This window comes from Streptomyces sp. NPDC022552, assembly GCF_055561875.1.
In genome coordinates this window covers 56009-100444 of record NZ_JBVHGJ010000021.1, presented here as the reverse complement: position 1 = coordinate 100444, position 44436 = coordinate 56009, and the positions used below count along the sequence as shown (strand labels likewise).

The following is a 44436-nucleotide window of genomic DNA, read 5'->3' as shown; positions in this document are numbered from 1 at the left end:
GACCTCGGGCGTTCGCTTCGCTCAGCCGGCGCTATCGGCACCGACCTGGACACAGCCTGACCCTCAGCCTCACGGTATTACGGGACAACTCTTAGGCTGCGTCCCAACCGAAGCGTCCTTCCAGACCGTCAGGGCTGAGGTAGGCATACCCGGCGCCGTGTCCGAAGTTGAGGAAGTACGGCCCGGTGTCGCCGGTGCAGGCCAAGGCGAAGAAGAACCGCCACGGTGCCTCGACGCCGGCCCGCATCCGGTAGTCCGCTCTTCCTCCGATGTAGTTGTCCACATCGAAGCACCCGTCCTTCTCCAGGAACCGCTCCTGCGCCTCCGGGACCGGCCGCATCTCGATCCGGAACTCCACCGGTACCTGCTCGTCCTCGGCATCAAACGCGAAGAGCGAACGTCCCCTGGTCCCGGCCGGACCGACGGTGACGAACCCGGGTATCCGCCCGCCGGGCTGGACGAGCAGCACGGATTCTCCGTCCTGAGGGTCCAGGCCACCAGTCTCGTAGTCCTCGTACGACAGGAACAGATACGCCATGCGGGGCTCGTCGCCGGGCTCGATGGGGACCGGAATCTGCCCGATGAAGTCGAGCGGCTCACCTGTACGAGGGTTCAGGGGCCAGCAGGGCTCCTCCAGCCACACGGGGTCGCCACCCAGCTTGGCGACGGGCTCGGTGATGGCCTCGTCGACCGGGTGCATACATATCTCCACGCGAGGGAGGTACCCCGCGTCGTACGGGCTGGCGGCCCCCTCAGCTGGCTGCGGAAACATGTGCGGACTCTAGACGCTGGCACCGGCATCTTCGGTCGGCAGGGCTACTTCTTGCCCTGTTCTTGATCCGACTGAGGCGTTGTCTGGCAGATGACCTCTGATCTGTAGCCGAGCGGCCGCCTGTTGTCACGCTTGTCCCGAGACGGCCCGACCTCTTCGTCCCGAAGCAACTTGGTGAGGGCTCGACCTTGGGCTGGTACACCTCTCACCTGCGGGTGATGGTCCGCGGATGTGCGTGGTTATCCGCCGTTGTACGTCGGCGTTGTCACGCAGTTAGACACTCATCCGAGGCCCGGGCCAATCAGAGACGACGGCCGCCTTACAGAGGCGGATGTGATCGGTAGCGGGGAAGCTCAGGTCACTCCGGCTGTTGCGGCAGCCAAGCTCTGCGACGGCACGGGCCTCCGAACCCGAGGCTTTCCAAGATCCTCCTGCGGTGCCACAGGCCGTGCGATGATCGCCATGCGATCGGGGGGCCGTCAACTCTGCACGAAACGGTCGCTTCGAGCCGCACCATCGCAGCCAATCGACGAAAGGCCATCCGTGCGCAGGCTCGTCTACTACATCGCCACCACGCTCGACGGTTTTATCGCCGGGCCGGACGGCGCCGATCCCACCGGCCCGAACGGCTTCTGGCCGATCCCCGATGACTACCTCCAGCACATCGTCACCGAGTACCCGGAGACTCTGCCCGCTCCAGCCCGGGCGGCACTGTCCGTCACGGCCGAAGGAACACGCTTTGACACCGTCCTCGAAGGACGACGCACCTACGAGATTGGCCTCGCGGCCGGGATTACCGACGCCTACCCTCACCTGCGTCATCTCGTCTTCTCACGAACCCTGTCTGAAAGCCCGGACCCTGCCGTCGAACTGGTAGCCGACGATCCGGTGGCCAAGGTACGCGAGCTGAAGCAAGTGGACGGCAAGGACATCTGGCTCATCGGTGGTGCCGAGCTGGCCAATGCCCTGTACGCCGAGATCGATCAGCTGATCCTCAAGGTGGGATCCCTGACCATCAGTGCCGGGATACCCCTCTTTTCCCGGAAGGCCACCTTCGAACCGTGTCGCTGGGAACTCACCGACCACACCGTCTTGAAGAGCGGAGCGCTGTTCCTCACCTACACGCGCTACACCGACCAGACGTGAGCCTGCCCACGAGGTCGGTGGAGCGGCTTTGGGCTGGAGCTGCTTTGGGGCGAGTGATCATGGCCCCGTAAGCTTCCGGCGCGTCGGGCAGTCTGTGGACCTGCCCGTTAAAGCACGACGTTGGGGCCATGATCTTAGAGGCTCGCCCCAAAGTGGCTGCCTAAAGCCGTGGAGCCGACCGCCCCAGCCACAGAGGGTGTCTCCCGCTTCATGCCCGCAGACGCCGAGCGCGCCGCCCGGCGCGGCCAGCCGGGGCGCAGACAGGAGGCAGGCCGCGCCGCAGAGGCGGCGCGCGCCCGCGCCGTGCGCGGGCCTTGATGAGGTAGAGAAAGTTGTAACAACCTGTTGGCCACTTGGTGTCCGCTCAAAGCCGTGCCAAGACCCTCAACCACCATCGGTTGGGGGCTTCGCGTCACCCCTGGCGCCTCCCCTGATCAGGGCGTTGTGCGTCTGACGGCACCTGCAAGGGGAGACCCGACAGGGCGGCGCTCTCTGTCATAGGTGCCTGACAGGATCCCGAACGTGATAGCCATCGAAGATCTCATCTCCCGCGTAGCAGCGAAGGCCAAGGCCACTTCTACGGCGTTGCCCCCCGCCGCCACTGCCGAGGAGGTTGCCGAGGCGGAGGCAGTTCTCGGCTTCGCCCTCCCGCCCCTGCTGGCGAGCCTGTACCGGGAGGTGGCCAACGGTGGCTACGGTCCCGACTACCAGCTTCTTCCGCTGGTTGGGCCAGGGCGTACGGCGCTGAGCGAGTACCAGTCCGAACGATCCGCCTCGGCCGAGGACGAGGCACCGTACTGGCCGGCGGGCGTGCTGCCGATCCTCGACTGGGGCTGCGCCATGTACGCGGCGGTGGACTGCCTCAGCGAGACCGCCACGGTCCTCCTCTTCGATCCGAACGGCATGACGGACGACGGAGCCGCCGCCTGGTTCGTCGACGCCGGGAGCCTGGCCGATTGGCTCGAAACCTGGCTGGCCGGAACAGGGTGGTACCGCGAAGACGCCGACGAGTACGAAGACGTGGCGGAGCCGACCCCGTGGGAGACGGCCGCCTCCCGGATCGCGGAGTGAACGAACCGCGGGATGACCGCTGAGCTCGCTCGATGGAGCGGCCCCTCACTCGACGGCCTCCGAGGCCGGACCGTCCCTGGCCGCCCCCGTTGATGTAGATGTCGAAGACCCCCGACCAAGATCGGTCGGGGGTCTTCGCGTGTCCTGCCTGGAGCCCCCTGTCGGGTTCGAACCGACGACCCCCGCTTTACAAGAGCGGTGCTCTGGCCAGCTGAGCTAAGGAGGCAGCGAGTGCAGTGTAACCAACCCCCACCCTGCCGTGGTCGGCAATTTCACGGACTCTGACTGCTGACAGATCGCGTGGCGGCGGGTAGCGTCACCCGGAGTTCACCTCGGTGGACTAGACCTCAATCCTTCCTTTACTCGGATCGTCCGGCACGTTCCTGCCGGTGAAGGGATTCATCACCATGGCTTCTGTCACTTTCGACAAGGCGACCCGGCTCTACCCGGGTTCCGACAAGCCCGCCGTCGACCAGCTCGAGATCGAGATCGAGGACGGCGAGTTCCTCGTCCTCGTCGGGCCGTCCGGCTGCGGCAAGTCCACCTCGCTGCGCATGCTCGCCGGCCTGGAGGACGTCAACGGCGGCTCCATCCGCATCGGTGACCGCGACGTCACGCACCTGCCGCCGAAGGACCGGGACATCGCCATGGTGTTCCAGAACTACGCGCTGTACCCGCACATGACCGTCGCCGACAACATGGGCTTCGCCCTCAAGATCGCCGGCGTCAACAAGAGCGAGATCCGCGCCAAGGTCGAAGAGGCCGCGAAGATCCTCGACCTCACCCCGTACCTCGACCGCAAGCCCAAGGCCCTCTCCGGTGGTCAGCGGCAGCGTGTGGCCATGGGTCGCGCGATCGTGCGTGAGCCGCAGGTCTTCCTCATGGACGAGCCGCTGTCGAACCTCGACGCCAAGCTCCGCGTCTCCACCCGTACGCAGATCGCGTCGCTCCAGCGCCGGCTCGGCATCACCACGGTGTACGTCACGCACGACCAGGTCGAGGCCCTCACCATGGGCGACCGCGTCGCCGTCCTCAAGGACGGTCTGCTCCAGCAGGTCGACTCGCCGCGCAACATGTACGACCGCCCCGCCAACCTCTTCGTCGCCGGCTTCATCGGCTCCCCCGCCATGAACCTGGTCGAGGTGCCGATCACCGAGGGCGGCGTGAAGTTCGGCAACAGCGTCGTCCCGGTCTCCCGTGACGCGCTCTCCGCCGCCTCCGCCAAGGGCGACACGACCGTGACGGTCGGCATCCGCCCCGAGCACTTCGACGTGTCGGGTGCCACCAGCAAGGAGGGCCTGGCCGTCTCCGTGAACGTCGTCGAGGAGCTCGGCGCCGACGGTTACGTCTACGGCTCCGCCCGCGTCGGCAGCGAGGACAAGGACCTGGTCGTCCGCGTCGGCGGCCGTGCCGTGCCCGAGAAGGGCTCCACGCTCCACGTCGTGCCGCGCCCGGACGAGCTGCACGTCTTCTCCACCTCGACCGGTGAGCGCCTCTCCGGCTGAGCCCGTACTGCCGAACGGCCCCGCATCTCTTGCAGATGCGGGGCCGTTCGCCTATGTCGACAAATACCCCGGCATAGCTGTCAATTCAGACACCGGCGTCAACACGGGATTCGAATTTTCGCCTCGAACCATCCCCCGCGAGAGTGACTAAATGTCGCCATATCATCACCGGCCGCTACGCTCGCCTCCGTGACGCACACTGCCCGCCGTATCGGCCGCTCTCTCGCCCTCGTCCTGCCCGTCGTCCTGGTGCTCTCCGGAACGCTCGCGGTGTCCGCCGTTCCGTGGGCCGGCCAGGGCTCCGACACCCAGATGCTGACCGCATCCTCGGAGGACGTCTCCGTCCCCGCCAAGTCGCGTGCCCCGCAGGATATTCTGCGCGACCGGCTCCTCGCAGAGCTTCAGGAGAAGGACCCCGGGACGGCCCTGACCCACCTCCAGCGCGAGGTCGAGAACAGCCCGTCCCTCGCCAAGCACTGCATGTCCATCGCACGCGCCCTCGGCAAGGCGGCCGTCCGCCACTACGGCCCCACCCGCGCCCAGTCCTACTCGCGCCCGGTCTGCGACACCTCGTTCGCGACCGGCGTGATGTACGCCAGCTGAGCCGCCAACCCGCCCACCGATCCAGCGACGCCGAAGACGCCGACGACGCTGAACGGCTGCTTCCCGAGGTGCGCATATCGTTCGCGGTATGCATACCTCCCCGACGCAGGCCGTGGTCCTGGCGGGCGGCCAGGGCTCGCGCCTGCGCCCGTACACCGACGACCGCCCCAAGCCGATGGTCGAGATCCCCGGCACCGGGACCCCGATCATCGGCCATCAGCTGTCCTGGCTCGCCGCCGAGGGCGTGACGGACGCCGTCGTGTCCTGCGGCCATCTGGCCGAGGTGCTCGAGGAGTGGCTCGACTCCGCCGATCTGCCGCTGCGCGTGAAGACGGTCGTCGAGGACGAGCCGCTCGGCCGCGGCGGCGGCCTCAAGTACGCCGCCGCGCACCTTCCCGAGCCCGGACAGCCCTGGTACGCCACCAACGGCGACATCTGGACCCGCTTCTCCCTGCGTGAGATGGCCGCGTTCCACGACGAGCGCGACGCCACCGCGACCCTCGCCCTCGCCCGCCCCCGGATCCCGTGGGGCGCCGTCGAGACCGACACGTTCGGGCACATCACCGACTTCATCGAGGCGCCGCCGTCGCCGTTCCTCATCAACGCGGGCGTGTACGTCTTCTCCGCCGCGTTCACCGAGCTCCTCCCGGACCGGGGCGACCACGAGCGCACCACGTTCCCCCGGCTGGCCAGGGAGCGCCGCCTCGCGGGCTTCCCGCTGCCCCAGGGGGCCTACTGGCGGGCGATCGACACGGCGAAGGACCTGACCGAGGCGGCGAAGGAGCTGGCCGCCCAGGGCGCCTGAGAGCCCTGCCGGCCCACAGCGCGTCCGCACCCGCTCGCCAGGCCTCCGTACCGTACGAGTCGGCGCGTGGCCGCACGGCGAAGGGCGGCACCGCGTCCCCGCGGTGCCGCCCTTCGCCGTACTGGAACCCCTGCGTCAGCCCAGCAGGCCGCCGATCGGGTTCCGGTTGCCGCCCGTGCCGCCCGTCGACGAGCCGCCGCTCGTCGGCTCGCTCGTGCCGCCGGTGCCACCACCACCGCCGCCGCCCGTGCCGCCCGTGCTCGTCGGGCCGGAGCTGGTCGACGGCGGGGCCGCCGGACGCGACTGGGTCGGCGTACGGCTGCCGGTGCCCTGCGTGGCGGTCGGCCGGCTCTCCTCCGTGCGGCCGGTCTCCCGTACGGTCTCGCTCGGCGAGGCCGTCTTGTCGTCCTCGCGCTCACCGCTCGCGCCGGCCGTCGCCGACGGCTTGGGGCGCGTGGAGGTCGACTGGGACGGGGTGCGCTCGCCGGGCTCCTGCGGGAGCGTCCGGCCGGGCAGGTGGTTGATCGGGTCGTCGTTCGGGCCGGGCACGGTGACCATCTCGGTGGACCGTACGGCCCCGCCGAGCACGGAGCCGGTGAGGAGCGTGAGGCCGACGACGACGGAGGTGACGAGCGCCCCGCGGCGCAGGACGCGGCGGCGGAGCTCCCACAGTTCGGAGCGGGGTCCGAGGGTGCGCCAGGCCTCGCCGGCGAGGCGGCCGTCGATGGAGTACACGGGCGCCCCGGCGATGATCAGCGGGGACCAGGCGGCCAGGAAGATGATGTCGGCGGAGTCGTAGACGGGGACCGACTTCCAGCTGACGGTCAGCAGGAGCGCGGCGGAGAGCATGGCGCCGATGACCGCGGCGACGCGCTGCCAGAGGCCGAGGACGGTGAGGACGCCGACGACGACCTGGAGGAAGGCGACGGTCAGGCCGGCGCCGACCGGGTGCTGGAGGGCGAAGTCGCGGAGCGGTTCGGCGAGGGCCCAGGGGTTGAGCGAGTGGAGCCACTTGACCATGGAGCCGCGCTCGCCGCCGTCGAAGTAGACGGGGTCGCAGAGCTTGCCCATGCCGGCGTAGATGGAGATGAAGCCGAGGAAGACGCGGAGCGGGAGGAGGACGACGCCGAGGTTCATCCGGCGCCCTGGGTAGTAGGCGTGCCGGACCGGGTCGGCGCCGTGGCGCTGCGAGCGGCCGCGGAATTCGTCGCCGTTCGGGTCGTCCCCGCGTCCGTTCCCGTCGCCGCTCCCGTACGTGCCTTCGCGGGACAGCTCGTACGGGCTGTCGTAGGCGTGGTCGAAGGCGCCTTCGGCGCGCCGCATCGGGGGGAGGAGCGGCGTCTCGGCGCTGACGACGGGGGTGGGCGTGGTGTCGTCGATGCGCGGGATGGCCTGGGTGGCGCCGGCGTCGTGGTGCGCGGGGGGTTCCAGCGTGGAGACGGAGGATTCGCGCACGGCCTGGAGCAGCCCGGTGGCTCCGGGCGCGGACTTTCCGGTCCATACGACGGGCCGGCGGCGGCCGGCGGCTCCACCCGCCGCTGCCGCCGCTCCGGCGAGGGCCGGGCCGCGGGAGGCGGCGGCGAACTTCGGCTGCTGGGCCGGGGCGAGCCGCACACGGAAGCTGGCGTGGTTCACGATGACCTGCGCGGGATCGGAATCCACTTTGAGCATGCTCAGCGCGGGCTGATCGTCGAACCCCGGCCGGGGCGTTCTGGTGTCCACACTCATCTAACCGAGTGACGCGGGGTTAGGACACTGCCTTGACGGGCTCTGAATGTCCGAGACCCGTCAAGATCGCGCCATGTGTGCGGATGCACGGGAAAGGGCCCAGCTCAGGGAGCTGGGCCCGTTCCGGGGATGTCGTACGCGGGTCAGTTCGCGCGGCGGCGGGCGACCTCGTAGAGGACGATGCCCGCGGCGACGCCGGCGTTCAGCGACTCGGCGCCACCGGGCATCGAGATGCGGACGCGGTAGTCGCAGGTCTCCCCGACGAGGCGGCCGAGGCCCTTGCCCTCGCTGCCGATGACGATGACGACGGGGCCGTCGAGCGCCTCCAGGTCCTCCACCGTGTGCTCGCCGTCGGCGGCGAGGCCGACGACGGTGAGGCCTTCCTTCTGGAAGCCCTCCAGGGCCCGGGTCAGGTTGGTGACGCGGGAGACGGGGGTGCGGGCGGCGGTGCCGGCCGAGGACTTCCAGGCTCCGGCGGTCATGCCGGCGGCGCGGCGCTCGGGGACGACGACGCCGTGGCCGCCGAAGGCGGAGACGGAGCGGACGATCGCGCCGAGGTTGCGGGGGTCGGTGACGCCGTCGAGGGCGACGATCAGCGGGTCCTCGTGGGCGTCGTAGGCGGCGGCGGTGAGGTCCTCGGGGTGCGCGTACTCGTAGGGCGGGACCTGGAGGACGAGGCCCTGGTGGTTCAGGCCGTTCGTCATCCGGTCGAGCTCCTGGCGCGGGGCCTCCATCAGGTTGATGTTGCCGCGGTCGCCGGCGAGCTTGAGGACGTCGCGGACGCGCTCGTCGTTGTCGATGAACTGCTGGACGTAGAGCGTGGTGGCGGGGACGCCGTCGCGCAGCGCCTCGTAGACCGGGTTACGGCCGACGACCATCTCCGAGGTGCCCTTGGGGCCGCCGCGGCGCGGGGCGGGGCGGCGGGCGGCGGCGTGCTTGGCCTGGGCGTTGGCGACGCGGTTCTTCTTGTGACCCTTGCGGGCGGAGGCGGGCGGCGTGGGGCCCTTGCCCTCGAGGCCCTTGCGCCGCTGGCCACCGCTGCCGACCGTCGCGCCCTTCTTGTTGGACGTGCGGCGGTTCCTGCGCTGGCTGTTCCCGGCCATGACTACCTAATCCTCGGTGTTGCGTACATAGGTCTGTAAGTGAAGTGTGCCGCCCGGCTCCCCGAGCGGCACATCATCAGCGGTTGCCCAGCGTCCAGCGGGGGCCGTCGGGGCTGTCCTCGATGGCGAGGCCGGACTGGCCGAGCTGGTCGCGGATCGCGTCCGCGGTCGCCCAGTCCTTGCGCTCGCGGGCCGATTCGCGCTGCTGGAGCACGAGCCGTACGAGGGTGTCGACGACGCCGTGGAGCTCCTCGCCGCGGTCGCTCTCCTCGGCCCAGTGCGGGTCGAGGGGGTCGAGTCCGAGGACACCGAGCATGGCCCGGACCTCGGCGAGGCGGGCGATGGCCTCGTCCTTGTCGTCGGCGGCGAGGGCGCTGTTGCCCTGGCGCACGGTGGTGTGGATGATCGCGAGCGCCTGCGGGACGCCCAGGTCGTCGTCCATCGCCTCGGCGAAGGCGGGCGGCACCTCGGGGGCGGGCGGGACGGTCTTGCCCGCCTTCTCGGTGACGCGTTGGACGAAGCCCTCGATGCGCGCGAACGCGGACTCGGCCTCGCGCAGGGACTCCTCGCTGTACTCGATCATCGAGCGGTAGTGCGGGGTGCCCAGGTAGTAGCGCAGGACGATGGGGCGCCAGTGCTTGACCATCTCGGAGACGAGCACCGAGTTGCCGAGCGACTTGGACATCTTCTCGCCGCTCATGGTGACCCAGGCGTTGTGCACCCAGTACGAGGCGAAGTCGTCGCCGAACGCCTTGGCCTGGGCGATCTCGTTCTCGTGGTGCGGGAAGATCAGGTCGAGGCCGCCGCCGTGGATGTCGAAGGCGGAGCCGAGGTACTTGTGGGCCATGGCCGAGCACTCCAGGTGCCAGCCGGGGCGGCCGCGGCCCCACGGCGTCTCCCAGTCGGGCTCGCCGGGCTTGGTGGCCTTCCACATGGCGAAGTCGCGCGGGTCGCGCTTGCCGGAGACGCCCTCGTCGGGCTGGCGCAGGTCGTCGATGTCCTGGTTGGACAGGGCGAGGTAGCCGGGGAACGAGCGCACGTCGAAGTAGACGCTGCCGTCCGCCTCGTAGGCGTGGCCGCGCTCGATGAGTCCGCGCATCATCTCGACCATCTCGGTGATGTGGCCGGTGGCGCGGGGCTCGTACGTGGGCGGGAGGCAACCGAGCGCGTCGTAGCCGGAGTTGAAGGCGCGCTCGTTCTCGTAGCCGATCGACCACCAGGGGCGGCCCTGGTCGGCGGCCTTGGCGATGATCTTGTCGTCGATGTCGGTGACGTTGCGGATGAACGTGACGTCGTAGCCGCGGTACTCGAACCAGCGGCGCATGATGTCGAAGTTCAGCCCCGAACGGATGTGGCCGATGTGCGGGGCGGCCTGGACGGTCGCGCCACAGAGGTAGATCGAGACGCAGCCCGGTGTGAGCGGGGAGAAGTCACGGATCTGCCGGGCGCTGGTGTCGTACAGGCGAATAGTCACCACTCCAGGGTAGTGGGCGTGTGGTAGTGCCCCGCGACCGAATGCGGGTCGCGGGGCGGGATTTTTCCGGTGGTGCGTCAGGTGCGGCGGTGCACCGGCACCGTCAGGCGCGTCGGGCCGGGCGGTGCGCCGGGCGGTCGGGCACGCCGGACCGGACGGTGCACCGGCACGGTTCGGCGTGTCAGGCCTGCGGTGCACCGGGGCGGTTCGGCGTGTCAGGCCGGGCGGTAGACCAGGGCGGTCGCGAGGGCGGCCAGGCCCTCCGCGCGGCCGGTCAGGCCGAGGCCGTCCGTCGTGGTGCCGGAGACGGAGACGGGGGCGCCGACGGCCGCGCTCAGCGCCTTCTGCGCCTCGTCGCGGCGCTTGCCGACCTTGGGGCGTACGCCGATGACCTGGACGGCGACGTTGCCGATCTCGTACCCCTCGGCGCGGACGATCCGGGCGGCCTCGGTGAGCAGGGTGACGCCGGAGGCGCCGGACCACTCGGGGCGGGAGGTGCCGAAGTGGGCGCCGAGGTCCCCGATGCCGGCGGCGGAGAAGAGCGCGTCGCAGGCGGCGTGGGCGGCGACGTCACCGTCGGAGTGCCCGGCGAGGCCGTACTCCTCGTCCTCCCACAGGAGGCCGGCGCACCACAGCTCGCGGCCCTTCTCGAAGGCGTGGACGTCGGTGCCGATGCCGGTCCGCGGGATCAGGGGGAGGTCAGAAGCCATCGTTGGCCCTCCTGCGGGCGAGTACGGCCTCGGCCAGTACGAGATCGAGGGGACGGGTCACCTTGAACGCCTCCTCGTGGCCGGGGACGACCACGACGGGCGCGCCGAGCCGCTCGACCATGCCGGCGTCGTCGGTGGCACCGTCACCGGTGAGGGCGACGGTCGCGTGCGCGTTGACGAGGGTCTCGTAGTCGAAGCCCTGCGGTGTCTGGACGGCGCGCAGCCGGGAGCGCTCGGGCGTGGCGACGACGCTCTCCGGGTCGCCCTTCGTCTCGGCGGGCTCGACCTCCTTGACGGTGTCGGCGACCGGCAGGGCGGGGACGACGGCCACGGCTCCGTCCCGTACGGCCTCGACGACCGCGTCGACGGTGTCCACGGGGACGAGCGGGCGGGCCGCGTCGTGGACGAGGACGGTGGAGACGCCCTCGGGCAGCGCTTCGAGGCCGAGGCGTACGGATTCCTGGCGGGTGTCGCCGCCGGGGACGACGAGGTAGTCGGTGCGCTCGGGCAGCGCGTGTGCGTCGAGCAGGTTCTTGACCTCGGCGGCACCGTCGGAGGGGGCGACCACGACGACGAGGGAGACGGCGCGGGAGGCCGCCATCGCCCGGACGGCGTGGATGAGCATGGGGGTGCCGTTCAGCGCGCGGAGCGCCTTGGGGGCGCCCGGGCCGAGGCGTACGCCCCGGCCCGCCGCGGGGATCACAGCGGCGGTGCGCGCGGGACGCGTTTCGTCTGTCATCGGTTGCACTCCGGCAGGTTTGTTTCCTCGGCCGACATGGGTATGGCCTGAGCGTGCTGGACGCGACGCCTTGACCGGGCCCCTTCCGTGACGACGGTCGGGGCGTTGCGGGTGGCACAAGTCCGTGGGACGCGAGGGGGGCAGGGGTACGGGAGTTTCGTGGACGGACGCGTCACGAGACGGACGTCACCCGGAGATCACCCGGACGTGAGATCACCCGGAGAGCGTCGGGAGATCACCCGGACGTCGTGCACGTCGTGAACCGTGCGTCGTGCATCGTGAAAGCGGCCGTGGACGTCGAGAGACGAGACATGCCGCAGCGCCCGGCGACAGCGCTGTGTGGGACACAGCACGTCATCGGGCACCGCGGCATTGCTTCACTCAGGACGCGAGGACCTCGTCGAGGAGAGCCTCGGCCTTGTCCTCGTTCGTGTTCTCCGCGAGCGCCAGCTCGCTCACCAGGATCTGCCGAGCCTTGGCGAGCATGCGCTTCTCACCTGCGGAGAGACCGCGCTCGCGCTCCCGGCGCCACAGGTCGCGGACCACTTCGGCGACCTTGATGACATCGCCGGAGGCGAGCTTCTCGAGGTTCGCCTTGTAGCGTCGGGACCAGTTCGTGGGCTCCTCGGCGTACGGCGCGCGCAGCACCTCGAAGACCCGGTCAAGACCGTCCTGACCAACCACATCGCGAACACCGACGAACTCCGCATTGTCCGCCGGCACACGAACCGTCAGGTCGCCCTGGGCGACCTTGAGCACCAAGTAGGTCTTGTCCACGCCTTTGATCTGGCGAGTTTCGATGGCCTCGATCAGCGCGGCCCCGTGATGGGGATAGACCACGGTGTCGCCAACCTTGAACGTCATGTGACAGGTACCCCTTCCGTGGCTATCCAGGGTAACACGGATACGGCTTCTTCTGAATGGCGTTTTCGCAGGTCAGGGCATATCTCAGGGCTTGACAACAGCGACGCGAACGTGCTGCGCGGGGCTTCCGGAAGCCGGTATTCGCAGGTCGGAGCGGCTGCGCGGACGGAGAGAAACGCGCGCACCACACCCGTCCGGAGCACCCCGGAGGGGGCGTGATGCCCCGTTTTGCCGGGTTCGGAGCGAGCATCTTCACGTACTCCGTTCGAGGATCGGTCACCCGTGCGGATGCATCTCGGACCGAATCCGGAATTGATCACCCGCCGGTGTGAGTCGGGCTTTTCCGCGGGGCGTGCCAGGTAATGCGCGGACGGTCACCGAATTGATCAAGTCGGTTATGTGAACGGAGCGCCAATGCGACGTGATCCGGCCATGGCGAAGGCGATCACGAACGGCGTGGTGGGCGTGGAGCGCGGCCGGGAGCCACGAAGGGGCGGGTCGGGTGCGGGACGGAGAGGGTGGCTCGGTAACCTAAGCCCGCTGACGCACCTTTAGCTCGCCCTTAGCCGGTTGGTCCTGAGCTCGACTCCAGCCGGCCGCCCATGCCCGTCCGTACGTCCTAGGAGATGCCGCCGCCGTGAGCCGCAGCCTTCGACGCGGCGCCCTCGCCGCCACCGCCATCGTGATCTCGATCGCCTCGCTGTCCGCCTGTGGCGCCGGCAACAACGCACAGACGCTCGGGGTCAAGCCGGACAACGCCGCCGTCACCGTCGAGGACGTCAAGATCCAGAACGCCCTCGTGATCACCCAGCCGACCTCCGGTGCGCCCGGCCCGGCCGTCGTCTCCGCGACTGTGTTCAACAACGGCAGCGCGCCGCAGACGCTCGACTCGATCACGCTGGGCGGCTCCGCCGCGCCGGTCGCGCTCAAGGCCGCCACCGGCTCGGGCCCGATCACGATCCCCGCGGGCGGCTCGGTCGTCATCGGCGGCAAGGGCAACGCCTCCGCCACGATCGCGAACGGCCACGAGGCCGTGAAGGACGGCGGCGCGCAGGAGCTCGTCTTCAAGCTGAGCCGGACCGGCGACGTGTCCCTGCAGGCCTTCGTCGTCCCGGCGACCAGCTACTTCGCGGAGTTCGGCCCCACCGAGATCCCGAAGCCCCCGGCCGCCGAGCCGACCGCCACCGCGACGCCGACCGAGGCCGGCCACGGCGGCGAGGGCACGACCCCCTCGGGCACCGCCACCCCCTCGGGCGGCACGACCCCCTCGGGCACCGCGACCCCGACGGGCGGCGCGAGCAGCTCGACCGGGCACTGACACACCCGTGACGCGAAAGGGGCGCCCCACCGGATCACTCCGGCGGGGCGCCCCTTCACGTACGTACGGGACGTGCGGTCCCACGGGACGTGCGCGTCGTACGGCTGCGGTCTACGGCTCGAACTTGTAGCCGAGGCCGCGCACCGTCACCAGGTACCGCGGCGCGCCCGGGTCGGGCTCGATCTTCGCCCGCAGGCGCTTCACGTGCACGTCGAGGGTCTTGGTGTCACCGACGTAGTCGGCGCCCCAGACCCGGTCGATCAGCTGCATACGGGTCAGGACGCGGCCCGCGTTGCGCAGCAGCATCTCCAGGAGGTCGAACTCCTTCAGCGGGAGGTCGACCTTGCCGCCGGAGACCGTGACGACGTGGCGGTCCACGTCCATACGGACCGGGCCGGCCTCCAGGGCCGCGGGGGTGACCTCCTCCGGCTCACCGCGGCGGCGCAGGACGGCGCGGATGCGGGCGACCAGCTCCCGCGAGGAGAAGGGCTTGGTCACGTAGTCGTCGGCTCCTATTTCCAGCCCGACGACCTTGTCGATCTCGCTGTCCTTGGCGGTCACCATGATGACCGGGACGTTCGAGCGGCCGCGCAGCTGGCGGCACACCTCGGTGCCGGGCAGCCCCGGCAGCATGAGGTCGAGGAGGACGAGGTCCGCTCCGTTGCGCTCGAACTCGTCGAGACCGTCGGGCCCGGTCGCGGCGACCGCGACCTCGAAGCCTTCCTTGCGGAGCATGTACGACAGGGCGTCGCTGAAGGATTCCTCATCCTCGACGACGAGCACTCGGGTCACGGAAGGACCTCCGGGGCAGGGAGCGGTTCGGTCATGAGATCGGGGGTGGGGGAGGTTGGCGGGCGGCGGTCCCTCACGGCGCCCGCCTCGGGCAGCCGCAGGGTGAAGGTGGAGCCCTGGCCTTCGGTGCTCCAGACCGTGACCTCCCCGCCGTGCGAGGCGGCCACGTGCTTGACGATGGCCAGGCCGAGCCCCGTACCTCCGGTGGCGCGGGAGCGGGCCGGGTCGACGCGGTAGAAGCGTTCGAAGATCCGCTCGCGGTCCCTCTCGGAGATGCCGATGCCCTGGTCGGTCACCGCTATCTCGATCAGGTCGCCGCCGGGTGCCGCGACGCGGCGGGCGGCGATGCCCACCCGCGTACGGGCCGGTGAGTAGTTGACGGCGTTCTCGACGAGGTTGCCGAGCGCCGCGGCGAGCTGGCCACGGCTGCCCCATACGTGCAGGTCCGCGGTGCCCCCGGAGGCCATGGTGATCTGTTTGGTGGAGGCGGCGTGCCGGGAGCGGTCGATGGCTTCGGCGACCAGTTCGTCCACCCGTACGGGCTCGGAGTCCTCCAGCGGGTCGTCGTTCTGCACCCGGGAGAGGTCGATGAGTTCCTGTACGAGGTTGGTCAGGCGGGTCGCCTCTATCTGCATGCGGCCGGCGAAGCGGGTGACCGCCTCGGGGTCGTCCGAGGCGTCCATGACGGCCTCGGAGAGCAGGGAGAGGGCGCCCGTCGGAGTCTTGAGCTCATGACTCACGTTGGCGACGAAGTCGCGCCGTACCGCTTCGATACGGCGGGCCTCGGTCAGGTCCTCGACCAGGAGCAGCACCAGGCGGGAGCCGAGCGGTGCCACGCGGGCGGAGACCGCGAGGGCCTCGCCGCGTCCGGTACCGCGCCGGGGCAGGTCGAGCTCGACCTGCCGTATCTCCCCGTCGCGGCGGGTGTCGCGGGCCATGTTGAGCATGGGCTCGACGGCCAGCTTTCCGCCGCGGACCAGTCCGAGGGCGTACGCCGCCGAGCTGGCCTTGACCACGGAGTCGCTCTCGTCGAGCACGACCGCGGAGGAGCGCAGCACGGAGAGCACGGTGTCGACGCCGGGCGGGAGCACGGCGTCGGTGTGCAGGGAGGTCCGGGTGGGCCGCGCCTGGTCGCGCTCGCTCCAGCGGAACGCCAGCATGGCGATCACGCCGGTGCACACCCCGGCGATCGCGGCCAATGCGGCGACCGCCGCGTTCACGTCCATGCCATCAAGGTTATGCGGGCCGACGGACACTCTCCCAGCCGTCCGTGTGGCTGCTCGAACAGTCGTCGCCCAGAGTTCACCGTGGGGACGGTGGTGGTTCATTTGAACTGTTCGGGACGACGGCGTACGTCGCCCAGAGTTCACCGGGGTGAAAGAGCTCATTCACTTGAGGTGGACGCACCTGACTTGTCCGGGCTCGAACGTGGGAGCGTGGGGGTCCGAGCACAGCGGGACCCCGGACATCTGCGAGAGAGGGACATCGATGCGGGACGCGTATCACGAGGAACTTGACTCGATCGGCGAGGGCCTGGTCGAGATGGCCCGCCTGGTCGGGTCGGCGATCGGGCGCGCCACGACGGCCATGCTCGACGCCGACCTGAAGCTCGCGGAGAGCGTGATCGCCGCGGACCAGAAGGTCGACGACCTACAGCACGACCTGGAGGCCCGGGCGATAGCGCTGCTGGCGCGCCAGCAGCCGGTGGCGACGGACCTGCGGATCGTGGTGACCTCGCTGCGCATGAGCGCGGACCTGGAGCGGTCGGGCGACCTGGCGCAGCACGTGGCGAAGCTGGCGCGGCTGCGGTTCCCGGCGACCGCGGTGCCGCGCGACCTGCACGCGACGATCCTGGAGATGGGTCAGCTCGCGCAGCGCCTGATGGCGAAGGCGGCGGAGGTCATCATCACGAAGGACGTCGACCTGGCGCTCCAGCTGGAGCAGGACGACGACGAGATGGACCTGCTGCACCGGACGCTGTTCCAGCACCTGATGGACGACCGCTGGAAGCACGGCATCGAGACGGCGGTCGACGTGACGCTGCTGGGCCGCTACTACGAGCGGTTCGCGGACCACGCGGTGTCGGTGGCGAAGCGCGTCGTCTACCTGGTGACGGGCGAGCACGCGGACGAACTCCAGCAGTCGGACGCTCCGGTCGAAGGCGCGTAGCCCTCGGGCGGGCGGCGGGCCGGTCGGGAGGGCTGGGCCGCCGCGCGGCAGGCCGACCCGCCCGGCGGGCCGCTCCCGTCCGTCGGGGTGTTCGCACTTCTGTGCGCCGTTGATGCGCCCGGCGGGGTGGGCATGCAATGGGGGGAGGCGACGTACGCCTTCGAGGAGGGACCCCCATGGCCGAATCCGCCACCACCATCGACCCCCAGCAGGAGGCGCCGCGTGATGCGGTCTTCCTGATCGTCCTCGGCGCCTGCGGGTGCGGCTCGGGCTGCGGCTGCGGCTGCCAGTCCGGTGGGCCGTGCCAGTGCGGGGGCTGCTCGGGGTAGCCGCGCCACGTGAGCCCCGCCCGGGAGCCGACGCTCCCGGGCGGGGCTTTCCGCGTCACACGTCGAGCACGCCCACCGGCTGGCCCCCGGTCGTCTCGCCGGTCTCGCGGAAGCCGAGCTTGCGGTAGAAGTCGCCGGGGCCGTCCTCGTCCGCCTCCCACGACACGTACATCAGGCTGCCGCCCCGCCGCCGTATCTCCTCGCGTACGGCCTCGACGGCGAAGCGCCCGTACCCCTTGCCCTGGTGACCGGCGGAGATGTTGAGCCGCCAGAGCCCGCTGCGGTAGTCGTCGGGGTCCTTCTTCGGCGCCCACTGGATGTCGAGGAAGGCCATGAGGAAGCCGACGAGCTCGTCGCCGTCGAAGATGAGGCGCGGCCAGGCGGGCTCACCGAAGGCGTACGCCTCCGCCAGCGAGTTCGCGACGGGGGCGACGTTCTTCTCCTGGTGGGGATGCACGCGCAGGGCGATCGCGGCGTCGACGTTGTCGGGGGTGATCTTCTCCAGGCGGAGCGCGGTAGACATGACGCGGAGGCTACCGACGGGTCGGGGATCGTCGCTCGTGAATATGCCAGGCGGCGGCCGCACGTAGGCCGGCACCTGAGGATCAGGACGGCAGGTTGCCGCTCTCGACCTCCCGCCAGAAGGCGTCGACCCGGGCGTTGAACATGTCCGGGGACTCCTGGAACGGCTGGTGGGCCTCCCCCTCCAGGACCTCGAAGCGGGCGCCTCGGATGGCGTCGGCCACAACGCGCCCGAAGCGCGGCGGCGTGGTGATGTCCCGTTCGCCGGCGAGGACGAGGGCCGGTGCGGTGATGGCGGGCAGCCGGTCGAGCGTGTCGTGCTGGGTGAACGTCTCCAGCTGACGCTGGAAGGCCTCGGCGGACTGCGGGTACGGGAAGGCGAGCGCTTCGTCGACGATCTGCTTCACCGTGCCGTCGGCGTGGGCGCGCGGCGTGTAGATCCAGAGGAAGAACGCCTCCAGCATGGCGCGCTCGTCGGGCGCTTCCGCCGCCATCCATCGCCAGAAGCGGCCCATGGTGGTGAAGTAGGCGTCCGCCCGCGCCCAGGTACTCATGAGGACGAGGCTGCGTACGGCCTCCGGGTGGCGGAGCGCCAGCTCCTGCGCGATCGCGCTGCCTCCGGAGAAACCGAGGACGTGCGCCTGCGTCCCGTCGACGCCGAGTGCGCGGAGCACTTCGGCGGCGTCGTCGGCCATCGTGGCCAGGGAGACGGGCTCGTCGGGCAAGGGCGTACGCCCCGAGCCCCGGTTGTCGAAGGCGATGAGCCGGTACCGGTCCGAGAGCCCGTCGAGCTGAGCCTGCCAGGCCTCGACGGGGTCGCTCAGCCCGGCGATCAACAGGACGTCCGGCCCCTGGCCGCGGCTCTCGGTCCAGATCCTGGTTCCGTTGGCTTCCACGTACTGGCCCATGGATCACACCTCCGCCCCCATCGTCCCTCTGCCGGAGCGCGGACACGGGGCTCCGTCGCAGTAGATCCGCATTTGCCGTGGCAGTTGCGAACGCGTCTCCGCGATCGAGCACCCGCCCTGATGTGCTTCTGCTATGCGGACTTGAGGGGAGGGGACTGTCAGTGCCCGACGTGGACCAAACCTGGCGCCAGGCTGTTTGCCTGGGTCATGCCCCCAGGTCCTCCGTCACGGGCAGGCACTCGGCGAGCAGGTCGACGACGTCGCGCCATGCTCGCTGCGCGTGCTGTGGGTGGTAGCCGACGCCGGGGACCGCGGGGTGGTCGACCGGCGGGTGGTGGAAGGCGTGCAAGGCGCCGCCGTAGACCGTGAGGCGCCAGTCGACGCCCGCGGCCTGCATCTCGGCGGTGAACGCGGTCCGTTGCGCGGGCGGCATGATCGGGTCTTCCGACCCGACCCCGGCCCACACCGGGCAGCGAATGCGCGACGCCTCGCCCGGTCGGCCCGTGGTCAGTGCGTTGATTGTCCCGATCGCGCGCAGGTTGACGCCGTCGCGCCCGAGTTCCAGCCCGACGGCGCCCCCGGTGCCGTAGCCGATGGCGGCGATCCGGTCGGGATCGGTCCGCGGTTCGGTGCGCAACACGTCGAGCGCCGCATGGCCCATGCCCCGCATTCGGTCGGGGTCGGCGAGCAGCGGCAGGCAACGGGCCAGCATCTCCTCGGGGTCGCCCAGATAGCGCCCGCCGTGAAGGTCGAAGGCCAGCGCTACGTATCCCAGCTCGGCGAGAGCATCGGCCCGGCGGCGCTCGACGTCACTGAGTCCCATGCCCTCTGGTCCGAGCAGCACCGCGGGCCGGCGGTCGACACCGGCCGGGAGCGCGAGGTGTCCGATCATCGTCAAACCGTCCGCCGGGTACTCGACCGTACGCGTCGTGATCGTCGTCATGGGACTGGAATGTAGTGATCGTCGAGCCCGAATCGGTAGGTGTTCTGCCGCCGGCAGAACAGTGCCGACGCCGAGGCAGAAGCAAGGCAAGAGCCGGAGCCACGCCGCCGAGCGGCCTCACCGCGCTGACGGCCCAGAGACGGCCCACGGAACGCATCAGCCCCCTACCAGCGGAGAACCCGCAGGTAGGGGGCATGATCATGGGGGCTACTTCTTGCCCTGGGTCTGGAGGTCCCGTCTACCGCCCCTGGTCAGAGAGGTGTGCACCTCGACTGACCTGCGGTCGGGCGGTCGTTGTTGGTCGACGCTGGTGGTCAATGGTCGTCGCCGGAGTGCCAGAGGGCCCAGCGCAGGGCTCGCCGTACCGCTAGCGATAGTGGTACGGCCCGCTAGCGTTAGCGCCCCCGATAGCAGGCCAACTCGTCCGTGAGCAGCGCGTCAGCGGTTAGCGCCTGGGTCCACCGGCACCGACAAGCGGCCGGACATCGGCACGTAACACCCACCAGCAGGTTTGAAGCCCCGCGGGCCCCGGCGCTCGCACGCTCTGGCCCGCCGCCACATTCTGGCCGAAGGCGTCGGCCTCCTCCTTGCCTCGCTCGCTCAGGACGTCGGCCAGCCTCTCCAGTCGCGCGGCCTGCCGGCCGGTCATCCGCTCGGCACCGCACAGCCGTCGCTGCTCCGCCACCCACTGGACAACAAGGCAAGCGGCCCTCCTCGTGCCCGTCATGCCATCAGAGGGTGGGCGGACTTGTATGCACCGAGGTGTCGGCGTGCCGGAGCTCGGCAAGCAGCTCACTCTGTCCGGCCAGGAGTTCGGTGAGGATGCGGCGTGCGGCGCGCAGGAGCTCCGCCACGTCGCCGCCGGCGAGCGCGTAGCTGACGGTGGAGCCGTCGCGGATGGAAACCACGATGCCGGACCGGCGCAGTACCGCAAGCTGTTGGGAGAGATTGGACGGTTCGATCTCGATCTCGTTCAACAGTTCGCGTACAGGCACGGGGCCGTTCTGAAGGAGTTCCAGTACACGGATCCGGACGGGATGCCCAAGCATGCGGAAGAACTCCGCCTTGGCCTGGTACAGCGGTACCTGCATGCGACAACACTCCCACCCGGGTTCGACCGTTCCATGGGCCGCCATCCGGACCCGCCGCCCTCGATGCCAGCGCCAGCCATCCTCCCGCCTCCCGGCCCCGCCCTACCCTTGGCTGATCACTTTCAGATGTGCCGAGTTGAAGAAACTTTCAACTCGTGGGCACGCGGAGCGGGGAAACAGAAGAACGGTTACAACTCCAATTCCGCCTCGATGCGCTTGAGCTGGTGCCGGGCCATGGCCAGGTTCGCCCTGCCCTTGTCCAGCACGATGTACAGGAACAGGCCGTTACCCCCGCGTCCCTTGATCAGCCGGATGAGGTGGTACTGACCGCTGAGGGTGATCAGCACATCCTCGATGTCCTCCTTGAGGCCCAGCATCTCCATGGTGCGTGTCTTCGCCCGGATCACATCGGTGTTTCCCGCTGCGGCCACCGCCAGATCGAGGTCCTTGCCTCCGCCCAGCGTTCCCAGGGCCATGCCACTCGTGTAGTCGACCAGCGCGACCCCCAAGCTCCCCTCGATCGCCGTCATCGCCTCTTTCAGAGATGTCTCCACACTCACCATCAGTACGCGCTCCCTCGGTTCTCGACGACCCCAGCCGGTCAACCACCGGCCAAGGAGTGTCCGCAGACGTTACCCACCCGGCCACCACAAAGGTGGGGAAGATCAGATATCAGACCGAAGTGATCCCCTCACGTCCTAAAACGCGCCCCTTCGGCACCGCCCCGCGGCCTGAAGACGCGGTGGACGAAGCCATACGAACCCCCCGCCCCCGGCGGGGAGCGCATGAATGGTGCCTCCGCCCGATGTGCGGGATGTCCCCGAACCGCGTCTCCTGGCTGTCGTGGAACAGACACATCAGCGGAGCGGGGCATCGAGGGCTCCGACCTCCTGCCACTGCGTGGAGCTTCGGGAGGGCTTTTCAGAGGGGAGAGGACGGCGACGCGCGCCCTCGGCGCCTTCCCGCGTATCGGGACCCGCCCGCTGGGCTCGTTCCAGCCCAGCCACATCCGCGAGTTCGTGACGCCCTCGAAGCATCGGGGATGTCCGGCTCGTACGCCCGCGTCATCTTCTCCAACGTGCGCGCCATCCTGAGCGCGGCCGTCGAAGACGGCTGTTTGCCCCGGAACCCCTGCAACTCGCGCACGGTGACGCTGCCGGGGATGGGCGCGCGACGTCTGATCCCATGGCTACCGGACCGGGTCTTCGCCATGCGCGCCGCCCGCCCTGGTCGAGCGCAACGCGCTCAAGGCTCACATGAAGCTCTTCCCGCCGGTGGAGATCACTCTGCCGTGGATGCGCGCCGGCGGATCGCCGGTGACCAAGCGCCTTATCTTCACCGCCCGCTCGGTGGTCACGTCTGGCGCACGTCGCTGAACGAGGACCATTGGAAGCCAGCCCTGGCGAAGGTGGGAGTCATCCCCACGGCTAAGAGCCGGGAGCACGCTGCCGCACGAGAGCGCGGAATGCACGCACCACGGCACTTCTACGCCTCGATCCTCCTGGACGCCGGAGAGAGCATCAAGGCGGTCAGCGAGTACCTGGGCCACTCCGACCCGGGGCTCACACTGAAGGTGTACGCCCACCTGATGCCGCGCAGTCGGGACCGCGCACGGCAAGCGCTCGGCAGGGCCCTGCGGCCTGACGACTCTCCGCGCTGAGGGCCCAACGTGGGCCCAGAGCGAGAAAATGCCCCTGATCTGCGCCATGAGCGCAGTTCAGGGGCATGATCACTATTCCTACTTCTTCTTGCCCTGGTTCTTCACGGCCTCGATCGCCGCCGCCGCCGCATCCGGGTCGAGGTAGGTGCCGCCCGGGTTGAGGGGCTTGAAGTTCTCGTCCAGCTCGTAGGAGAGCGGGATGCCCGTCGGGATGTTCAGGCCCGCGATGGCCTCGTCCGAGATGCCGTCCAGGTGCTTGACCAGCGCGCGCAGGCTGTTGCCGTGGGCCGCGATCAGGACCGTCTTGCCGTCCAGGAGGTCCGGCACGATGCCGTCGTACCAGTACGGCAGCATGCGGTCGACGACGTCCTTCAGGCACTCCGTGCGCGGGCGCAGCTCCGGCGGGATCGTCGCGTAGCGCGGGTCGTCCGACTGGGAGAACTCGGTGCCGTCCTCGAGCTGCGGCGGCGGGGTGTCGTACGAGCGGCGCCAGAGCATGAACTGCTCCTCGCCGAACTCCGCGAGCGTCTGCGCCTTGTCCTTGCCCTGGAGCGCACCGTAGTGGCGCTCGTTCAGACGCCAGGACCGGTGGACCGGGATCCAGTGGCGGTCGGCGGACTCCAGCGCCAGCTGCGCCGTGCGGATGGCGCGCTTCTGCAGGGAGGTGTGCAGTACGTCGGGCAGCAGGCCGGCGTCCTTGAGCAGCTCACCGCCGCGGACCGCCTCCTTCTCGCCCTTCTCGGTGAGGTTGACGTCCACCCAGCCGGTGAACAGGTTCTTCGCGTTCCACTCGCTCTCGCCGTGGCGGAGGAGGATCAGCTTGTACGGTGCGTCGGCCATGCGCCCGAGCCTAATAGACGCCCGACGATTGACGTGCACCGTCAATTCGCTGGCGTCCGGCCTATGAGATGCGTAAGTTACGAGCGCCACTAGAGGGACTTACACACACGGGGGCCGGCCACACATGTCCATCGACTCGCTCAGACGATCAGCGCGCGCGACCGTCTCGGGGCTCCCCCGCGGATTCTGGTGGCTCTGGCTCTCCACCCTGGTGAACCGGACCGGCGCCTTCGTCCTCACCTTCCTCTCGCTCTACCTCACTCAGGAGCTCGGCCACTCCGCCTGGTTCGCCGGGCTCGTCGTCGCCCTCCACGGTCTCGGCGGCGTCGTCGGCTCCCCGCTCGGCGGCACGCTCACCGACAAGTGGGGCCGCAGGCCCACGATGGTCACCATGCACCTGGTGACGGCCTCCTGCGCCGTCGCCCTGGCCCTGGTCACCACCGCCTGGGGCGTCGCCGGCGTCGTCCTGCTGATGGGCGTCTCCATGCAGGCCGTCCGGCCGTCCATCCAGGCGACCATCACCGACATGGTCCCCGAGCACGACCGCCGCCGGGCGTTCGCCCTCAACTACTGGGCCCTCAACCTCGGCTTCGCCGTCGCCGCCTTCGGCGGTGGCGCCGCGATCTTCCTCGGCTACCGCACCCTCTTCGTCATCGAGGCCGCCGCGGTCGCCCTCTGCGCGCTGATCGTCTTCCTGCGCCTCCCGGAGACCCGCCCCGAGGCCCGCCGCGACCCGGCCGGCGGGATCGTCGAGAAGGACCGCGTCAGCGTCCTGGACGTCCTGCGCGACGCCCCCTTCCGTACGCTCGTCCTCCTCAACCTCCTCGTCTGCCTCGTCTTCACCGCACCCTGGGTCGGCCTTCCCCTCTCCATGGCCGCGGCCGGTCTGGAGCCGGGCGCGTACGGCGCGGTCATCGCCGTCAACGGTGTCGTGATCGTCGCCTTCCAGCTGCTCGTCAACAAGATCACCGACAAGCGCTCCCCCGCGATGCTGCTCACCGTCTCCTCGCTGCTCTTCGCGCTCGGCACCGGCGCCACCGCGCTCGCCGGGACGCCGCTGGTCTTCGCCGTCACCGTCGTCGTGTGGACCATCGGCGAGATGGTCCACGTCCCCACCAACGCCGCCGCCACCGCCAAGCTCGCCCCCGAGCACGCCCGGGGCCGCTACCAGGGCGTGATGGGCATGTCCTGGGCGCTGTCCGGCTTCCTCGCGCCGATCCTCGCGGGCTGGGTCGTCGACGGCCCGGGTCCGGACTTCCTGTGGATGGCGACGGGCGTGATCGGCGCCGTAGCCGCCCTCGGCTACTCCACCCGCCTCCGCAGGGTCCTGGACGAGGACGAGGGCCAGGGCCAGACCATCACCGGCAACGGTGGCAAGGACATCGGCCCCGACGCCCTCGACGACACCCCCGCCGACAAGGCCATGGGGGACGCGCCCGCCCCCGCCGACAAGACCGTCAGCGCCTGAGCATCCGCTGCGCCTCGTACAGGTTCCGGGGGCGTACCGCCCCCGGATTCCCGTACGCCTCCACGCGCGCGTGGAGCTCCCCCGTGAAGTCCGGAACGTCGACCTGGTCGAACTCCCGCACCTCGCTGATCCCGACCGTCGCGCTGTAGGGCGCGATCGTGTCGATCTTGACGAGGCCCGCCCGGCCGTTGGTGACCGTCACGTTCCAGTGGGTGAAGCGGGCGCCGTACAGCGGGCCGGCCGAGGCGTCGCCGCCGTGCCTCCCGTTGTTCTCGACCGTGATCTCCGTCCGTACGTTGGCGAACGGCATGCCCCGGTGCGTGTCGAAGGTGCCCATCTCCATCACCCCGCGCGACCAGACGTTGTAGCTGGACAGGCCCTCCACGTTGATGCCGTGGAGCTGGGTGCCCGCCGGCGCGGGGACCGTACGGGCCGCGATGCGGAAGTCCTCGATCAGGTTGTCGTGCGCGCCCTCGCGGCAGAAGTACGGGTGGTGGGAACCCCGCCCCTCCACCCGGGTGCGCCGCAGGGTGACGGCGGAGGCGGCGACGAGACCGAAGCCGTTGTCCACATGCCGTACGACGACGTCCTCGGCCCAGCAGTCGTACGCGCACTGGAAGGTGACGCCGTTGTAGCCCTTGTCGAGGAGGTGGGGGGCCTGGGGTGTCTCGACCGCCTCCAGGGTCAGCCCCTCGACGCCCGCGTCCGTCAGCGGCTCCGCCAGCGTCGTCAGGCGCGGGTCCCACTCCGGGCGGACGTCCAGCGGAAGGGGGCGCTCCAGCGTCACCTTCCGGCCCCGCACGGACACCACCCGGACCGGCCACTCGTACGGCACGTACGACGTCAGCTTGGTCTTGTCGTCCCAGTGATACGCCTCCGGGCCGGCCCCGTCGCCCGCCATGTGCTCCAGGAGCGTGTGACCGGCGTCGTCGGCGAGACGGAGCAGGACCAGCTGTCCGCACCGCACGGCCGACGGGTCGTCGACCGTCACGGACCGGTCGCCGCGCCGGCCGGGGCGGACGGTGGTCAGCGTCGCCCACTCGTCGCGCCGGTTGCCGGTCCAGCCCTCGAAGGGCCAGGCGCGGTCGCGGATCGCGGCGACGAGGGAGGCGTGCCGGGCGTGCGGGGCGAGCCAGATGAGGCCGCCGGCCCAGGACCAGGACGACTTGTCGCCGCCGTAGCGCGAACCGTAGGGGCCGATCAGTTCCGTGAGGTGCTTCGTGGCGAGGAGTCGCGTCCGCCCCGAGCCCGCGCCGCGCAGCACGACGCCGCTGTGGCCGATGCGGAGGAAGTCGTCGATGCGGTACGTGCCGGGCGGGACGAACACCGTGCCGCCGCCGCGCTCCCCCGCGTCGGCGAGCGCACGGTTGACGGCGGCGGCCGAATCGGCGGAGCCGTCGGGGGTCGCGCCGTAGGAGAGGACGTTCGCGACGACGGGCGGGCGGGGCCGCCCGGTGGCGCCGCCGTGTGCGCCGGCGCGGCCGATGTAGGGGATCTGGGGGTGGGTGTACGGGGAGTCGGCGTACTCGTTCCAGAGCGGCGTCGGCCCCGCCGGCCGGAAGCCGGTCGTGGCGGCCACGCCGACCGCCACCGCACCGCCCACGAACTGCCTTCTGCTGATTCCCATGAGCCCGCCTTTCATGGATGTGAACGCCATTCATATGCGCGACGGCGGCGAGCATGGCACGGCCACGGCGGGTACGGAAGGGGTCGTGCGGTGTCGTGTGACGTCGCGCAGCTACGGAGGGCCGATGGTCAGTTCGCGGGCTTCTGGGTCAGATGCGTGAACGCGTCGAGGTTCCGGGTCGACTCGCCGCGCGAGACCCGCCACTCGTACTCGCGCCGGATCGCGCTCGCGAAGCCCAGCTCCAGCAGCGTGTTGAAGGAGCCGTCCGCCGCTTCGAGGACCGAGCCGAGGAGACGGTCCAGCTCGTCGGGGGTGACGGCGGCCAGCGGCAGCTTGCCGGTCAGGTAGATGTCGCCGAGGCCATCGACCGCGTAGCTCACTCCGTACAGCTTGAGGTTGCGCTCGAGAAGCCAGCGGTGGACGCCCGGCTCGTTCTCGTCGGGGTGGCGGACGACGAAGGCGTTGAGGGAGAGGGAGTGGCGGCCGACGCGGATCGAGAGGGTGGTGAAGAGCTTGCGCGTGCCCGGCAGTTTCACCACGTACGAGCCCGGCTCCGGTGACTCCCACTCCAGCTCGGCGTCCTTGAAGGTGTCCTCGATGACCCGACGTACGTCCGCAGCCTGCTCAGCTCGCTCAGCCATGGAGCGAGCGTACGCGACGGCGATGATCGTGCATCGCCGCCGTGTACACGTCCGCCGTGCCCGAGGCCGCCGTGTCCCAGCCGAAGGACTCCGCGTGCCGGGCCGCCGCCGCGCCCATCCGGGCGGAGAGCGCCGGTTCGGCCACGAACCGCCCGAGCGCGCGGGCGTAGTCGACCGGGTCGTGGCCCGGGACGAGGAAGCCGGTGGCACCGTCCCGTACCGCGACCGGAAGGCCGCCCACCGCCGCCGCGACGACCGGAGTCCCGGCCGCCTGCGCCTCGATGGCGACCAGGCCGAAGGACTCGCTGTACGACGGCATGACCAGCACCGATGCCGCCCGGAACCAGTCCGCGAGCCGATCCTGGCCGACCGGCGGGTGGAAGCGGACGACGTCCGCGATGCCGAGCCGGGCGGCGAGCTTCTGCAACCCTTCCGGCTTGGCGAGGCCGCTGCCGCTCGGCCCGCCGACGATCGGCACGACCATGCGCGAGCGCAGCGACGGGTCGCGGTCCAGGAGCACGGCCGCGGCCCGCAGCAGGATGTCCGGGGCCTTCAGGGGCTGGATACGGCCCGCGAAGACCGGGATGAAGGCGTCGGCGGGCAGCCCGAGGCGGGCGCGGGCGGCGGCCCGGCCGTCGGCGGGGCGGAAGTGGTCCAGGTTCACGCCGGGGTGGACGACGGCGACCTTCCCCCGCTCCGCCTCGTAGAAGCGGACGAGCTCGTCGGCCTCCTCGGCGGTGTTGGCGATCAGCCGGTCGGCGGCGCAGACGACCTGCGTCTCGCCGATCACCCGGGCCGCGGGCTCGGGTGTGTCGCCCTCGGCGAGCGCCGCGTTCTTGACCTTGGCCATGGTGTGCATGGCGTGGACGAGCGGGACGCCCCAGCGTTCGGCGGCGAGCCAGCCGACGTGGCCGGAGAGCCAGTAGTGGGAGTGGACCAGGTCGTAGTAGCCGGGGCGGTGGCCCGCCCAGGCCCGCATCACGCCATGGGTGAAGGCGCAGAGCTGGGCAGGCAGCTCCTCCTTGGCCAGGCCTTCGTACGGCCCGGCGTCCACGTGCCGTACGAGCACGCCCGGGGCGAGCTCGACGGACGGGGCGAGGCCGCCGGTGGTGGCCCGGGTGAAGATCTCGACCTCGATGTCGATCGCGGCCAGGCGCTTGGCCAGCTCGACGATGTAGACGTTCATACCGCCCGCGTCGCCGGTGCCCGGCTGGTGGAGGGGCGAGGTATGGACGCTGAGCATGGCCACCCGGCGCGGGGTCCGGTGACGTCCGGGGAGCCGGAGCCGGGACGGCGTCGCCAGGGAGCCGGCGAGCCGGGACACGTACTGGCTCACGTCGACGGTCCTTCCGCTGAGGGGGATAGCGGGCCTTGCGGTGGTGCGGGCACGGCAAAAGGGACGCGCACCGCGTCCTTCACGCGGCACAACGCCGGAATGGCGCCATCCATTTCCGTTTTGCCAATTCATTGCCGTGTCGGCACGGCGTGGCGCGCCCCGTACCCTCGTCCCATGGCCCCGCGCACCACTCCGACCCGCCCCGTCGGCACGGCCACCCGCGGGACCACCAACCCCAACCGGCTGCGCCGCATGGACCGCTGGATCGCCGCCGTCCACGGCGCGGCCCTGCGCCGCTCCGCCGAGCCGCCCGTCGCCGTCGACCTGGGCTACGGGGCCGCCCCCTGGACCGCCGTGGAGCTCCTGGCCCGGCTGCGGACGGCCGACCCGCGCACCGAGGTCGTCGGCATCGAGATCGAGCCGGCCCGGGTCGCCGCCGCCCGCCCGTACGAGTGCGAGGGCCTCACCTTCCTGCACGGCGGCTTCGAGGTCCCCGTCCCGGGCGAGGTCGCGCTGATCCGGGCCGCGAACGTGCTGCGGCAGTACGACGAGGACGAGGTGGCCGCCGTCTGGGCGCGCCTCCGTGCGCGGCTGGCGCCCGGAGGGCTGCTCGTCGAGGGGACCTGCGACGAGATCGGGCGCCGCCATGTGTGGGTGGCGCTCGACCGGACCGGACCGCGGACGGTGACGTTCGCGACCCGGCTGGGCTCGCTCGACCGGCCGTCGGACCTCGCGGAGCGGCTCCCCAAGGCGCTGATCCACCGCAATGTGCCGGGTGAGCCGGTGCACGCGTTCCTGCGCGACTTCGACCGGGCGTGGGCGGCGGCCGCTCCGTACGCCTCGCTCGGCGCGCGGCAGCGCTGGATCCGGGCCGTACGCGATCTGGCGGCCGACTGGCCCCTGACGGACGGGCACCGGCGGTGGCGTCAGGGCGAAGTGACGGTCCGCTGGGAGGCACTGGCACCGCGCCGACCGCACGCCTGACCGCATACCTCGCATCATCCAGGCACCAACTGCCGGTGAATTCACGCACCAAGGGAACGCAACTCCCCCCTCACCCGTCCCCTGTGGGGGAAAGTGACCCGACAGGGCCCGGTATCCCCTGTTGCTTTCACGTTTCGCGTGGCACTATCGCCAAGGTCACCACTAAGTTACTGACGGTAAATCAGATACCGGTGCGGGCCGTACGAGGGGGAGCTTGTGAACCGACGCCGCTGTGTCAACGCCGCGATCACCGTGGTCTGCGCCCTGACGGTGCTGGCCTCACCCGCGCTGACGCTCCAGGCCTCGGCGGCCCCGGCCGCACCGAAGGCGGCCCCCGCGGCCCCGCTGCCGCCCACCGCTCCGAAGAAGACCCTCGAAGAGGTACGCAAGGAGATCGACGGCCTGTACCGGAAGGCGGCCGCCGCCACCGACGCGTACAACCTCGCCGAGGAGCAGACCAAGGAACAGTCCGCCGAGATCGTGCGGCTCGCCAAGATGGTCGTGGCCGGGCGCGAGAAGATCGACGCGCTCAAGGCCCAGGCGGGCGCGGCGGCCCGAGCCCAGTACCGCAACGGCGGGCTTCCGGACGGCGCCCAGTTCGTCCTCACCGACGACCCGCAGCTCTTCCTGGACAACGCCGGCCGGCTCAAGGAGGGCCACAAGGCCACCAAGGACCTGCTGGCCGAAATGACCGAGACGCAGGCCCAGTTGACCGTCTACGCCAAGGACGCGGGCACCAACTGGACCAAGCTGGAGGCCAACCGCGTCAAGCAGGCCGCGGCCAAGAAGGACATCGAGGAGAAGATAGCCGCGGCCAAGAAGCTCGAGTCCGAGCTGGCGGCCGAGGAGCGGGAGCGGCTGCGGCGCCTGGAGGAGCAGGAGCAGTACCGGGCGCAGACCGCCTGGCTGGACACCGGTGTCCTGGAGGGCCTGAACGCCACGGCGACGCCTCGGGGCAAGCGGGCGGTGGAGTTCGCGACGGCGCAGATCGGCAAGCCGTACGTCTGGGGCGCCGAGGGCCCGGACTCGTACGACTGCTCCGGGCTGACCCAGCGCGCCTGGAGCAAGGCGGGCCGGAACATTCCGCGCACCTCGCAGGAGCAGTGGCGACTGCTGCCCAGGGTGGACATCAAGGACATGCGGCCGGGCGACCTGATCGTCTACTACCAGGACGCCAGCCATATCGGGATGTACGTCGGAAACGGGGCGATGGTCCACGCGCCGCGGCCGGGACGGGACGTGACCCTCGCGGGCGCGGGCTCGATGGAGATCCTGGGAGTCGTCCGCCCGGAGTGACCTGCACCACCGAAGGGGCGCCTTCCGCACGCCGTCCGGCGTGATGTTCGTCATGGCCTCACGGGCAACAACCTCCCCATGCGCGGCATATGCCAAGGGGCCATCGGTGCTCGTACCGTGATCGCCATTCCGCTGCCCGGTGCCGTACCGCTATGGTCCCCGTCTGGCGGGACGTCGTTCGTCGCCCCGCCGCGCCCTCGGGGGGAGGGAAGGAAACCACGACCGATGCCCGTACCCGTACCGCGCCAGAGAATCGTCTCTGCTGAGGCGCCCGGCGCTGTGCCCGCTGCGACAGGCACCGATCTGACCCTGCTGGTCGTCGAGGACGACCCGGCGGGTGCCCTCGCCGTACCCGAGATGCTCGACGACGTCGACGGGACCCGCGTCCGTATCCGTACCGCCCGGAACCTCACCGAGGCCGAGCGGCTGCTCACCGACGACGTGCACTGTGTCCTGGTCGACCTGGCCCTGCCCGGGCCCCGCGCGGCCGGCGACGACACGCTCGCGCCCCTGCGCCACATCCTGCGGCTCGCGCCGCGCCACGCCGTCCTGGCGCTCGCGGCCTCGGCCGACGCGGAGCTGGCGGCGGAGGCGGTACGGGTCGGCGCGCAGGACCACCTCTTCCGCGAGGAGCTCGACGGCCGGCTGCTGAGCCGGGCCATCCGGTACGCGGTCGAGCGCAAGCGGGCCGACGCGGTGCAGGTGAAGCTCACCGAGTCGCGGCTACGGGCCCAGGAGAACGCCCGGCTGGAGCGCGGACTGCTCCCCACCCCTCTCCTGGAGGGCTCCGACCTGCGGTTCGCCGCCCGCTACCGGCCCGGCCGCTCCCGCGCGCTGCTCGGCGGGGACTTCTACGACACCGTCCGCACCCCCGACGGCACGGTCCACGCGATGATCGGCGACGTCTGCGGGCACGGCCCCGACGAGGCGGCGCTGGGTGTGGAGCTGCGCATCGCGTGGCGGGCGCTCACCTTCGCCGGCCTGTGCGGGGACGAGCTGCTCTCCACGCTCCAGCGCGTCCTGGAGCACGAGCGGGAGAGCGAGGAGATCTTCGCGACGCTCTGCACGGTCGACATCGCGCCTGACGGGCGCCGGGCGGGCCTCTGCCTCGCCGGACACCCCGCCCCGCTGATCGCCCGCAAGGACCGGCCCGCGCGGCTGCTCCCGTACGAGGACGGCGGCCCGGCCCTCGGCCTGCTGCCGCGTGCCCGCTGGCCGCGGCGCCAGGTGGAGCTCGGCGGGGCGTGGAGCCTGCTGATGTACACGGACGGCCTGATCGAGGGCCGCTCGGCGGGCCCCGGCTCGCCGCGGCTCGGCCAGGACGGGATGGTCGAGATGATCAACCGGCAGCTGGCGGAGGGCCTGCGGGGCGAGGAGCTCCTGGAGGCGGCGGTGGCGGAGGTGCGCTCGCTGAACGGCGGGGAGCTGACGGACGACGTGGCGGTCCTGGCACTGGAAAGGGCCCGGGGATAGCCCCGGGCCCCTTGGGTCCGCCTGATTCCGCTCGGGTCCGCTCGGCCCGTGAGGACGAACGCCCTACGGCTCTACCGACCGCCGTTGTAGGGACCGTACGGACCGTCGCTGCTCGATCCGCCGCGCCGGCCGCCACCCCCGCCGGAGACCTGCTTGAGGGCGGGCCGCACGTCGACCATGAAGACGATGGCGGCGATGACGCCGGCGATCTGCAGGAAGAACATGTCCAGAACCAGGTTCAGGACGAGGTTGATACCGAGGATGATCAGCCAGAACTTCTTGGTCTGCTTCTCGGCCGCGCGATACGCGTCCTCGCGTGCCATGGCGGCGAAGACGAACGAGACGACGGCGAAGCCGAGGAAGACCAGGTCCGTCACCAAGGAGAGACCGAGGTCGAATCCGTCGCGCAACATGTCTGAACCGCCTAGGTAGTGATGTGGGCCCTCGCGGCCAAGGTACCCGGTACGACGCACCGGACACCCTGATCGGCGCCCCGGGGGTTACTTCTCGGTGGCGGAGACCGGCTTCTTGGCGGGCGCCTTGCGGGCGGTGGTCTTACGGGTGGGCTTGGACGCCTCGGCGGTCTCGGCCGTCTTGGCGGCGGGCACCTGGACCTTGGTCTCGTCCTTCTTCGCCCCCGGCACGGTGGCCGGCTCCGGCTCCACGACCACCGCGATCTCGGTGATCTCGTCGGCCACCTCACCGCGCCACGCCCTGACGGCCTCCTCGCCGTGGGCGGCGACCTCCTCGTACTTCTCGCGCGCCTTGACCGCGTACTCGGCGGCCACGCCGACGCTCCGCAGGGCCAGGTCCTGGGCGGTCTCGCCGAACTTCTTCAGGTCGGTGTCGATGCTGCCGACGACCTCGGCGAGCTTCGACTGCACGGTGGCCTGGGCCTCCTTGGCCCGGCCCGTGACCTTCTCCTGGACGGCCTTGGGGTCGGTGTTGCGCACGGCGTCGATCCGCGCGGGCGCCTCGGCGGCGATCTGCTCGATCAGACCGGGGACCTTCTTGGCCTGCTGGACGGCGAGGTCGGCGGTACCGGCGGCGAAGTAGAGGGGGGTACGCAGTTCTTCGATGATGGCCATGGTGGTGGTCCTCCCGGATGTGTACGTACTAGCTCGGGGTGGGTCCGGCTGTGGCGCCGGTGGCATCTGCGGTGCCGGCGGTGTCGGCCGCCTCGGCGGCGTTCTCCTTGCGGAAGGAGTCGTAGATCTGGAGCAGCACCTGCTTCTGCCGCTCGTTTATCGAGGGATCGGCCAGGATGACGGCGCGCGTCTCCAGCTCGTCCCGCTCCTTCTCGTCGAGGATTCCGGCCCGCACGTACAGCGTCTCGGCGGAGATCCGCAGGGCCTTGGCGACCTGCTGCAGCACCTCGGCGCTGGGCTTGCGCAGACCGCGCTCGATCTGGCTCAGATACGGATTGGACACCCCCGCGGCCTCCGCGAGCTGCCGCAACGACAGCTGCGCGGTGCGCCGCTGCTCACGGAGGTACTCGCCAAGATTGCCGACGTTGAGTGATGCCATGACGGTGACGATGCCATCCGACGCTAACTATTGCAAGCAGGCGCTTGCAATAGTGTCGCGCCTCACCGCACGGCCGCATGGGGTCACCTGCTGGCCGTACACCCACTTTTTTGTGGGTACTTGGCGGCGCGCGGCGGCCCGGAGAACCTTGGGGAGGGCGGCCGCGGGGCCGCCGGACCACGGGACGGGACGGGGGTGGACAGCGCGATGGGTCAGGAGACCGAGCGGGCCTCGGTGAGTCTCTCCAGGCGGCGGTGCCCCCAGTCGGAGAGGGGCCCGAGCACCTCCGAGAGCTCCTTGCCGAACTCCGTCAGGGAGTACTCGGTCTTCAGCGGAAGCGTGTCGTACACCTCCCGGTGCACCAGGCCGTCGGTCTCCATCTCGCGGAGCGCCTGAGTCAGCACCTTCTCGCTGAGGCCGGGCAGGACGCGGCGCAGCTCGCCCGGGCGGCGCGGGCCGGACTCCAACTGCCAGAGCAGGGCCGTCTTCCACTTTCCGTCGATCACGGCGATCGCGGCGGTCACTCCGCAGACGTCCGTGTCCTGGGCACGACTGCGCGTCATTCTCGCCCCATTTCTCATGGATTCGCACTACTCACACAGGAGTTGGACCATGTCATCGGAGACCGATCAGTCCTCCGTCACGGTACTCGGCCTCGGGCCGATGGGCCGGGCCCTCGCGGGCGCGTTCCTGGACGCCGGGCTGCGCACCACCGTCTGGAACCGGACACCGGGGCGGGACCGCGAGCTGGCCGCGCGGGGCGCGGTCGGCGCCGGTTCGGCCGAGGAGGCGGTCGCGGCGAGCGGGCTGACCGTGGTCTGCGTCGTGAACTACGACGCGGCGGACGCCGTCCTGCGGCGCGAGGCGGTCACCGGCGCGCTCGAGGGCCGTACGGTCGTCAATCTGACCGCCGACACGCCGGCCCGGGCGCGGTCCACGGCGGCCTGGGCGGCGGAGCACGGCATCCGCTACCTGGACGGCGCGATCATGACGCCGACGACCACCATCGGCACCCCCGGCGCGGTGTTCCTCCACAGCGGACCGGAGGACCTCTACCGAGCGCACCGGCCCGTCCTGGACGCCCTCGGCGGCACGCACACCCACCTCGGCGAGGAGATCGGCCGGGCGGCGGCGTACGACATCGCGCTGCTCGACATCTTCTGGACGGCGATGGCGGGCTACGCCCACGCCCTGGCGGTCGCGCGGGCGGAAGGCATCACCGCGCGGGAGCTGGCGCCGTTCGCCCAGGGCATCGGCGCCATCCTCCCGCCGGTCTTCGAAGAGGCGGCGGCGGAGGTGGACGACGGCACGTTCTCCGGCGAGGGCAATCCGATCACCTCGGCGGCCTCGTCCATGGCCCACATCGTCGAGGCGTCCGAGGCGCACGGCATCGACGCCGGCGTGATGCGCGCGGCCGAAGGCCTCGCCCGCCGCACCATCGGCCTGGGCCACGGCACCGACGGCTTCCTCCGGATCGCGGAGCTGCTGGGCCGCGACCGGAAGGAGGGATGAGGCTGCCGGAAACGGGCGGGAGAGACCGGCGGGCGGGTGAGGCCGGCGGGCGAGTGAGCCCCCCGGCAACGGGCGGGTGAGCCCGGCGGCAAGAGGCGAGTGAGCCTGTCGTCCGCTTCCTGATAATCCGCTACAGATCGAGCGGGCTTACCCTGGCTGACATGACAGCCATGGCACCCACGCGCACCGAACCGGACCTCTCCTTCCTCCTGGACCACACCAGCCACGTCCTGCGGACGCAGATGACCGCGGAGCTGGGGGAGATCGGGCTCACCCCCCGTATGCACTGCGTCCTCGTGCACGCCCTCGAGGAGGAGCGCACCCAGGCGCAGCTCGCCGAGATCGGGGACATGGACAAGACCACGATGGTGGTCACCGTCGACGCACTGGAGAAGGCCGGGCTCGCAGAGCGCCGGCCCTCCAGCACCGACCGGCGGGCGCGGATCATCGCGGTGACCGAGGAGGGCGCCAAGGTCGCGGCGGAGAGCCAGAAGATCGTCGACCGGGTGCACGAGAGCGCCCTGGCCTCGCTTCCCGACAAGGAGCGCGAAGTGCTGCTGCGCGCCCTGAACCGCCTGGTCACCGGCCATCTGGAGACACCGGTCGAGGGTGCGCGGCCGGCCCGCCGGGCGCGCCAGAAGGGCTGACGGACCGGGCCGCCGAGCCGCACCGACCCTGTCGATCCGTAAAAGATAGTCTGCAACGGGACTATCTGCTACGGTCTTTTCTGTTGCCTCCGTCGAACAGGAGAGACCCCATGCCCGCCACGCCCACCCCCTCCCGCCTCCGCTCGCTCGCCCTCGGTGTCCTGGCCACCGGAATGCTGATGACGATCCTGGACGGCAGCATCGTCACCGTCGCCATGCCGGCCATCCAGGGCGACCTCGGCTTCACCCCGGCCGGACTCAGCTGGATCGTCAACGCGTATCTGATCGCCTTCGGATCGCTGCTCCTCCTGGCCGGCCGCCTCGGCGATCTGATCGGCCGCAGACGGATGTTCCTCGCGGGTACGGGAGTGTTCACCGCCGCCTCGCTGCTCGCCGGCGTCGCCGCCTCCCCCGGCGTCCTGATCGCGGCGCGCTTCCTCCAGGGCGTCGGCAGCGCGATGGCCTCGGCCGTCAGCCTCGGCATCCTCGTCACGCTCTTCACCGAGTCCCGCGAACGCACCAGGGCCATCGCCGTGTTCAGCTTCACCGGCGCGGCCGGCGCCTCCATCGGGCAGGTTCTCGGCGGAATCCTGACCGACGCGCTCACCTGGAACTGGATCTTCTTCATCAACCTCCCCATCGGCGTCGCGACCCTCCTCATCGCCGGCCGCGCCCTGCCCGCCGACCGCGGTCCGGGCCTCAAGGCCGGCGGCGGCGCGGACGTCCACGGCGCGCTGCTCGTCACCGCCGGCCTGATGGCCGGCATCTACGCGGTCGTCAAGATCGAGGAGTACGGCGCGGCCTCGGCCCACACCCTCGGCCTCGGCGCGCTCTCGCTCGTCCTCCTCGCCGGCTTCGTCGTCCGCCAGGCCAGGACCGCCAACCCGCTGATGCCGCTGCGGATCCTCCGCTCGCGCAGCGTCTCGGGCGCCAACCTGGTCCAGATGCTGATGGTCGCCGCCCTCTTCTCCTTCCAGGTCCTCGTCGCGCTCCACCTGCAGAAGGTCCTCGCGTACGGCGCCGCCGAGACCGGTCTCGCGATGCTGCCGGCCGCCGCGGTCATCGGCGCGGTGTCCCTGGGCGTCTCGGCCCGCCTCAACGCCCGCTTCGGCGAGCGCGCCGTCCTGCTCACCGGGCTCGCGCTGCTCGTGGTGATGCTCGGCCTGCTCACCCGGATCCCCGTGCACGCCTCGTACGTCACCGATCTGCTGCCCGTGATGCTGCTGGCGGCCGGTTTCGGCCTGGCGCTGCCCGCACTGACCTCGCTGGGCATGTCCGGCGCGAAGGAGGAGGACGCGGGGCTGGCCTCGGGCCTGTTCAACACCACCCAGCAGATCGGCATGGCCCTCGGGATCGCGGTCCTCTCCACCCTGGCCGCCGCCCGCACCGAGTCGCTGACCGAGGCGGGCCGCCCCGTCGCCGAAGCCCTGACCGCCGGCCACCACCTGGCGTTCGCCGTCGGCACCGGGCTCCTGGCCGCCGCCTTCGTGGTCGCCCTCACGGTCCTGCGGCAGCCGAAGCGGGGCCGCAGGGCGACCGAGGACCGGGTCGCGATGCCCGTCGCGTAACGGGGTGCGACCCCTCAGCGCCGGACATACCGGTCGATCAGGGGATCTTTCGCCACGCGAGGGATACAGTCGGCTGATGGCGGGAGCGAAGGAGCACTCCGAAGGAGCGGGACCGTTCACGACCCGGGTCACCTGGCGACCCGAGGCCGGGGGCACCGCGGTCTGGGAGTCGCGCGTGGCGCGCAAGCGCGCCCTGCTGACCGTCCATGCCGCGGGCGAGCCGCGGCCCCGCGCGCGAACGGCGGACAGCGTCTCGGTCGGCCGGATGCGCCGGCTGAACGCCGTCGCCGCGGGCGCGTTCACCGTCGGTGGCGCGCTCTTCGCCCTCGGCGCCGGGCTGGCCCAGTTCGGACCGGGCGACATCACGAGCGCCTGGATCTACTTCACCGGCGGCCTGTTCTTCAACACCGGCGGCTACGCCTCGCTGCTCCAGGCGATCAACGCGCCGGACCGGGACCACCAGGCGGGGCGGCTGGCCGCACGGCACTGGCGGTGGTGGAGCTACGAACCGGACCGGATCGACTGGCTCAGCACCTTCGTGCTGTTCACCGGCACGCTCGTGTTCGGCATCAACCTGGTGGGCTCCCTGCTCCACGGGCTCTCCGTGCAGCAGGCCAACCGGCTCATCTGGGCCCCCGACATGGTCGGGTGCATCCTGTTCCTGATCTCGGGGCACCTCGCGATGGTCGAGGTCTGCCACGGCCGGCCACGGCTCCGCACGCACGACCTCGCCTGGTGGATCGTCTCGGTCAACCAGCTCGGGTCGTTCCTCTTCATGGCCTCGGCGGTCACCGCCTTCACGCGGCCCTCGACCGGGGACCTGGTGAGCGTCGCCGTCGCGAACTGGGGCACGCTCACGGGCGCGGCGTGCTTCAGCGTCGGCGGAGTGCTCCAGTTCTACGAGCGCCCGTCCCCGTCCACCAGCAGCGCGACCCCGTCGAGGATCCGCCCGAGGCCGAAGCGGAACTCGTAGTCCGGCTCGTCCGCCTCGTCCATCACGCCCGAGTCCAGCATCCGCGCCACCGCCGGGAAGCGGTCCGGGTCGGCGAGCCGCCGCAGGGTGTGGCCGTAACGGGAGAGGACCACCTCCGGGCTCTGCCCGCTCGCGCTGATGACGGCGCCGAGGTCGGCCATCATCAGCGCCTCGTTGCGGACGAAGCCGCCGACCAGCATGACCACCGAGACCTTGGTCCCCTCGTCGAGACCGGTGCTCTCCAGGGCGACCATGGCCTGTTCCCACCAGGCGACGGTGTTCGGCGTCGCGGGCGGGCCGGAGAGCGGGATGCGGAGCATCCAGAGATTGCGGTGGTAGACCTCGCGGATCGTCCAGGCCCAGTGCTCGATGCCCTCGCGCCAGCCGGTGCCGGGCGGGAGCGGGGCGGGCGGGGCGCCCGTGGCGACGTCCTGCATCAGGACGTACAGCTCGCTCTTCGCGCCGACGTAGCGGTAGAGGGACATGGTCGAGACGCCGAGCTCCTTGGCGATCCGCCCCATGGAGACCGCGTCGAGCCCCTCCGCCGAGGCGACGGCGACGGCCGTCGTCACGATCCGGTCGAGGGTGAGCCCGGGCTTGGGGCCCTTGGAGGGGCGTTCGCGCAGCCCCCAGGCGGCCTCGATGCTCGCGGGCAGGAAGGTTCCGCCGCCCTCGCCCTTGTCGTCCGCCACCGCATCCGCCCTTCTTCGCTTGACGGCCATCCTAGTAATGCGTAACCCTTACACAGTAACGCGTAAGGCATACGCAGTACTGATCCCAGGGGGACCCATGCCCACCGCCGTACCGCCCGCCGTCCCACCCGCCGTCCCACCCGCGCCCGCCGCACCGCCCGTACCGTCCGCCCTCGCACCGGCCGCCATCGAAGCCACCGGCCTGCGCAAGGCCTACGGGACCGTTCCCGTCCTCGACTCCCTCGACCTCCGCGTCGACGAAGGCACCGTCTTCGCCCTGCTCGGCCCCAACGGCGCGGGAAAGACCACCACGGTCCGCATCCTCGCGACCCTCACCGCCCCGGACTCCGGCCACGCGCGCGTGGCCGGGTACGACATCGCCACCGAGCGGTCCCGGGTGCGCCGCGCCATCTCCCTCACCGGCCAGTTCGCCGCCGTCGACGAGATGCAGACCGGTGCCGAGAACCTGCGCATGATGGCCCGGCTCTCCGGCCTCTCCCGCCCCGCCGCCGCCCGCCGCGCGGCCGAACTCCTGGAGCGCTTCGGCCTCTCCGACGCCGGCGGACGCCTCGCCAGGACGTACTCGGGCGGCATGCGCCGCCGCCTCGACCTCGCCGCCGGCCTGGTCCGCGACCCCGGCGAGACCTCGGTGATCTTCCTCGACGAGCCGACCACCGGACTCGACCCGCGCAGCCGCAAGGAGCTGTGGGACGTGGTCCGCGCCCTCTCCGACGGCGGTACGACGGTCTTCCTCACCACCCAGTACCTGGAGGAGGCCGACCGGCTCGCCGACCGCATCGCCGTCATGGACGCCGGCCGCATCGTCGCCGACGGCACCGCGCAGCAGCTCAAAGCCCGGTTCGCCGACCACCGCCTCGACCTCGTCCTGCGCGACCGGGAGAGCTACCTCCGGCTCGCGGACCGGGCCGTCCACCACGACGTCGAGGCCCTCACCCTCGGCGTCCCCACCGACGGCAGCGCCGCCCAGGTCCGGGCGCTCCTCGACGAACTCGACCCCGGCCGCACCGACATCGTCCGGTTCGCCCTGCGCACCGCGACGCTCGACGACGTCTTCCTGGCGCTCACGGAGAAGGAGCCCCTCCATGTCTGACGCCCTCACGATGACCGGCCGCGGGCTCCGCCTCGGCCGCCGCAACATCGACGCCGTCATCACCTCGATGCTGCTGCCGATCATGCTGATGCTGGTCTTCGTCTACTTCTTCGGCGGAGCCATCGACACCGGCACGCGGTACGTCACCTACGTCGTCCCCGGCGTCCTCATCCTCTGCTCCGGCTTCGGCTCCGCAGGGACCGCCGTCGGTGTCAGCGAGGACATGAAGGGCGGGATCATCGACCGGTTCCGCTCGCTCGACATCGGCGGTACGCCGATCCTCGCGGGCCATGTCGGCGCCAGCGTCGCCCGCAACCTCGTCGCCACCGCGCTCGTCCTCGGCGTGGCCTTCGCCATCGGCTTCCGGCCCGCCGCGACCCCGCTCGGCTGGCTCGCCGCGCTCGGCCTGCTCATCGCCTTCATCACCGCGATCTCCTGGCTCTCCGCGGCGCTCGGGCTGCTCACCCGCACCCCCGAAGCGGCGGGCGGGATCACGTTCTTCATGATGTTCCTGCCCTACCCCAGCAGCGCGTTCGTCCCGATCGAGACCATGCCGAGCTGGCTGCACGGCTTCGCCGAGCACCAGCCCGTCACCCCTCTCATCGAGTCGATGCGCGGACTGCTGCTCGACCAGCCGGTGGGCAACACGCCCTGGATCGCGCTGGCCTGGTGCGCCGGGATCATGGCGACGGGCATCGCCGCGTCCGGGGGCCTGTTCCGCCTCCGGACGAAGTGACCGTACGGAGGCGGCGCGGGCGGTCAGAAGATGTCGGGGCACCACGGCCGGCGCGCGGCCCGCAGCAGTACGTCCGCGCGGGCGGCCGCGCCCGCCGTCAGCTCCTCCACCCGGTCGAGGGCCGCCAGCCGTACCACCGACTCGTCACCGAGCGAGAGCCTGCCCAACTCGGCGATGTCGAGCGCGAGATCGGCGGACTCGGCCGTACGGGAACACTCCGCGCCCTCCGGGGAGGCGTCGAGCCGGTAGCGCCCGCCGGCCAGGCCGCCCGCGTCGCGCAGCTCCAGGACGAGGGAGCCGGAAGCCGCGTACGTACGCCCCTCCAGCACCTTGGCCACGTCCAGGACCCTGACCCAGAGCATGTCGGCGTGGCTGACGACCCTGGCCGCGCGCGGGTCCGGCAGGAGCAGCGGCAGGAGGTCGTCGGGGCCGCGGTAGCCGGACCGGACCGAGGTCACCCAGTCGATCGAGCAGAGGTACCGCCACAACGCCCGCTCGGCGGCCGGGGTGCAGGCGATCAGGTCCCGGACGGAGGCCGTGTTGACCGGCTGCTTGCCGTCGTCCCACTTGTCGTCCGAGCGGTAGGCGGCATAGCCCTCGACCTCGCCGGACTCGGAGCGGTAGACCGCGTAGAAGGGCTCGGTCCAGGGGTCGGACTGGAAGCCGAGACCCGTGCCGCGCTCCCAGTCGCGCGCTTCCCGGTTCGGGACGCCGGCCCGGACGCGGGCCAGCCTGCGGTGCACCTCGGGGCCGAGCTTGCGGATCTCGGCGCCGTCGGAGAGCTCGACCGAGCCGCCGCACTCGGGCCGGCCCGTACGGCGCGGGTCGAGCCCGGCGCGCGTCACGTCGACGGCCCACTCGGTGGTCCAGGTGGCGGGACCGAAGCCGTACCGGCCGTAGATCGGGTACTCGGCGGCGATGAGGGTGGCCACGGCGTCGCCCCGCTCCTTCGCGGTGGCGAGGTCCGCCGTCATCGCGCCGCTCAGCACGCCGCGGCGGCGGTGCGTCGGCGAGACGGTCACCTGGCTGATGGCGTCGGCGACGAGCGAGCCTCCACCGATGGTGGACAGCTCCTGCGTGAACGTACGGAACGTGCCGACGATCCGGCCCCGGTCGAAGACGCCGAGCGTGCGGGAGAGGTCGAAGTGCGGCAGCCGCGCCTCGGCCTCGTCGTCCGCGAGGACCGGTGGCCGCAGAAACCCGGTCTTCAGGGCACGCAGCCACTCGCCGAACTCGGACTCGCCCACGGGGCGTACCTCAAGGCTCATGTCGGCGAGGCTATGCGCGCACCAGGACCTCTCGCACGCGAGTTTTCCCGAAAGGACCCGCGAGCCTCGACCGCCGGGGCATCAGCCGCCCGCGACACACGCCCCACGGGGTCGCGGGGTCGCGGGGCGGCGGGGCCCAGAGCCTCAGGGGTGCGGGGCTGCGGGGCTGCGGGGCCGCACGGCAACAGAGCCGCACGGCATCAGAGCCGCGGGCCGCAGGCCTCGGGGCCGCCCGAAGGGCGCAACCCGGCGGGCGGCCTCCCCCCCGCCGCCGTACCGCGCCGCCGGTCGGCCTGCGCTCAGGCCAGGAGGTCGTCCACCTGGGCCTCGCCCTCGCGGTAGCGGCGGGTGATCTCGGCGCTGCAGTCGTCGGCCGTCCGCTGGAGCTCCTGGCGCCGCCGCGAGATCTGCTGTTCGTACCCCGCGAGCCGCCCCATCGCCGCGTGCAGCTCGTCGTCCGTCCGCGCCCCGAGGTCGGACAGCTCGACCTCCGAGAGCATCTCCGCCGCGAGCCGCCGGTACTCCTCGCTCCGCGGCGTCGACAGCGTCACATGCCGCGCCGACGAACCCCGCCGCGACGGCACGTCCGCGAGGATCTCCGACAGCCGGTCCAGGACCGGCGACTCCGGATCCGTACGCCGCGCCAGCTCGGCCCGCAGGATGTCGATACGGCCCTGCAGCATCCGCCGTACATAGCTGAGGTCCGCCTCGTCGCCCTGCGCGTCACGGCGCAGCGCGCGCAGCTCCGGCAGCCTCAGGGCGGCGATGTCCGGCTGCGGTCGCTCCGGCAGCGCCGGCTCGGCCGTCCGCTGCACGGGCGGACGTACGCCTACTCCGAAACGGGCCGGCGTCTGCCCGGCGCCAGGTGCACTCATGTGAATCGTCCCCTCGACCGGTGCGGAACCGCACCGCCTGACAGGCATGGTGCCACTCCCGCCCGTGCATGTGCAGGCGCTCTGCACCCGTTCGGCCCCTTTGCGCAGGTCTGTAGGTTGGACTGTATGCGTGCAGTGGTGCAGAGGGTGGACGGCGCGAGCGTCGTCGTGGCAGGAGAGACCGTCGGCGAGATCGTCGGCGAAGGGCTGTGTGTGCTGGTGGGAGTCACCCACGAGGACACCCCGGAAAAGGCGGCACAGTTGGCCAGAAAGCTCTGGTCCGTCCGGATTCTGGAGGGAGAGAAATCCTGTTCGGACGTCAATGCGCCCTTGTTGGTGATTTCCCAGTTCACCCTCTACGGGGACGCCCGCAAGGGCCGCCGGCCGACCTGGAACGCCGCCGCGCCCGGCCCGGTCGCCGAGCCGCTCGTCGACGAGGTCGTGGCCCGGCTGCGCGAGCTCGGCGCGCACGTGGAGACGGGCCGGTTCGGAGCGGACATGCGCGTCTCGCTCACGAATCACGGCCCGTTCACGGTCATCGTGGAGGTCTGAGGGGCTACGGCGACGTCCGAGGCCTACGGCTCGACGACGGTCTCCTGCGCGGCGGCCGTCTCCCCGGCCATCAGCTCCGCGTCCACCGGCACGTTGCGCTTCACCATCGCCAGCGCGATCGGCCCCAGCTCGTGGTGGCGGCCGGAGGTGGTGATGAAGCCCAGCTGGCGGCCGTCGGCGCCGTCCGACGCGAGCCGGATCGGGGTGCCGTGACCCGGCAGATGGACCTCGCTGCCGTCCAGGTGCAGGAAGACCAGCCGACGCGGCGGCTTCCCCAGGTTGTGGACGCGCGCGACGGTCTCCTGCCCTCGGTAGCAGCCCTTCTGCAGGTGCACCGCGCTGCCGATCCAGCCCAGCTCGTGCGGAATGGTCCGGTGGTCGGTCTCGAAGCCGAGCCGCGGCCGGTGCGACTCGATGCGCAGCGCCTCGTACGCGAGGATCCCGGCCGCCGGGCCGTGACCGGCCGCGAAGGGCTCCAGGTCGGCGCGGGGCAGGAACAGGTCGCGGCCGTGCGGGGTCTCCCGTACGACGACACCCTCCGGCACCTCGGCGATGGAGCCGGCCGGGAGGTGGACGACGGCGACGTCGTCCGTACGGTCGGCGACCTCGACCCGGTAGAAGAACTTCATCGACTCCAGATAGGCGAGGAGCTCGCCCTGAGTGCCGGGCTCGACATGCGCCCAGACGGTCTCGCCGTCGTCGACGAGGTACAGCGCGTGCTCGATGTGACCGTTCGCGGAGAGGATCAGCGCCTCGGTCGCACGGCCGGCCGGCAGCTCGCTGACATGCTGGGTGAGCAGCAGGTGCAACCAGCTCAGCCGGTCGTCCCCGGAGACGGTGACGACACCGCGGTGCGAGAGATCGACGAAACCGTCACCCGCGGCGAGGGCACGCTGCTCGCGGAACAGGTCGCCGTAGTGCGCGGCGACACCTTCGTCACGGCCTTCGGCGGGGACGGCGCCGGGCAGGGACAGCAGAGGGCTCTTCATAGGGGCAAGCCTACGACTGCGTACCGGCGTCCTTGTTCGAACAGTCCCGGCACCGGCCGAAGATCGCGA

General features: G+C 71.0%; 46 protein-coding genes, 1 tRNA gene and 1 pseudogene (1 of these 48 running past the window's edge). 20 read left to right on the top strand and 28 right to left on the bottom strand.

All coding sequences use genetic code 11. The features are described from left to right. Positions 1-91: 91 nt before the first annotated feature. Positions 92-700, bottom strand: coding sequence for a hypothetical protein (locus ACZ3OF_RS34605; protein ID WP_467308790.1), 609 nt, complete (start codon positions 698-700; stop codon positions 92-94). 615 nt (positions 701-1315) lie between these two features. Between ACZ3OF_RS34605 and ACZ3OF_RS34600 the strand changes: the two genes are divergently transcribed. Next, on the top strand, positions 1316-1918 hold the full coding sequence (locus ACZ3OF_RS34600; RefSeq protein WP_467308788.1) for a dihydrofolate reductase family protein: 603 nt from the start codon (positions 1316-1318) through the stop codon (positions 1916-1918). Between the two features lie 522 nt (positions 1919-2440). Continuing rightward, positions 2441-2989 carry an SMI1/KNR4 family protein gene (locus tag ACZ3OF_RS34595; RefSeq protein ID WP_467308786.1) on the top strand — a complete coding sequence of 183 codons (549 nt, stop codon included), beginning with the start codon at positions 2441-2443 and terminating at the stop codon, positions 2987-2989. 149 nt (positions 2990-3138) lie between these two features. Here the strand turns inward: ACZ3OF_RS34595 and ACZ3OF_RS34590 are convergent. Further along, positions 3139-3215 (bottom strand) — tRNA-Thr (locus tag ACZ3OF_RS34590). A 181-nt stretch (positions 3216-3396) separates the two neighbouring features. Between ACZ3OF_RS34590 and ACZ3OF_RS34585 the strand changes: the two genes are divergently transcribed. The 3 genes from ACZ3OF_RS34585 (at position 3397) to ACZ3OF_RS34575 (ending at position 5902) form a co-directional block, all read left to right on the top strand. Continuing rightward, positions 3397-4494 carry an ABC transporter ATP-binding protein gene (locus ACZ3OF_RS34585; RefSeq protein ID WP_329117891.1) on the top strand — a complete coding sequence of 366 codons (1098 nt, stop codon included), beginning with the start codon at positions 3397-3399 and terminating at the stop codon, positions 4492-4494. Positions 4495-4683: 189 nt separating this feature from the next. Continuing rightward, positions 4684-5097, top strand: coding sequence for a hypothetical protein (locus ACZ3OF_RS34580; protein ID WP_361436948.1), 414 nt, complete (start codon positions 4684-4686; stop codon positions 5095-5097). Positions 5098-5185: 88 nt separating this feature from the next. Next, on the top strand, positions 5186-5902 hold the full coding sequence (locus tag ACZ3OF_RS34575; protein WP_361676530.1) for a nucleotidyltransferase family protein: 717 nt from the start codon (positions 5186-5188) through the stop codon (positions 5900-5902). Between the two features lie 135 nt (positions 5903-6037). Here ACZ3OF_RS34575 and ACZ3OF_RS34570 read toward each other — a convergent pair whose 3' ends face one another. The 6 genes from ACZ3OF_RS34570 to ACZ3OF_RS34545 form a co-directional block, all read right to left on the bottom strand. Next, the gene (locus ACZ3OF_RS34570) at positions 6038-7630 is read right to left on the bottom strand and encodes a DoxX family membrane protein (protein ID WP_361676527.1); all 1593 of its coding nucleotides are present in this window, start codon (positions 7628-7630) and stop codon (positions 6038-6040) included. Between the two features lie 143 nt (positions 7631-7773). Then, entirely contained in the window at positions 7774-8733 is a 960-nt protein-coding gene (gene rlmB / locus ACZ3OF_RS34565) for a 23S rRNA (guanosine(2251)-2'-O)-methyltransferase RlmB (RefSeq protein WP_361676521.1), read from the bottom strand. A gap of 76 nt (positions 8734-8809) precedes the next feature. Beyond that, positions 8810-10207 carry a cysteine--tRNA ligase gene (cysS, locus tag ACZ3OF_RS34560; protein WP_361599012.1) on the bottom strand — a complete coding sequence of 466 codons (1398 nt, stop codon included), beginning with the start codon at positions 10205-10207 and terminating at the stop codon, positions 8810-8812. A 215-nt stretch (positions 10208-10422) separates the two neighbouring features. Beyond that, on the bottom strand, positions 10423-10917 hold the full coding sequence (gene ispF / locus ACZ3OF_RS34555; protein ID WP_361599015.1) for a 2-C-methyl-D-erythritol 2,4-cyclodiphosphate synthase: 495 nt from the start codon (positions 10915-10917) through the stop codon (positions 10423-10425). Continuing rightward, a complete protein-coding gene (ispD, locus tag ACZ3OF_RS34550) occupies positions 10907-11656 on the bottom strand; it encodes a 2-C-methyl-D-erythritol 4-phosphate cytidylyltransferase (RefSeq protein ID WP_361676515.1) in 750 nt (249 codons plus the stop codon). The genes ispF and ispD overlap by 11 nt, the downstream gene beginning before the upstream one ends. Positions 11657-12037: 381 nt before the next feature. Next, positions 12038-12520, bottom strand: a complete 483-nt coding sequence (locus ACZ3OF_RS34545; protein ID WP_003953493.1) for a CarD family transcriptional regulator — start codon at positions 12518-12520, stop codon at positions 12038-12040. 637 nt (positions 12521-13157) lie between these two features. On the opposite strand from ACZ3OF_RS34545, the gene ACZ3OF_RS34540 reads away from it, so the two are divergent. Then, positions 13158-13838: a DUF461 domain-containing protein gene (locus tag ACZ3OF_RS34540; RefSeq protein ID WP_361676512.1), complete on the top strand. Its 681-nt coding sequence runs from the start codon at positions 13158-13160 to the stop codon at positions 13836-13838. Positions 13839-13949: 111 nt separating this feature from the next. Here ACZ3OF_RS34540 and phoP read toward each other — a convergent pair whose 3' ends face one another. Together phoP and phoR are read right to left on the bottom strand one after the other, a co-directional pair. Continuing rightward, positions 13950-14621 carry a two-component system response regulator PhoP gene (gene phoP / locus ACZ3OF_RS34535; protein ID WP_465270246.1) on the bottom strand — a complete coding sequence of 224 codons (672 nt, stop codon included), beginning with the start codon at positions 14619-14621 and terminating at the stop codon, positions 13950-13952. A gap of 5 nt (positions 14622-14626) precedes the next feature. Then, positions 14627-15856: a two-component system sensor histidine kinase PhoR gene (gene phoR / locus ACZ3OF_RS34530; protein ID WP_361676509.1), complete on the bottom strand. Its 1230-nt coding sequence runs from the start codon at positions 15854-15856 to the stop codon at positions 14627-14629. 262 nt (positions 15857-16118) lie between these two features. On the opposite strand from phoR, the gene phoU reads away from it, so the two are divergent. After that, positions 16119-16799, top strand: coding sequence for a phosphate signaling complex protein PhoU (gene phoU / locus ACZ3OF_RS34525; protein WP_361436928.1), 681 nt, complete (start codon positions 16119-16121; stop codon positions 16797-16799). Between the two features lie 176 nt (positions 16800-16975). Continuing rightward, a complete protein-coding gene (locus tag ACZ3OF_RS34520; protein WP_361676506.1) occupies positions 16976-17128 on the top strand; it encodes a hypothetical protein in 153 nt (50 codons plus the stop codon). A 55-nt stretch (positions 17129-17183) separates the two neighbouring features. Here the strand turns inward: ACZ3OF_RS34520 and ACZ3OF_RS34515 are convergent, their stop codons facing one another. The 5 genes from ACZ3OF_RS34515 to ACZ3OF_RS34495 all read right to left on the bottom strand — a co-directional run bounded on the left by ACZ3OF_RS34515 (position 17184) and on the right by ACZ3OF_RS34495 (position 21155). Beyond that, the gene (locus ACZ3OF_RS34515) at positions 17184-17651 is read right to left on the bottom strand and encodes a GNAT family N-acetyltransferase (RefSeq protein ID WP_467308777.1); all 468 of its coding nucleotides are present in this window, start codon (positions 17649-17651) and stop codon (positions 17184-17186) included. Between the two features lie 82 nt (positions 17652-17733). Next, positions 17734-18558, bottom strand: coding sequence for an alpha/beta fold hydrolase (locus ACZ3OF_RS34510; RefSeq protein ID WP_467308775.1), 825 nt, complete (start codon positions 18556-18558; stop codon positions 17734-17736). A gap of 205 nt (positions 18559-18763) precedes the next feature. Beyond that, entirely contained in the window at positions 18764-19501 is a 738-nt protein-coding gene (locus ACZ3OF_RS34505; RefSeq protein ID WP_361676498.1) for a dienelactone hydrolase family protein, read from the bottom strand. Positions 19502-20232: 731 nt separating this feature from the next. Next, positions 20233-20592, bottom strand: coding sequence for an ArsR/SmtB family transcription factor (locus tag ACZ3OF_RS34500; protein ID WP_467308773.1), 360 nt, complete (start codon positions 20590-20592; stop codon positions 20233-20235). A 188-nt stretch (positions 20593-20780) separates the two neighbouring features. Continuing rightward, positions 20781-21155 (bottom strand): hypothetical protein, encoded by a 375-nt coding sequence (locus ACZ3OF_RS34495; RefSeq protein ID WP_361676492.1) that lies wholly within the window; start codon positions 21153-21155, stop codon positions 20781-20783. Between the two features lie 387 nt (positions 21156-21542). On the opposite strand from ACZ3OF_RS34495, the pseudogene ACZ3OF_RS34490 reads away from it, so the two are divergent. Continuing rightward, positions 21543-22252 (top strand): annotated as a pseudogene (locus ACZ3OF_RS34490) (tyrosine-type recombinase/integrase); the annotation flags it as partial. Between the two features lie 78 nt (positions 22253-22330). Here ACZ3OF_RS34490 and ACZ3OF_RS34485 read toward each other — a convergent pair. Beyond that, on the bottom strand, positions 22331-23092 hold the full coding sequence (locus tag ACZ3OF_RS34485; RefSeq protein WP_361676489.1) for a phosphoglyceromutase: 762 nt from the start codon (positions 23090-23092) through the stop codon (positions 22331-22333). Between the two features lie 124 nt (positions 23093-23216). Between ACZ3OF_RS34485 and ACZ3OF_RS34480 the strand changes: the two genes are divergently transcribed. Continuing rightward, positions 23217-24560, top strand: coding sequence for an MDR family MFS transporter (locus tag ACZ3OF_RS34480; RefSeq protein WP_361676486.1), 1344 nt, complete (start codon positions 23217-23219; stop codon positions 24558-24560). Here the strand turns inward: ACZ3OF_RS34480 and ACZ3OF_RS34475 are convergent. From ACZ3OF_RS34475 to mshA, 3 genes are all read right to left on the bottom strand, one after another. Then, positions 24550-26187: a glycosyl hydrolase family 28-related protein gene (locus ACZ3OF_RS34475; RefSeq protein ID WP_361676483.1), complete on the bottom strand. Its 1638-nt coding sequence runs from the start codon at positions 26185-26187 to the stop codon at positions 24550-24552. The genes ACZ3OF_RS34480 and ACZ3OF_RS34475 overlap by 11 nt on opposite strands. Positions 26188-26315: 128 nt before the next feature. Then, a complete protein-coding gene (locus ACZ3OF_RS34470; RefSeq protein ID WP_361676480.1) occupies positions 26316-26828 on the bottom strand; it encodes a type III secretion system chaperone family protein in 513 nt (170 codons plus the stop codon). Next, positions 26821-28164 carry a D-inositol-3-phosphate glycosyltransferase gene (gene mshA, locus ACZ3OF_RS34465; RefSeq protein ID WP_361676477.1) on the bottom strand — a complete coding sequence of 448 codons (1344 nt, stop codon included), beginning with the start codon at positions 28162-28164 and terminating at the stop codon, positions 26821-26823. The genes ACZ3OF_RS34470 and mshA overlap by 8 nt, the downstream gene beginning before the upstream one ends. Before the next feature lie 174 nt (positions 28165-28338). On the opposite strand from mshA, the gene ACZ3OF_RS34460 reads away from it, so the two are divergent. The 3 genes from ACZ3OF_RS34460 (at position 28339) to ACZ3OF_RS34450 (ending at position 31917) form a co-directional block, all read left to right on the top strand. After that, positions 28339-29148, top strand: coding sequence for a class I SAM-dependent methyltransferase (locus tag ACZ3OF_RS34460; protein WP_361676474.1), 810 nt, complete (start codon positions 28339-28341; stop codon positions 29146-29148). A gap of 216 nt (positions 29149-29364) precedes the next feature. Continuing rightward, complete coding sequence (locus ACZ3OF_RS34455; RefSeq protein WP_361676472.1) at positions 29365-30444, top strand: C40 family peptidase; 1080 nt, start codon at positions 29365-29367, stop codon at positions 30442-30444. Positions 30445-30669: 225 nt separating this feature from the next. Then, on the top strand, positions 30670-31917 hold the full coding sequence (locus ACZ3OF_RS34450; protein WP_361676469.1) for a PP2C family protein-serine/threonine phosphatase: 1248 nt from the start codon (positions 30670-30672) through the stop codon (positions 31915-31917). Positions 31918-31988: 71 nt separating this feature from the next. Here ACZ3OF_RS34450 and ACZ3OF_RS34445 read toward each other — a convergent pair whose 3' ends face one another. From ACZ3OF_RS34445 to ACZ3OF_RS34430, 4 genes are all read right to left on the bottom strand, one after another. Further along, a complete protein-coding gene (locus ACZ3OF_RS34445; protein WP_361676466.1) occupies positions 31989-32330 on the bottom strand; it encodes a DUF2516 family protein in 342 nt (113 codons plus the stop codon). 87 nt (positions 32331-32417) lie between these two features. Beyond that, positions 32418-33005, bottom strand: a complete 588-nt coding sequence (locus ACZ3OF_RS34440; protein WP_361676463.1) for a hypothetical protein — start codon at positions 33003-33005, stop codon at positions 32418-32420. A 28-nt stretch (positions 33006-33033) separates the two neighbouring features. Beyond that, positions 33034-33444: a helix-turn-helix domain-containing protein gene (locus tag ACZ3OF_RS34435; RefSeq protein ID WP_361676459.1), complete on the bottom strand. Its 411-nt coding sequence runs from the start codon at positions 33442-33444 to the stop codon at positions 33034-33036. Between the two features lie 212 nt (positions 33445-33656). Then, entirely contained in the window at positions 33657-34007 is a 351-nt protein-coding gene (locus ACZ3OF_RS34430) for a winged helix-turn-helix transcriptional regulator (protein WP_361676456.1), read from the bottom strand. A gap of 49 nt (positions 34008-34056) precedes the next feature. Here ACZ3OF_RS34430 and ACZ3OF_RS34425 point away from each other — a divergent pair, with 49 nt between their 5' ends. The 4 genes from ACZ3OF_RS34425 (at position 34057) to ACZ3OF_RS34410 (ending at position 38144) form a co-directional block, all read left to right on the top strand. After that, the gene (locus ACZ3OF_RS34425) at positions 34057-34956 is read left to right on the top strand and encodes an NAD(P)-dependent oxidoreductase (RefSeq protein ID WP_467308765.1); all 900 of its coding nucleotides are present in this window, start codon (positions 34057-34059) and stop codon (positions 34954-34956) included. Between the two features lie 161 nt (positions 34957-35117). Next, positions 35118-35603, top strand: coding sequence for a MarR family winged helix-turn-helix transcriptional regulator (locus ACZ3OF_RS34420; protein WP_361676450.1), 486 nt, complete (start codon positions 35118-35120; stop codon positions 35601-35603). A gap of 110 nt (positions 35604-35713) precedes the next feature. Continuing rightward, the gene (locus ACZ3OF_RS34415) at positions 35714-37171 is read left to right on the top strand and encodes an MFS transporter (protein WP_467308763.1); all 1458 of its coding nucleotides are present in this window, start codon (positions 35714-35716) and stop codon (positions 37169-37171) included. Positions 37172-37247: 76 nt separating this feature from the next. Then, complete coding sequence (locus ACZ3OF_RS34410) at positions 37248-38144, top strand: hypothetical protein (RefSeq protein ID WP_361676444.1); 897 nt, start codon at positions 37248-37250, stop codon at positions 38142-38144. Here ACZ3OF_RS34410 and ACZ3OF_RS34405 read toward each other — a convergent pair. Then, complete coding sequence (locus tag ACZ3OF_RS34405) at positions 38069-38836, bottom strand: TetR/AcrR family transcriptional regulator (protein WP_467308760.1); 768 nt, start codon at positions 38834-38836, stop codon at positions 38069-38071. The genes ACZ3OF_RS34410 and ACZ3OF_RS34405 overlap by 76 nt on opposite strands. Positions 38837-38933: 97 nt before the next feature. Here ACZ3OF_RS34405 and ACZ3OF_RS34400 point away from each other — a divergent pair, with 97 nt between their 5' ends. Then, on the top strand, positions 38934-39947 hold the full coding sequence (locus tag ACZ3OF_RS34400) for an ATP-binding cassette domain-containing protein (protein WP_467308758.1): 1014 nt from the start codon (positions 38934-38936) through the stop codon (positions 39945-39947). Next, positions 39940-40683 (top strand): ABC transporter permease, encoded by a 744-nt coding sequence (locus tag ACZ3OF_RS34395; protein WP_361676435.1) that lies wholly within the window; start codon positions 39940-39942, stop codon positions 40681-40683. Before ACZ3OF_RS34400 ends, ACZ3OF_RS34395 begins: the two co-directional genes overlap by 8 nt. A 23-nt stretch (positions 40684-40706) precedes the next feature. Here the strand turns inward: ACZ3OF_RS34395 and ACZ3OF_RS34390 are convergent, their stop codons facing one another. Further along, on the bottom strand, positions 40707-41951 hold the full coding sequence (locus ACZ3OF_RS34390; protein ID WP_467308755.1) for a GNAT family N-acetyltransferase: 1245 nt from the start codon (positions 41949-41951) through the stop codon (positions 40707-40709). A gap of 299 nt (positions 41952-42250) precedes the next feature. Continuing rightward, the gene (locus ACZ3OF_RS34385) at positions 42251-42826 is read right to left on the bottom strand and encodes an RsiG family protein (RefSeq protein WP_361676429.1); all 576 of its coding nucleotides are present in this window, start codon (positions 42824-42826) and stop codon (positions 42251-42253) included. A gap of 126 nt (positions 42827-42952) precedes the next feature. On the opposite strand from ACZ3OF_RS34385, the gene dtd reads away from it, so the two are divergent. Then, positions 42953-43378 (top strand): D-aminoacyl-tRNA deacylase, encoded by a 426-nt coding sequence (gene dtd, locus ACZ3OF_RS34380; protein ID WP_361676426.1) that lies wholly within the window; start codon positions 42953-42955, stop codon positions 43376-43378. Between the two features lie 23 nt (positions 43379-43401). Here dtd and ygfZ read toward each other — a convergent pair whose 3' ends face one another. Both ygfZ and ACZ3OF_RS34370 read right to left on the bottom strand, forming a co-directional pair. Beyond that, positions 43402-44367, bottom strand: coding sequence for a CAF17-like 4Fe-4S cluster assembly/insertion protein YgfZ (gene ygfZ, locus ACZ3OF_RS34375; RefSeq protein ID WP_361676423.1), 966 nt, complete (start codon positions 44365-44367; stop codon positions 43402-43404). A gap of 10 nt (positions 44368-44377) precedes the next feature. Then, positions 44378-44436: the final stretch of a Fur family transcriptional regulator gene (locus ACZ3OF_RS34370; RefSeq protein ID WP_361676420.1), read on the bottom strand. 379 nt of this gene lie beyond the right edge of the window; the window shows 59 of its 438 coding nt (coding positions 380-438); its start codon lies off the right edge, out of view — the gene reads right to left on this strand; the stop codon is at positions 44378-44380.

Excerpts from the sequence above, each read along its gene's own strand:
- ACZ3OF_RS34605 (WP_467308790.1), bottom strand. The coding sequence starts at position 700 with ATGCACCCGGTCGACGAGGCCATCACCGAGCCCGTCGCCAAGCTGGGT.
- ACZ3OF_RS34585 (WP_329117891.1), top strand. The coding sequence starts at position 3,397 with ATGGCTTCTGTCACTTTCGACAAGGCGACCCGGCTCTACCCGGGTTCC.
- ACZ3OF_RS34575 (WP_361676530.1), top strand. The coding sequence starts at position 5,186 with ATGCATACCTCCCCGACGCAGGCCGTGGTCCTGGCGGGCGGCCAGGGC.
- ACZ3OF_RS34570 (WP_361676527.1), bottom strand. The coding sequence starts at position 7,630 with ATGAGTGTGGACACCAGAACGCCCCGGCCGGGGTTCGACGATCAGCCC.
- rlmB (WP_361676521.1), bottom strand. The coding sequence starts at position 8,733 with ATGGCCGGGAACAGCCAGCGCAGGAACCGCCGCACGTCCAACAAGAAG.
- ispF (WP_361599015.1), bottom strand. The coding sequence starts at position 10,917 with ATGGCTTCTGACCTCCCCCTGATCCCGCGGACCGGCATCGGCACCGAC.
- ispD (WP_361676515.1), bottom strand. The coding sequence starts at position 11,656 with ATGACAGACGAAACGCGTCCCGCGCGCACCGCCGCTGTGATCCCCGCG.
- ACZ3OF_RS34545 (WP_003953493.1), bottom strand. The coding sequence starts at position 12,520 with ATGACGTTCAAGGTTGGCGACACCGTGGTCTATCCCCATCACGGGGCC.
- phoR (WP_361676509.1), bottom strand. The coding sequence starts at position 15,856 with ATGGACGTGAACGCGGCGGTCGCCGCATTGGCCGCGATCGCCGGGGTG.
- phoU (WP_361436928.1), top strand. The coding sequence starts at position 16,119 with ATGCGGGACGCGTATCACGAGGAACTTGACTCGATCGGCGAGGGCCTG.
- ACZ3OF_RS34520 (WP_361676506.1), top strand. The coding sequence starts at position 16,976 with ATGGCCGAATCCGCCACCACCATCGACCCCCAGCAGGAGGCGCCGCGT.
- ACZ3OF_RS34515 (WP_467308777.1), bottom strand. The coding sequence starts at position 17,651 with ATGTCTACCGCGCTCCGCCTGGAGAAGATCACCCCCGACAACGTCGAC.
- ACZ3OF_RS34510 (WP_467308775.1), bottom strand. The coding sequence starts at position 18,558 with ATGGGCCAGTACGTGGAAGCCAACGGAACCAGGATCTGGACCGAGAGC.
- ACZ3OF_RS34505 (WP_361676498.1), bottom strand. The coding sequence starts at position 19,501 with ATGACGACGATCACGACGCGTACGGTCGAGTACCCGGCGGACGGTTTG.
- ACZ3OF_RS34500 (WP_467308773.1), bottom strand. The coding sequence starts at position 20,592 with ATGCAGGTACCGCTGTACCAGGCCAAGGCGGAGTTCTTCCGCATGCTT.
- ACZ3OF_RS34495 (WP_361676492.1), bottom strand. The coding sequence starts at position 21,155 with ATGGTGAGTGTGGAGACATCTCTGAAAGAGGCGATGACGGCGATCGAG.
- ACZ3OF_RS34485 (WP_361676489.1), bottom strand. The coding sequence starts at position 23,092 with ATGGCCGACGCACCGTACAAGCTGATCCTCCTCCGCCACGGCGAGAGC.
- ACZ3OF_RS34480 (WP_361676486.1), top strand. The coding sequence starts at position 23,217 with ATGTCCATCGACTCGCTCAGACGATCAGCGCGCGCGACCGTCTCGGGG.
- ACZ3OF_RS34475 (WP_361676483.1), bottom strand. The coding sequence starts at position 26,187 with ATGGGAATCAGCAGAAGGCAGTTCGTGGGCGGTGCGGTGGCGGTCGGC.
- ACZ3OF_RS34470 (WP_361676480.1), bottom strand. The coding sequence starts at position 26,828 with ATGGCTGAGCGAGCTGAGCAGGCTGCGGACGTACGTCGGGTCATCGAG.
- ACZ3OF_RS34460 (WP_361676474.1), top strand. The coding sequence starts at position 28,339 with ATGGCCCCGCGCACCACTCCGACCCGCCCCGTCGGCACGGCCACCCGC.
- ACZ3OF_RS34450 (WP_361676469.1), top strand. The coding sequence starts at position 30,670 with ATGCCCGTACCCGTACCGCGCCAGAGAATCGTCTCTGCTGAGGCGCCC.
- ACZ3OF_RS34445 (WP_361676466.1), bottom strand. The coding sequence starts at position 32,330 with ATGTTGCGCGACGGATTCGACCTCGGTCTCTCCTTGGTGACGGACCTG.
- ACZ3OF_RS34440 (WP_361676463.1), bottom strand. The coding sequence starts at position 33,005 with ATGGCCATCATCGAAGAACTGCGTACCCCCCTCTACTTCGCCGCCGGT.
- ACZ3OF_RS34435 (WP_361676459.1), bottom strand. The coding sequence starts at position 33,444 with ATGGCATCACTCAACGTCGGCAATCTTGGCGAGTACCTCCGTGAGCAG.
- ACZ3OF_RS34430 (WP_361676456.1), bottom strand. The coding sequence starts at position 34,007 with ATGACGCGCAGTCGTGCCCAGGACACGGACGTCTGCGGAGTGACCGCC.
- ACZ3OF_RS34425 (WP_467308765.1), top strand. The coding sequence starts at position 34,057 with ATGTCATCGGAGACCGATCAGTCCTCCGTCACGGTACTCGGCCTCGGG.
- ACZ3OF_RS34420 (WP_361676450.1), top strand. The coding sequence starts at position 35,118 with ATGACAGCCATGGCACCCACGCGCACCGAACCGGACCTCTCCTTCCTC.
- ACZ3OF_RS34415 (WP_467308763.1), top strand. The coding sequence starts at position 35,714 with ATGCCCGCCACGCCCACCCCCTCCCGCCTCCGCTCGCTCGCCCTCGGT.
- ACZ3OF_RS34410 (WP_361676444.1), top strand. The coding sequence starts at position 37,248 with ATGGCGGGAGCGAAGGAGCACTCCGAAGGAGCGGGACCGTTCACGACC.
- ACZ3OF_RS34400 (WP_467308758.1), top strand. The coding sequence starts at position 38,934 with ATGCCCACCGCCGTACCGCCCGCCGTCCCACCCGCCGTCCCACCCGCG.
- ACZ3OF_RS34395 (WP_361676435.1), top strand. The coding sequence starts at position 39,940 with ATGTCTGACGCCCTCACGATGACCGGCCGCGGGCTCCGCCTCGGCCGC.
- ACZ3OF_RS34390 (WP_467308755.1), bottom strand. The coding sequence starts at position 41,951 with ATGAGCCTTGAGGTACGCCCCGTGGGCGAGTCCGAGTTCGGCGAGTGG.
- ACZ3OF_RS34385 (WP_361676429.1), bottom strand. The coding sequence starts at position 42,826 with ATGAGTGCACCTGGCGCCGGGCAGACGCCGGCCCGTTTCGGAGTAGGC.
- dtd (WP_361676426.1), top strand. The coding sequence starts at position 42,953 with ATGCGTGCAGTGGTGCAGAGGGTGGACGGCGCGAGCGTCGTCGTGGCA.
- ygfZ (WP_361676423.1), bottom strand. The coding sequence starts at position 44,367 with ATGAAGAGCCCTCTGCTGTCCCTGCCCGGCGCCGTCCCCGCCGAAGGC.